49 protein-coding genes (1 of these 49 running past the window's edge) are annotated in these 57,671 nt (G+C 53.3%); 29 read left to right on the top strand and 20 right to left on the bottom strand.

Going from position 1 to position 57,671, the window contains the following annotated elements:
* Window positions 1-283: 283 nt before the first annotated feature.
* The 5 genes from QJQ48_RS13490 (at window position 284) to atpC (ending at window position 7,904) form a co-directional block, all read left to right on the top strand.
* Entirely contained in the window at window positions 284-1,087 is an 804-nt protein-coding gene (locus QJQ48_RS13490; protein WP_346291758.1) for a hypothetical protein, read from the top strand.
* Between the two features lie 52 nt (window positions 1,088-1,139).
* A complete protein-coding gene (locus tag QJQ48_RS13485; protein WP_346291757.1) occupies window positions 1,140-3,341 on the top strand; it encodes a two-partner secretion domain-containing protein in 2,202 nt (733 codons plus the stop codon).
* An 18-nt stretch (window positions 3,342-3,359) separates the two neighbouring features.
* Entirely contained in the window at window positions 3,360-5,831 is a 2,472-nt protein-coding gene (locus QJQ48_RS13480) for a CHAT domain-containing protein (RefSeq protein WP_346291756.1), read from the top strand.
* Between the two features lie 122 nt (window positions 5,832-5,953).
* On the top strand, window positions 5,954-7,408 hold the full coding sequence (atpD, locus tag QJQ48_RS13475; RefSeq protein ID WP_346291755.1) for a F0F1 ATP synthase subunit beta: 1,455 nt from the start codon (window positions 5,954-5,956) through the stop codon (window positions 7,406-7,408).
* 88 nt (window positions 7,409-7,496) lie between these two features.
* Window positions 7,497-7,904: an ATP synthase F1 subunit epsilon gene (gene atpC / locus QJQ48_RS13470; protein WP_346291754.1), complete on the top strand. Its 408-nt coding sequence runs from the start codon at window positions 7,497-7,499 to the stop codon at window positions 7,902-7,904.
* 139 nt (window positions 7,905-8,043) lie between these two features.
* Here the strand turns inward: atpC and QJQ48_RS13465 are convergent, their stop codons facing one another.
* Entirely contained in the window at window positions 8,044-8,355 is a 312-nt protein-coding gene (locus QJQ48_RS13465; RefSeq protein ID WP_346291753.1) for a 30S ribosomal protein PSRP-3, read from the bottom strand.
* A 128-nt stretch (window positions 8,356-8,483) separates the two neighbouring features.
* Here QJQ48_RS13465 and QJQ48_RS13460 point away from each other — a divergent pair, with 128 nt between their 5' ends.
* The 4 genes from QJQ48_RS13460 to QJQ48_RS13445 all read left to right on the top strand — a co-directional run bounded on the left by QJQ48_RS13460 (window position 8,484) and on the right by QJQ48_RS13445 (window position 12,787).
* Window positions 8,484-9,281: a TIGR01548 family HAD-type hydrolase gene (locus tag QJQ48_RS13460; RefSeq protein ID WP_346291752.1), complete on the top strand. Its 798-nt coding sequence runs from the start codon at window positions 8,484-8,486 to the stop codon at window positions 9,279-9,281.
* Window positions 9,282-9,288: 7 nt separating this feature from the next.
* The gene (locus tag QJQ48_RS13455) at window positions 9,289-10,050 is read left to right on the top strand and encodes a class I SAM-dependent methyltransferase (RefSeq protein WP_346291751.1); all 762 of its coding nucleotides are present in this window, start codon (window positions 9,289-9,291) and stop codon (window positions 10,048-10,050) included.
* A gap of 89 nt (window positions 10,051-10,139) precedes the next feature.
* The gene (metG, locus tag QJQ48_RS13450; protein ID WP_346291773.1) at window positions 10,140-11,882 is read left to right on the top strand and encodes a methionine--tRNA ligase; all 1,743 of its coding nucleotides are present in this window, start codon (window positions 10,140-10,142) and stop codon (window positions 11,880-11,882) included.
* A gap of 212 nt (window positions 11,883-12,094) precedes the next feature.
* Window positions 12,095-12,787, top strand: coding sequence for a PEP-CTERM sorting domain-containing protein (locus QJQ48_RS13445; RefSeq protein WP_346291750.1), 693 nt, complete (start codon window positions 12,095-12,097; stop codon window positions 12,785-12,787).
* Window positions 12,788-12,862: 75 nt separating this feature from the next.
* Here QJQ48_RS13445 and QJQ48_RS13440 read toward each other — a convergent pair whose 3' ends face one another.
* Window positions 12,863-12,985, bottom strand: a complete 123-nt coding sequence (locus tag QJQ48_RS13440; RefSeq protein ID WP_346291749.1) for a hypothetical protein — start codon at window positions 12,983-12,985, stop codon at window positions 12,863-12,865.
* Window positions 12,986-13,337: 352 nt separating this feature from the next.
* Between QJQ48_RS13440 and QJQ48_RS13435 the strand changes: the two genes are divergently transcribed.
* The 5 genes from QJQ48_RS13435 (at window position 13,338) to QJQ48_RS13415 (ending at window position 17,198) form a co-directional block, all read left to right on the top strand.
* Window positions 13,338-14,126, top strand: coding sequence for a hypothetical protein (locus QJQ48_RS13435; protein WP_346291748.1), 789 nt, complete (start codon window positions 13,338-13,340; stop codon window positions 14,124-14,126).
* A gap of 148 nt (window positions 14,127-14,274) precedes the next feature.
* Window positions 14,275-15,132 (top strand): ABC transporter permease, encoded by an 858-nt coding sequence (locus QJQ48_RS13430; protein ID WP_346291747.1) that lies wholly within the window; start codon window positions 14,275-14,277, stop codon window positions 15,130-15,132.
* A gap of 43 nt (window positions 15,133-15,175) precedes the next feature.
* Window positions 15,176-15,967, top strand: coding sequence for an ABC transporter permease (locus tag QJQ48_RS13425; RefSeq protein WP_346291772.1), 792 nt, complete (start codon window positions 15,176-15,178; stop codon window positions 15,965-15,967).
* A 25-nt stretch (window positions 15,968-15,992) separates the two neighbouring features.
* The gene (locus QJQ48_RS13420) at window positions 15,993-16,811 is read left to right on the top strand and encodes a DUF3598 family protein (protein WP_346291746.1); all 819 of its coding nucleotides are present in this window, start codon (window positions 15,993-15,995) and stop codon (window positions 16,809-16,811) included.
* A 69-nt stretch (window positions 16,812-16,880) separates the two neighbouring features.
* Window positions 16,881-17,198 (top strand): hypothetical protein, encoded by a 318-nt coding sequence (locus tag QJQ48_RS13415; RefSeq protein ID WP_346291745.1) that lies wholly within the window; start codon window positions 16,881-16,883, stop codon window positions 17,196-17,198.
* A gap of 37 nt (window positions 17,199-17,235) precedes the next feature.
* Here QJQ48_RS13415 and aat read toward each other — a convergent pair whose 3' ends face one another.
* The gene (aat, locus tag QJQ48_RS13410) at window positions 17,236-17,823 is read right to left on the bottom strand and encodes a leucyl/phenylalanyl-tRNA--protein transferase (RefSeq protein WP_346291744.1); all 588 of its coding nucleotides are present in this window, start codon (window positions 17,821-17,823) and stop codon (window positions 17,236-17,238) included.
* Window positions 17,824-17,849: 26 nt separating this feature from the next.
* Here aat and QJQ48_RS13405 point away from each other — a divergent pair, with 26 nt between their 5' ends.
* Entirely contained in the window at window positions 17,850-18,179 is a 330-nt protein-coding gene (locus tag QJQ48_RS13405; protein ID WP_346291743.1) for a hypothetical protein, read from the top strand.
* 35 nt (window positions 18,180-18,214) lie between these two features.
* Here QJQ48_RS13405 and QJQ48_RS13400 read toward each other — a convergent pair whose 3' ends face one another.
* Entirely contained in the window at window positions 18,215-19,888 is a 1,674-nt protein-coding gene (locus tag QJQ48_RS13400; protein ID WP_346291742.1) for an ATP-binding protein, read from the bottom strand.
* A gap of 616 nt (window positions 19,889-20,504) precedes the next feature.
* Here QJQ48_RS13400 and QJQ48_RS13395 point away from each other — a divergent pair.
* Complete coding sequence (locus tag QJQ48_RS13395) at window positions 20,505-21,458, top strand: bacteriorhodopsin (RefSeq protein ID WP_346291741.1); 954 nt, start codon at window positions 20,505-20,507, stop codon at window positions 21,456-21,458.
* A 17-nt stretch (window positions 21,459-21,475) separates the two neighbouring features.
* Here QJQ48_RS13395 and QJQ48_RS13390 read toward each other — a convergent pair whose 3' ends face one another.
* Window positions 21,476-22,210 carry a lysozyme inhibitor LprI family protein gene (locus QJQ48_RS13390; RefSeq protein WP_346291740.1) on the bottom strand — a complete coding sequence of 245 codons (735 nt, stop codon included), beginning with the start codon at window positions 22,208-22,210 and terminating at the stop codon, window positions 21,476-21,478.
* Between the two features lie 222 nt (window positions 22,211-22,432).
* Here QJQ48_RS13390 and QJQ48_RS13385 point away from each other — a divergent pair, with 222 nt between their 5' ends.
* The 4 genes from QJQ48_RS13385 (at window position 22,433) to QJQ48_RS13370 (ending at window position 25,848) form a co-directional block, all read left to right on the top strand.
* Window positions 22,433-22,777, top strand: a complete 345-nt coding sequence (locus tag QJQ48_RS13385; protein ID WP_346291739.1) for a hypothetical protein — start codon at window positions 22,433-22,435, stop codon at window positions 22,775-22,777.
* Window positions 22,778-22,782: 5 nt separating this feature from the next.
* The gene (locus QJQ48_RS13380) at window positions 22,783-24,090 is read left to right on the top strand and encodes a recombinase family protein (protein WP_346291738.1); all 1,308 of its coding nucleotides are present in this window, start codon (window positions 22,783-22,785) and stop codon (window positions 24,088-24,090) included.
* Window positions 24,091-24,151: 61 nt separating this feature from the next.
* On the top strand, window positions 24,152-24,808 hold the full coding sequence (locus QJQ48_RS13375) for a type I restriction endonuclease subunit R (RefSeq protein WP_346291737.1): 657 nt from the start codon (window positions 24,152-24,154) through the stop codon (window positions 24,806-24,808).
* Window positions 24,805-25,848, top strand: a complete 1,044-nt coding sequence (locus QJQ48_RS13370) for a Rieske 2Fe-2S domain-containing protein (RefSeq protein WP_346291736.1) — start codon at window positions 24,805-24,807, stop codon at window positions 25,846-25,848. Before QJQ48_RS13375 ends, QJQ48_RS13370 begins: the two co-directional genes overlap by 4 nt.
* Here QJQ48_RS13370 and gntT read toward each other — a convergent pair.
* Window positions 25,845-27,155, bottom strand: coding sequence for a guanitoxin biosynthesis MATE family efflux transporter GntT (gene gntT / locus QJQ48_RS13365; RefSeq protein WP_346291735.1), 1,311 nt, complete (start codon window positions 27,153-27,155; stop codon window positions 25,845-25,847). The two genes, QJQ48_RS13370 and gntT, sit on opposite strands and share 4 nt — an antisense overlap.
* 112 nt (window positions 27,156-27,267) lie before the next feature.
* Here gntT and QJQ48_RS13360 point away from each other — a divergent pair, with 112 nt between their 5' ends.
* Window positions 27,268-27,651, top strand: a complete 384-nt coding sequence (locus QJQ48_RS13360) for a DoxX family protein (RefSeq protein WP_346291734.1) — start codon at window positions 27,268-27,270, stop codon at window positions 27,649-27,651.
* Here QJQ48_RS13360 and QJQ48_RS13355 read toward each other — a convergent pair whose 3' ends face one another.
* Both QJQ48_RS13355 and QJQ48_RS13350 read right to left on the bottom strand, forming a co-directional pair.
* Complete coding sequence (locus QJQ48_RS13355; RefSeq protein WP_346291733.1) at window positions 27,652-28,410, bottom strand: HEAT repeat domain-containing protein; 759 nt, start codon at window positions 28,408-28,410, stop codon at window positions 27,652-27,654.
* Window positions 28,411-28,500: 90 nt separating this feature from the next.
* Window positions 28,501-29,784 carry a tRNA nucleotidyltransferase/poly(A) polymerase-related protein gene (locus tag QJQ48_RS13350; protein ID WP_346291732.1) on the bottom strand — a complete coding sequence of 428 codons (1,284 nt, stop codon included), beginning with the start codon at window positions 29,782-29,784 and terminating at the stop codon, window positions 28,501-28,503.
* A gap of 175 nt (window positions 29,785-29,959) precedes the next feature.
* Between QJQ48_RS13350 and QJQ48_RS13345 the strand changes: the two genes are divergently transcribed.
* Both QJQ48_RS13345 and QJQ48_RS13340 read left to right on the top strand, forming a co-directional pair.
* Window positions 29,960-30,241, top strand: coding sequence for a Ycf34 family protein (locus QJQ48_RS13345; RefSeq protein WP_346291731.1), 282 nt, complete (start codon window positions 29,960-29,962; stop codon window positions 30,239-30,241).
* A 3-nt stretch (window positions 30,242-30,244) separates the two neighbouring features.
* A complete protein-coding gene (locus QJQ48_RS13340) occupies window positions 30,245-32,080 on the top strand; it encodes a protein kinase domain-containing protein (protein WP_346291730.1) in 1,836 nt (611 codons plus the stop codon).
* Between the two features lie 5 nt (window positions 32,081-32,085).
* Here QJQ48_RS13340 and QJQ48_RS13335 read toward each other — a convergent pair whose 3' ends face one another.
* Both QJQ48_RS13335 and QJQ48_RS13330 read right to left on the bottom strand, forming a co-directional pair.
* A complete protein-coding gene (locus QJQ48_RS13335) occupies window positions 32,086-32,889 on the bottom strand; it encodes a DUF928 domain-containing protein (RefSeq protein WP_346291729.1) in 804 nt (267 codons plus the stop codon).
* A 74-nt stretch (window positions 32,890-32,963) separates the two neighbouring features.
* Complete coding sequence (locus tag QJQ48_RS13330) at window positions 32,964-37,448, bottom strand: TIR domain-containing protein (protein ID WP_346291728.1); 4,485 nt, start codon at window positions 37,446-37,448, stop codon at window positions 32,964-32,966.
* 76 nt (window positions 37,449-37,524) lie between these two features.
* Here QJQ48_RS13330 and QJQ48_RS13325 point away from each other — a divergent pair, with 76 nt between their 5' ends.
* The 5 genes from QJQ48_RS13325 to QJQ48_RS13305 all read left to right on the top strand — a co-directional run bounded on the left by QJQ48_RS13325 (window position 37,525) and on the right by QJQ48_RS13305 (window position 43,799).
* Window positions 37,525-39,069, top strand: a complete 1,545-nt coding sequence (locus tag QJQ48_RS13325; protein WP_346291727.1) for a phytoene desaturase family protein — start codon at window positions 37,525-37,527, stop codon at window positions 39,067-39,069.
* Between the two features lie 81 nt (window positions 39,070-39,150).
* Entirely contained in the window at window positions 39,151-39,786 is a 636-nt protein-coding gene (locus QJQ48_RS13320; RefSeq protein ID WP_346291726.1) for a LysE family translocator, read from the top strand.
* 59 nt (window positions 39,787-39,845) lie between these two features.
* Window positions 39,846-41,681 carry a hypothetical protein gene (locus QJQ48_RS13315; RefSeq protein ID WP_346291725.1) on the top strand — a complete coding sequence of 612 codons (1,836 nt, stop codon included), beginning with the start codon at window positions 39,846-39,848 and terminating at the stop codon, window positions 41,679-41,681.
* Window positions 41,682-41,684: 3 nt separating this feature from the next.
* Window positions 41,685-43,448: a DUF3685 domain-containing protein gene (locus tag QJQ48_RS13310; RefSeq protein ID WP_346291724.1), complete on the top strand. Its 1,764-nt coding sequence runs from the start codon at window positions 41,685-41,687 to the stop codon at window positions 43,446-43,448.
* A 132-nt stretch (window positions 43,449-43,580) separates the two neighbouring features.
* On the top strand, window positions 43,581-43,799 hold the full coding sequence (locus QJQ48_RS13305) for a hypothetical protein (protein WP_346291723.1): 219 nt from the start codon (window positions 43,581-43,583) through the stop codon (window positions 43,797-43,799).
* Here QJQ48_RS13305 and QJQ48_RS13300 read toward each other — a convergent pair.
* The gene (locus QJQ48_RS13300) at window positions 43,780-44,061 is read right to left on the bottom strand and encodes a Precorrin-3B methylase (RefSeq protein ID WP_346291722.1); all 282 of its coding nucleotides are present in this window, start codon (window positions 44,059-44,061) and stop codon (window positions 43,780-43,782) included. The genes QJQ48_RS13305 and QJQ48_RS13300 overlap by 20 nt on opposite strands.
* 92 nt (window positions 44,062-44,153) lie before the next feature.
* Here QJQ48_RS13300 and xth point away from each other — a divergent pair, with 92 nt between their 5' ends.
* Window positions 44,154-44,939: an exodeoxyribonuclease III gene (gene xth / locus QJQ48_RS13295; RefSeq protein ID WP_346291721.1), complete on the top strand. Its 786-nt coding sequence runs from the start codon at window positions 44,154-44,156 to the stop codon at window positions 44,937-44,939.
* 2 nt (window positions 44,940-44,941) lie between these two features.
* On the opposite strand, the gene QJQ48_RS13290 is transcribed toward xth, so the two are convergent.
* From QJQ48_RS13290 to QJQ48_RS13250, 9 genes are all read right to left on the bottom strand, one after another.
* Complete coding sequence (locus QJQ48_RS13290) at window positions 44,942-46,528, bottom strand: hybrid sensor histidine kinase/response regulator (protein WP_346291720.1); 1,587 nt, start codon at window positions 46,526-46,528, stop codon at window positions 44,942-44,944.
* 104 nt (window positions 46,529-46,632) lie between these two features.
* Window positions 46,633-50,058 carry a PAS domain S-box protein gene (locus tag QJQ48_RS13285; protein WP_346291719.1) on the bottom strand — a complete coding sequence of 1,142 codons (3,426 nt, stop codon included), beginning with the start codon at window positions 50,056-50,058 and terminating at the stop codon, window positions 46,633-46,635.
* A gap of 145 nt (window positions 50,059-50,203) precedes the next feature.
* On the bottom strand, window positions 50,204-52,450 hold the full coding sequence (locus QJQ48_RS13280) for a hypothetical protein (RefSeq protein ID WP_346291718.1): 2,247 nt from the start codon (window positions 52,448-52,450) through the stop codon (window positions 50,204-50,206).
* Between the two features lie 56 nt (window positions 52,451-52,506).
* A complete protein-coding gene (locus QJQ48_RS13275; RefSeq protein WP_346291717.1) occupies window positions 52,507-53,733 on the bottom strand; it encodes a glycosyltransferase family 4 protein in 1,227 nt (408 codons plus the stop codon).
* Window positions 53,730-54,734, bottom strand: coding sequence for a glycosyltransferase family 2 protein (locus QJQ48_RS13270; RefSeq protein WP_346291716.1), 1,005 nt, complete (start codon window positions 54,732-54,734; stop codon window positions 53,730-53,732). The genes QJQ48_RS13275 and QJQ48_RS13270 overlap by 4 nt, the downstream gene beginning before the upstream one ends.
* Before the next feature lie 213 nt (window positions 54,735-54,947).
* Window positions 54,948-55,832 (bottom strand): ribonuclease HI, encoded by an 885-nt coding sequence (gene rnhA / locus QJQ48_RS13265; RefSeq protein ID WP_346291715.1) that lies wholly within the window; start codon window positions 55,830-55,832, stop codon window positions 54,948-54,950.
* Window positions 55,833-55,939: 107 nt separating this feature from the next.
* Window positions 55,940-56,413, bottom strand: coding sequence for a Tic20 family protein (locus QJQ48_RS13260; protein WP_346291714.1), 474 nt, complete (start codon window positions 56,411-56,413; stop codon window positions 55,940-55,942).
* Window positions 56,414-56,527: 114 nt separating this feature from the next.
* Window positions 56,528-56,725: a hypothetical protein gene (locus tag QJQ48_RS13255; RefSeq protein WP_346291713.1), complete on the bottom strand. Its 198-nt coding sequence runs from the start codon at window positions 56,723-56,725 to the stop codon at window positions 56,528-56,530.
* Window positions 56,726-56,999: 274 nt separating this feature from the next.
* On the bottom strand, window positions 57,000-57,671 hold the final stretch of the coding sequence (locus tag QJQ48_RS13250) for a DEAD/DEAH box helicase (protein WP_346291712.1). The gene runs 744 nt beyond the window's last position; 672 of the gene's 1,416 nt are visible here — the last part of the coding sequence; the start codon falls outside the window, past its right edge; the stop codon is at window positions 57,000-57,002.

Genomic DNA, 57,671 nt, shown 5'->3' with positions numbered 1-57,671 from the left:
GCTTTGCCAATCTGTCTTGACGCACTGAAATATCGCCGACTCGGATAGTGACATCCGTTAAGGCGACCTCAAAAATATAGCGCGTTTAGAACAGGAAATTAGCACTCTCGCTTCCTGAGTGCTAATTTATCGAAGTCATCAGTTGCAGTGCAACAGTTTCGGCTGTACGGGTTCCCGAACGATTCTCGGAAAACTGCTTAGGATGGAGATATAGCCCCCCCGAACTATTGCGGCGCTGAGCCGTCATCAAAAGCAAAGCTGTTTCTGATTATCCCAAGCAATCATGAGTGTTCTACCTGTCAAAGCTTGGCAGCGGCCCTTACTAGGCGCGATCGCTGCTGGTGCTCTATTTTTTGTGCCCTCTGGGGCTGAAGCGGCCACTTTCAATGTGGGTGGACTGCGCTTTAGCGAATCGGCGGGCGATTTTCGTTTGACCAACGGTTTTGTCAGCAATGGCCGGGCTGTTTTATTACAGGAAGTTTTTGGCCCTAATGTAGATCTGTCAGTGGCGGTGCGGGGACTTGCAGATCTTGGTATTCTTGGTTTTCGGATTGATTCAATCGTTACCAACAGTACAGGGACTCCCTGGCAGTTCTACGATTTCGAGCTGCAGCAGTCTTTTGGCACCCCTAGTCCTGAAGCAGACGGTCTTTCCTTCGCTCAGGGACGAGCTAATTTGCGCCCTTTCACCTCAAGCCGCTTCAGCAGCGTTGATGAAGTCACGGATGTGCGAGACTTTATCAATTTCTCTGGCGGAATTGTTAATCCCGGTGAAACTGTCAGATTTAGCTATGTCATTACTGATACAACCCCGACTGATCTATTCTTCATTCGCCAACGGCCTAATTTTGTCCCTGGTGGTACGGGCTTTGTGCAAGTTCCCCCCCCTGCGCCAGAGCCGCCGGTAACACCTCTCCCTGTGACACCGCCCTCGCCGCCTACCCCCCCTGTCCCAACGCCAATTGAAGTTCCAGAGGATACGGAAAATCCTGTTGCCGTACCTGAGCCGACAGGAGCCTTGGTGCTGCTAATGTCAAGTATTTTGAGCATTCTGTCTCTGCGGCGGACACCATCTTCTAATATTTGAGATACCTGGGGGCATCTATTCACCTCGGTAAACTCATTTAGGAGTTAGGGCGATGCCAAATCTCTCAGGCCGCTGCTGTTTGCAGAGCGGGCTAGTTGGAGCTGCTTTGTTATTGACGCATCAAGCAAGCTTCGCTCAGTCAATCGTGGCAGAGTCAGACACTGCAACTCAGGTGCGGCAGTTAAATAACCAGTTTGAGATTACTGGCGGGGTTTCTTCCGCTGATGGGGCGAATCTGTTTCATGGCTTTCAGCAGTTTGGATTGAGCGCAGAGCAGGTAGCCAATTTTGTCTCTCCGGCTGAGGTCAGGAATATTGTGGGCCGCGTCACGGGGGGACAAGCTTCTTATCTAGATGGGCTGCTACAGGTCAGCGGCAGCACCGCCAACCTATTTCTGCTCAACCCAGCGGGTATGCTGTTTGGTCCCAATGCGCGGTTAGACTTGAGCGGTGACTTTACAGCCACAACAGCGACAGGTCTGACCTTTGGCGATCGCGCTTTAACCACCCTGGGCGACAACAACTATGCTGCCCTGGTAGGCAATCCCACAGGCTTTATTTTCGCGGGTGCTGCCCCCGCCGCGATCGCCAATGCAGGCGACTTAGCGGTAGCCCCAGGGCGATCGCTGGCCCTGATCGGCGGTACGGTTGCCAACACGGGCACGCTGACGGCGGCAGAAGGCAGTCTGCTGGTGGCGGCAGTGCCAGGGGAAAGCTTGGTGCGCCTTAGCCACCCAGCCATGCTGCTGAGTTTGGAGGTTGCGCCCCTCCCCGCCACCACGCCGGGAGCGGTGCCGACGTTTCAGCCGCTCGACTTACCCACTTTGCTGACAGGCGGATCTGCTAATGGCTCTACAGGGCTGAGCATGAATGCGGATGGCAGTGTCAGTCTGGTGAATCAGACAGGGGCGATCGCAGCAGAACTTGGCACAACGATTGTTTCAGGCCGTTTAGATACCGCAGGCACCACAGGGGGCCAAATTGCGGTGGTGGGCGATCGCATTGCAGTGGTTGACGCCACGCTTGACGCCTCTGGTCAAAACGGCGGCGGCACGCTGCGAATCGGCGGTGACTATCAGGGACAGGGCAGTTTGCCTAATGCCGCAGAAACCCTGATCAGCACCAATTCTTCTTTGCTAGCCAGTGCTGAAGAACGCGGCAACGGCGGACGGATCATTGTTTGGTCAGATGAGGCCACGCACTTCTTAGGCCATGCTATCGCTCAGGGCGGACAGCAATCGGGAGATGGTGGCTTTGTTGAGGTTTCTAGCGCTCAGCTACTGGATTTTACAGGCACTGTTGATACGCTAGCTCCTGCGGGCACGGTGGGCACGCTGCTAATTGATCCGCCCAATATTCGAGTAGATACGTCCGGTAGTAGCACTGCAGACACAACAGTGATTCTTGCTAACAATCTTGCGAGTACGCTTACCAGCACTGACGGTCAACTTCAAGCAGATAACAATGTAACCTTTGCCGTACCCATCAACATTTCTCAATCAGGGCTCGGACTATCAGTTGATGCAGGTAACAATATCTTTGCAGATGATGTTCGGATCGGCAGCGGCCCTATTAATTTTCGGGCAGGCAACAATATCACGGTTGGAAACCTCAGAGGTCAAACAATTTCTCTTATTGCAGGCGAAGACATCACTGTTAGTACCCTTGCAGCTGCCGGCCTCGATGCTGGCAACTCGGCTGATAATCTCGCCGGTCAGATTACAGTTCAGGCAGGTGGGCTATTTAGAGCCACTGGAGCAGGCAACATTGGTAATCAAAGTTTCGATAGCAGTTTAGCCGTTGTTGATCGCAACAACACAGGAACAGGTACATTAACGCTGAATATTGGCTCAGAAACGGCTGTTCTATTCGGACAAAATGGGCCTGGTAATCCGCAAATCACTATTTCTTTAACGCGAGGGCCGCTTCTCATAGATGTCGGCACTTTGCCTGCTGGAGTCAGCGGTACAGTGTCCGGTATTACTTTTGGTAATCAGAACGGTCTCTTGTCTACGTCACTTCGAGATCTCGCATTTGTTAGAGACTTAGAAACCGTGACTGCTCCACTAGAAAATATTGCCGATCAAACCACAGATGATGAAAATACGATCGCCTCAGAAAACACCGCTGCCGCCACAGGTGTCCGCTCAGCCGAAGTTGAGACAGACTGTCAGGTGGTGGCGATTGCCCCTACTGACACAGCCGCAGTCGAAATCCGCAATAGCTGCCCTATTCCTGAAACTAGCAGTCCTTAGGCGCTTTGCCTTGAGTAGATGAACAGTCAGAGCGGACATCAATCGAGTAGGGGTCGCTGTCGCAAGCTGCTGGCGATCGCGTGCATCGGTCTATCCGTAGTCAGCTTAGCCCTGCCCCTAAAAGCATTTCAGCTAAAAAAAGCGGATGACCAAAAGCTGAGTGTAGCCGCGACAACTGCTGATGAGACTGCCGCAGAATTGACCCAGATAGGGCTAGAGCACTACCGAGAATATCAGTTAGCAGACGCTATTCAGGCATGGCAGCAGGCCCTAGAGCTTTATCGGGCGGCCAGCAACCTATTAGGTCAAAGCTTAGTCGCTAATCTGCTAGCAGCCGCTCATATTGGCTTAGATCAATATGCAGTTGCCCTAGAATTTGCCCAGTCAGCAGCAAACTTTGCTCATCAAGCCGCAGACGTATCGTTAGAAGCGGAAGCCTTGGGCAATCAGGGAATCGCCTATCGGGCTTTAGGCAACTATAGCGCCGCGATCGCGGTCTACCAGCAGGCTCTGACGCTGATGCAGCAGCAGGGCGATCGCGCTGGGGAAGCCCAACTGAGAGGTCTGATCGGCAACGCGCATGAATCTTTAGGAGATTATGCAGCGGCTTTAGCGGCCCATCAGCAAAGTCTAGAAATAGCCCAATCTATTGGCGACTTGCCCGCCCAGATTGCGGCACTGGGGAATCTAGGGGCTATCTACATGGCTGAGGGCAACAGCCAGCGGGCAATCGCTTACTATCAGGCCAGCTTAGAGATTGCGCAGACCACTGACGATTTAGCAGGCGTGAGTCATGCCCTATTCAATCTAGGCGGTGCCTATCACAGCTTTGAAAACTTTGACCAAGCTCAAACCCACTATCAGCAAAGCCTCGACATCGCTCAGCAAATTGGTCAAAGACGGCTGGTAGCCTCCAGTTTAAGCGGTCTGGGACTCATCGCTGAAGATATCCAAGACTACGCAGCAGCCCAAACCTACTATCAGCAAAGTTTAGCCATTGCCCAATCTCTCAACGATCCGCGCTTGGAAGCTTCAGTTCTCAATAATCTAGGCCACGCACGGTTAGCCAGCAATCAGCTCAGCGACGCGGCTGCCTCTTTATATAGCGCGATCGCCCTATTAGACAGTCTTCGCACTGAACTCAGCGACGCTGAGCGGATTTCAATTTTTGACACTCAAGCCCATACTTACAACCTCCTGCAGCAGGTTTTGGTGGCTCAAGGTGACTACGGTAGGGCGCTTGAAATCTCTGAGCAGGGTAGAGCCAGAGCCTTTGCGGCCCTGGTTGCTGACAGCGATCGCCCCCCCAATTTGATTACGCTTGAACAGATCAAAGCCTTAGCAAAACAGCTCAATACCACCCTGGTTGAGTACGCCATTATTCCGGCTGAGTCCTTTAAAATTCGCGGCAAGCAGCGAGGAGAAGCGGCTGAAATTTACGTTTGGGTGGTGTCGCCCACCGAGGAAATTTACTTTCGAGCTGTTGACCTGGCCGCTGTGAATCCGACTCTGACCGCGCTAGTGAGCCAGAGTCGGACGGCGATTGGCGCTCGGAGTCGATTGCGCAGCATTCGCGTAGAAGCTGATGAGTCAGAACTGACGGGTGAACCCCTCAAAGCGCTTCATCAGCTTTTAATTGAGCCCGTTGCCGACCTGCTTCCGGCTGACCCTGAAGCCAATCTGGTTTTTATCCCACACGAAATTCTATTTTTAGTGCCCTTTGCAGCACTGCAAACTCCGCTTGATCGCTATTTGATTGAATCCCATACGCTTTCAATTGCTCCCTCTATGCAGCTTTTGCATCTGACGCAGAGCAGTCTCACCCAGAATGCAGCTCAACTAGATCCTCACCTCAAAGCTCTGGTTGTTGGCAATCCTGAAATGCCAAGCCTCCCCCTTTCCCTAAGCGATACCTTTCAACCGTTAGCACCGCTGCCTGGGGCTGAGCAAGAAGCGATCGCCATTGCCCAGCTCTTAAAGACCAATGCTCTTTTAGGTGAAATGGCGACGGAAACGCGGGTGGCAGCGCAGATGGAACAGGCCCCCTTGATCCACTTAGCCACCCACGGCCTGCTAGACCTGAATTTGCCCACTGCAGATTTCACCCAGCTACAAAATCCAGGGGCGATCGCTTTGGCTCCCTCTACCACAGCCGATGGCTGGCTGACCTCGCCTGAAATTGCCGCCCTTGACCTCGAAGCCGATTTAGTGGTGTTGAGCGCCTGCGATACCGGACTGGGAGAGATTACTGGCGATGGGGTAGTCGGCTTAGCGCGATCGCTGCTGGGAGCAGGAGCCAAAAGTACGGTGGTGTCCCTATGGGCGGTTCCCGACGCGCCGACGGCTGAACTCATGGTCGCTTTTTATCAACAGCTCTTTGCAGGTCGTGGCAAAGCTCACGCGCTGCGGCAGGCCATGTTGCACACGAAAGCAAACCATCCTAATCCGAGAGACTGGGCCGCTTTTGTCCTGATTGGCAATCCGGGTTGAGCAATCGAGAATCCTGCCTTCTACTGGGAACCGCTTGGTGATAATCTGTAATGTGGCACTTTGGAACGTAAAACAATCTTAAGAAAGTCGCTAGAACAGCTAGTCACGAGATAGGCGCAAGCATGGTCACCACTGCAGAAAAGACGAATACCGGCTCCATCGTTCAGATTATTGGCCCCGTTGTGGACGCTGAGTTTCCCAGCGGCCAACTGCCACAAATCTACAACGCCCTCAAGATATCGGGTACAAACGCGATCGGACAAGAAGTTTCTGTAACTTGTGAGGTACAGCAGCTCCTGGGAGACTCTCAGGTGCGCGCTGTGGCGATGAGTTCAACAGATGGTTTAGTTCGCGGTATGGAAGTTGTCGATACCGGCGCTCCTATTTCGGTTCCCGTGGGTAAAGGCACCCTGGGACGCATTTTCAACGTCCTCGGCGAGCCGATTGACGAAAAAGGCCCGGTTGATACCGAGTCCACCTCTCCAATTCACCGCGATGCTCCCAAGCTGGTCGAACTGGAAACCAAACCGGCTGTTTTTGAAACCGGCATTAAGGTAATTGACCTGCTAGCGCCCTATCGTCGAGGCGGTAAGATTGGCTTGTTCGGCGGTGCGGGTGTCGGTAAAACAGTTCTAATTCAAGAGCTGATCAACAACATTGCTAAAGAGCACGGCGGCGTATCCGTGTTTGGCGGCGTGGGCGAGCGCACCCGTGAGGGCAACGACCTCTACAACGAATTTATTGAATCCAAGGTTATCAACGAGGAAAACCTCAGCGAGTCTAAGGTAGCCCTGGTTTATGGTCAGATGAACGAGCCGCCCGGAGCCCGGATGCGGGTGGGCCTTTCAGCGCTGACTATGGCCGAGTATTTCCGTGATGTCAACAAGCAGGACGTACTGCTGTTCATCGACAACATCTTCCGTTTTGTGCAGGCGGGTTCTGAAGTATCAGCGCTGCTAGGCCGGATGCCTTCGGCGGTAGGCTACCAGCCCACCCTCGGTACTGAGATGGGCACCCTGCAGGAGCGCATCACCTCGACCCTGGAAGGATCCATTACTTCAATTCAGGCCGTTTACGTTCCGGCAGACGACCTGACTGACCCAGCTCCGGCAACTACTTTTGCTCACCTAGACGCTACCACCGTACTGTCTAGAGGCTTAGCTTCTAAGGGTATTTATCCGGCGGTCGATCCCCTAGACTCTACCTCCACCATGCTGCAGCCTGACATTGTAGGAGAAGAGCACTACAGAACCGCTCGTGCCGTGCAGTCCACGCTGCAGCGCTACAAGGAGCTGCAAGACATCATTGCCATCCTCGGCCTGGATGAACTTTCTGAAGACGACCGCCTAACAGTAGCGCGGGCGCGGAAGATTGAGAAGTTCTTGTCTCAGCCTTTCTTCGTCGCTGAGGTCTTCACCGGACTGGCCGGTCAGTACGTGAAGCTAGACGACACCATCAAAGGCTTCAACATGATCCTGGACGGTGAGCTAGACGATATTCCTGAGCAAGCCTTCTATCTCAAAGGCGGCATTGATCAGGTGCGCGAAGCTGCCGAAAAGATGAAGTCTGAGAGCTAGTCAAGCCTCATCTTCAATTAGGTAGGGGTTTGGCGTGCCAAACCCCTATGGCATGGTTAGCACAGCATTTGAGGATTAAAAGCAAGACATGGCATTAACGGTTCGGGTCATTGCTCCCGACAAAACGGTTTGGGACTCCGAAGCAGAAGAAGTCATTTTGCCTAGCACCACGGGTCAGCTAGGTATTTTGGGCGGTCACGCGCCGCTGCTCTCTGCCTTAGACATTGGCGTCATGCGCGTGCGAGCTGAGAAAGACTGGATCGCGATCGCCCTGATGGGCGGCTTCGCTGAGGTTGAAAATGACGAAGTGACTATCTTGGTCAACGGGGCTGAGCGCGGCGACAGCATCAGCAAAGACGATGCCCAAGCTGCTTTCAAGCAGGCAGAGCAGCGCCTAGAGCAAGTTTCTGACGAAGATCGTCAGGACAAAATTCGGGCAGCTCAAGCCCTAAAGCGGGCTAGGGCGCGGCTGCAGGCCGCAGGCGGGATGGTCTAGCCTCACCCCTGCGATCGCCAGCAATTTCAGGCGTTAGGTCACCGGAACCCGTCTCAGCTAGCCGGAATTTATCGTCTCTAACCCAAAGAGGGGTTTGGCAAGCCAAACCCCTCCCTGCGTATCTAAAAACCAACAAATATCACGAACTACCTGTAAAGGCGACTTCAGGAAACTTAGACTGGGCCTCAGACATGGGCCGGGTCTTCCCTTCTTCTTGCCAATAGTTAATAATTTCAGTTGCTTTGTTTAGCAGCTCAATCCGTTCTTCTTCGGTAATCCAGCTTTTGGACTCAAGTTCTGTTTTGATCTGCTCCCACGCATCATTGCGGGGCCAGAAAAAATAGGACGTCAGCGGGCTGGTTCCCTTACCTACAACCTGATCCACAGCCAGGGCAACGTCTTTCTCTAACCAAAGAACTTTTAAGATAAATCGCGACAATGAGACCTCCATTCAATAGACCACCTAAAACATTACAGTCCTCTATATTATCGTAGATTCACAGCTTCAACCGTGAAGTCTCCCACCGCCAAAAGTTGGCAGCTTAGCTCTCGATTGGCTTCAGTTTATGGCTATTCCCTATGTTTTCTGCTGATACCTACACTGCGATCGCTATTTTTGACATTGACGGCGTCATCCGAGATGTTAGCGGTTCTTATCGGCGGGCCGTTGCCGATACGGTAGAGCACTTCACCGATGCGTACCGTCCCACCCCGGCAGATATTGATCAGCTCAAAAGTGAAGGCTGCTGGAATAACGACTGGCAGGCTTCTCAAGAGTTAATTTATCGCTACTTTGAAGCGCAGGGACAGGGGCGATCGCAAATCGCTCTCAGCTACGACGAACTGGTCAACTTTTTTCAGCAGCGCTACCGGGGGAAGGCGGCAAATCCGGAGCAGTGGGACGGCTACATTGCTCAAGAGCCAGTTCTGGCAGAGCGGGCTTACTTTGATCAGCTTCAGCAAACTCAGATCGCTTGGGGATTTTTCAGCGGCGCGACGCAGGGATCGGCGCGGTACATTCTAGAACGCCGCATTGGTCTGACTCAGCCCGTTCTAGTGGCAATGGAAGACGCACCCGGCAAGCCCGATCCCACCGGCCTGTTTCAGACCGTGACTCAGCTAGAAGCTCAGGGAGTGACGGCGGGCCTCCCGGCTGTCTATGCCGGGGACACCGTTGCAGATATGCAAACCGTACAGATGGCCCGCCAGCACCAGAGCGATCGCCGCTGGATTGCGGTGGGTATCCTGCCTCCCCATGTCCAGTACGCCGCCGACTACGCCACGGCCTACCGCCAAAAGCTCCAGACCGCTGGAGCCGAAATTGTTTTAGACACCGTCACTCAGCTTACCGCTCCGCTAATCCATCAGCTAATCTAGTTGAGAAATGCCAAGAGCTAGGGCGATGGGCTTTAAAGACTATTTCTCCACGCAAGCAGTTGACTACGCCAAATACCGCCCCCATTACCCGGAGCCGCTATTTGCCTATCTGGCCAGCCTTTGCCCTGAGCACACATTGGCCTGGGACTGCGGCACCGGCAGCGGTCAGGCGGCGGTGGCCCTCACCCCTTATTTCACTCAAGTAGTGGCCACTGATGCCAGCGAAGCGCAGCTCGCTCAGGCCCAGGCTCATCCCCAGGTGATCTATCAAAACGCAGCGGCTGAAAACAATGGCCTAGCTGATAGCACCGTTGATTTGATCACGGCGGCTCAGGCTCTGCACTGGTTCAATCAAGAGCGATTTTATGCAGAAGCAAGGCGATCGCTCAAACCCAAAGGCATTATTGCGGTCTGGTGCTACGCCCTCATGCAGATTTCACCTACGGTCAATCACTTTGTGCAGCATTTCTATTACAAAACCATCGGGCCTTACTGGCCGCCAGAGCGACAGCTCATTGAAGATCGCTATCAGACGATGAGCTTTCCCTTCAAACCAATTGCAGCACCTCAGTTTCAAATGGAAGCTACCTGGTCGTTTGAGCAGCTATTGGGCTATCTCAATACCTGGTCAGCCACCCAGCGCTTTCTGCGGCGACGACAAATTCATCCGGTTGAACTCGTTCAAGACGATTTAGCTCAGGCTTGGGGCGATCTGAGCGATCGCAAACAGGTGATCTGGCCTCTGCATTTACGCCTAGGCCAGCTTTAGCCGTGACTCTCATTATTAGGCTGGCGCAAACCTGCTAGGATCGGAACTTAGTGCAGTTTCTCCGCTTTCAGTTCTTTGCTTTTCAGAGAATAGCTGAAGGCGAGCAGAGCTGCGATCGCAAGCGGCTAAATCGACAGTTAAAAGAGACTATGCGGTATCTCATTACCAGCGCCCTTCCCTACATCAACGGTATTAAACATTTGGGTAACCTCGTCGGCTCGATGCTGCCCGCCGATGTCTATGCCCGCTTCCTGCGCCAGCAAGGGGAAGAAGTTCTCTACATCTGTGGTACGGATGAGCATGGCACTCCGGCGGAGCTAGCGGCTTTTGAAGCAGACCTAGATGTAGCTGTCTACTGCAAGCGCCAGTATGAGCGACAGGCCGACGTCTATAGTCGCTTCGGGCTATCTTTTGACCATTTTGGCCGCACCTCTTCCCCGGAAAACCACGAGCTAACCCAGCATTTTTACCGCCAGCTAGACGCCAACGGCTTTATCGAAGAACAGGAAATTAGCCAGATTTATTCGATTGAAGACGATCGCTTCTTACCCGATCGCTATGTTGTCGGCACCTGTCCCAAATGCGGCTACGAAAAGGCCAGAGGCGACCAGTGTGAAAACTGCACCTCAGTCCTCAGCCCCACCGATTTAATCAATCCCCAATCGGCGGTTTCAGGCAGTACCCATCTAGAAATTCGCACCAGCAAGCATCTGTTTCTGCGGCTTGACAAGCTGAGTGAAGAGGTGCGCAACTGGGTCGAGCAGCAAGAAAGCTGGCCGACACTGACCAAGTCAATTGCGATGAAGTGGCTAAATGAAGGGTTGCAGAGTCGCGGCATCACCCGCGATTTGAGCTGGGGGGTGCCTGTGCCTCGTGAAGGCTTTGACAATAAGGTCTTTTATGTTTGGTTTGATGCCCCCATCGGCTACGTAGCGGCAACTAAAGCCTGGGCCGAAGAAGCTGCTGGCCGAAGCTGGCTAGACTGGTGGCAGAATGCCTCGGATGTTCACTACGTCCAGTTCATGGCAAAGGATAATCTGCCCTTTCATACCATCATGTGGCCCGCCATGATCTTGGGTACCCGCGAACCCTGGACAATGGCGGACTATATCAAGGGCTTCAACTGGCTCAACTACTATGGCGGTAAGTTTTCGACCAGCTCTAAGCGAGGCGTCTTCTTAGATCAGGCTCTCGAGATTCTGCCTGCTGACTACTGGCGCTATACCCTGATTGCCTCGTCGCCAGAGTCTTCCGACTCAGCCTTCACTTGGGAGCAGCTACAGGTAAAGGTCAACAAAGAGCTGGCAGATAATTTAGGCAACTTTGTCAACCGAATTCTGAAATTTGCCAATTCCCGCTTTAAAGGCATCGTACCCGCCGGGGGAGAGCCAACTGAGGCAGAACAGCAGCTAGAGGCGACCTGTCAGGCGCTGATGGCTAAAATTTCGGGTCATCTGCAGGCAATGGAGTTTCGCAAGGCGGCTGAAGCCCTCAACGCGCTGTGGACAGCAGGCAATCAGTACATTGATATCCGTGCCCCCTGGGCGCTGTTCAAGCAAAATAAAGACGAAGCGGCGTTGGTGATTCGCACCTGTATCAATTTGATTCGGATTTACGCGATCGCTGCTCAGCCCTTTATTCCCTTCACCGCCGAGACTATCTGCAATGCCCTCAAGCTCTCAGAAACCGAGCGCACCAGTTCTTTTGACGCAGCCGTAGATTTTAGCGTGATTCAGGCAGAGCGCTCTTTTGACGTACCGCCTCCCCTGTTCCAAAAGCTAGATGACGACCGCCTTGAAGCCCTCAAAAATCAGTTTGGTGGACAAAATTAGCCCCAGCAAACGAATTTTACTTTCGAGACAGATTTTGTGTTTTTTTATACAAAAATCCTGGTTTAAGTACTGATATTTATCATCGCTTCGACTCCCTCCAAAAACCTGCAAAAGAACAATTTCCGTAAATTTACGAGACGGCAATTACGGAAGCACTGAGCTAACTTAGATCTGGGTGCGAGACGATCGTAGTAAATCTTACTCAGCTAAACATGAAGAAACGTCTACTAGTCGCCCTCGCCAGCTTGGGTACAGCTTTTGGAACGGCTCTCCCGGCTGAAGCTATTGGTGTTAATTTAGGCCCTTTTAATCAAGAAACTTGGTCTTACACGGTTGATTTTGATGAGCCAGATTTATCTGCTCAAGCAGGGACAACTCACGAGGATATCACTTTTGAATACGAAGGATTGGAGACTACCCAATACCTAAAGATTACTTCTCTCAACAGTCAGAAACTCAAGCTCGATGAGCGGGCTGGCTACGGCAACGTTCTGACTACGGACAATAGTTCTGAAAATGCTCAGATTCGCTTTGACTTTCTGAAGGATAATGCTGAAAATGGGCAACGGCTGCGGCGACTCAGCTTTTTAGACATTGGCAACGTCGATAGTTATGTCAAAGTTTTCTTCTCTACGCTAGGGAAAGAAGAAATTCAAGCGAATCCGAGCGGAGAAGTGGCTGCAGATGGCACCTCGGCCATTTTTCGTCTCGGCGCAGAAACCGAGCAGGATCTGCTAGTCGGCTACGAAGTGACTTCGTTTGAAGTGTTCTTAGCGGATGGCGGCGCGATCGCTGAGGTTGAGTTTGTGCCTGAACCCGTCACTATTTTGGGATCCGGCGCAGCGCTGACCTTAGGGGCTTTGCTCCGTCGTAAGCGAAAGCAGAACTCGTCTGCAGAGGCTTAAAAAGCTGATGCCCTTGTTCTAAGCAACTAGAAAGCATCTCACAATTTTGTAGGGATTCTCCAGAGAACCGATGAGCTACCGCTCATCGGTCTTCTTTATAAACAGCTTTTTCTCAAACCGTTTGAGCATTGCTAAAGCGCTAGCTTTAAGCAAGCCGGGCGTAGCCCCCCGGCGATCGCTGTATCCGTGCTGCCGCACCGTAGCGCCAAAGCAAAGAAGAACTACCAGGGATACCTACTTTTGGTTTTAAATAATCACGTAGACGTATACGATTGGGCTGGCGGCTTCACAGACAATATTTTGATTGTGAAATGGAGATTAAAAAGCAGTGTAAATACGCAGATAAATCTGGAAACATACTGATAAATTTCGCGGTCAATAGATCAAGTCAATTCGTTTTTTAAAATCCTGAAATTAGTTTCTACTGCTGACTTTAACAAAGCGCAGTATATTTTTTCAGCAGTACATTTTATCAACTTAATTTGAAGGAACTAAAAGGTTCTAGGAATTGGGTGCAGTTGACAAGTTCAATTGATCTCCTCGGTTTGTCATGCAAAAACACATCATTTTCACATTGGGTCGAAGCGGCAGCAATTATCTTGCTAACCTGCTGAATGCTCATCCTCAAGTTACTAACTACGGAGAGGTTTTAGGAGGCTGGACGATTCCATATAAGTTATACAAACGCTTTACTTTTGGCAGAATACCCGTAGACAAATATTTGGACTTCATTTACACCAGCCAGATTTTGTTCTATGCTGCCCATACCTATTCCGCCTTGGCCCATATCAAAAAAGGAGAACCAGTCAATTTCAAAAATTGGCAACAGGTTAAAACAATAGGCATCAAAGATTTTTCATTAAACTTCAAAAGAAGAGAGGCAACGTCTTACCTGAAAGAAAGAGAAGATATTCTGGTCATTAACCTCTATAGAGAAAATCAGTTTAAGCGATTTTTATCTTTAGAGAGAATGAAGGCTAGTGGATTAATTACACTACAAAAAACCACAGGAAAAGCCGACTCGCAGCCTCTTTATTTAGACCCCTCCAAAACAATTCGCGAGCTAGAGATCTTTGACGAGGAGCTTAAACAGCATCAGGCTTTTGTGAATGAACTCCAGCCTTATAGAGTTTTGAATATTTCTTATGAAGCTCTATTCCATTCGCCAGAGTCGCAAAACTACTACAAAGAAAAAATATGCGATTTTTTAGACATTGCTCCCTTTGAAATTTCAAGTGGCCATAGAAAAATTTCTCCCAATAAGCTCGATCAGGCTATTGAAAACTACGAAGAGATTTTGCAGACCGTTGGCAAAACCCAGTTCGCTAAGTATTTATAGGCTTGAACTAGACTGCCAAAGCCGTGTGTCGGGCGTATGGTCAAAATTGATACAGATTTGTGGCTGGACTGCTCATAAGAACGTATTAAGCTTATGATTCGGAGACCGCATAGCTCCGCAAAGAAAAGTCCACACAAAAATTTTTCTGATGGCAAGAGTAAGAACAGCTGTTCAATCCTATCTGCTCGTAACGCCGCAAACGCTAGTGTTTTGCCTCTTCCTGCTGTTTCCTATTGCCATGATTGCCGTTGTCAGTTTTTGGCAGTTCAACGGCTACGCTATGGTGCCAGCCTTTTCACTGGAAAACTACCTCAGCATTTTGCAGTCAGAGGTGACGCTGAAGACCTATCTCAACACCTTCAAGTTTGTCTCCTTGGTCTGGCTGTTTACCCTGCTGATTGGCTATCCGGTGGCTTACTTTCTTTCCTTTTATGTCGAGGGGCTACGGTGGCAGGTCATTCTATTTCTGATCTGCACCATTCCGTTTTGGACATCCAATATTATTCGCATGATTTCTTGGGTACCGCTTTTGGGTAAAGAGGGGTTAGTGAATCAGCTCTTGCTGCAGTTTGGTTTAGTGAACCAGCCCTTAGAATTTTTGCTCTACTCAGACTTTGCGGTGGTGCTGGGTATGGTGCATCTCTACATCATTTTTATGATTGCGCCGATTTTTAACAGCCTGATGCGAATTGATCGAACCTTGATTACGGCGGCCCAGGATATGGGCGCTTCAGGACGGCAGACTTTTCAAGAGGTGATTTTGCCGCTTTCAGCGCCTGGAATTGCCATCGGCTCTATTTTCGTCGTGACTCTGGTAATGGGAGAATTCGTCACGGTGCGGCTGATGGGGGGCGGTCAGGCAGCCTCCATTGGCAAGCTCATTCAAACGCAAATCGGCAGTCTGCAATATCCGCTGGCCGCCGCTAATGCTATTTTGTTGCTGCTGGTGACGCTGCTGCTGGTGGTTTCAATTTTGCGCGTCGTTGATATTCGTCAAGAGCTGTAAGGCAGTTAAGGAGCTATTTCAAGTGGGCCACAAGCGATCGCCTATGTTTTATCTGCTGGCAGCTTTTTTTGGGCTGTTTGTGCTGTTTCTCTACGGCCCGATGATCACCATCTTTATTCTGTCACTGCAGGGGCCAGAGGGTACCCTGACCTTTCCGGTAAGAAGCTTTGGTTTCTACTGGCTGGGTCAGGTTTTTCAAGAACAGCGCGTCGGCAACTTTATTGAGCCGTTTCAGCGATCGCTGCTGCTAGGCGCTTTAGTCATGCTGCTGTCAGTGAGCTGCGCGGTGATGGCAAGCTTGGCGTTTCGGCGGCGCTTTAAAGGGGCAACACCCGTGTTTTACCTGACGATTTCTAGCCTGATCGTGCCCAGTATCTTGATCTCGTTGGGGATTGGCGTTGTCTTTCAGATTTTTGGCATTGCCACCAACTGGTTTACATCGGGGCTGGGAGCGCATCTTACCTGGACGCTCCCCATTGCCTTTTTGATTATGATTGGCGTTTTCAACCGCTTTAATCCCACCTATGAAGAAGCCGCACGGGACTTAGGAGCAAACGGCCTGACCACCTTTGGCGAAATCGTCCTGCCGCTGATCGCACCTAGCATGGTAGGCGTCGGTCTGCTGTGCTTCACCCTTTCCTACGATGAATTTACCCGCACCTCGCTCATCTCTGGACAATACAATACCCTGCCGTTAGAAATCTTCGGCATGACCACCAATGTCACCTCGCCGGCCCTCTACGCCGTCGGGACGCTAACCACGCTCTTTTCCTTCTCAATGATTCTAATTGCCTTTATCGGCTATAGCCTCTATTCCCGTCGTCAGCGACAATAGAACTGCAAATTGAGCAAATAGGTTTATGGCGTCGCAGTGGGAACGGTTATTTCAGAACGAAGGGGTTTGGCAAGGATCGTTTACGCGATTTTCGCCAACCGGAGAGGCGCTGGAAGAGATTGATAGCGTCGTCTCCCTTACCGGAATCAACCAAGGCGAAACCATGCGTCAGACAGTCCGGAAGCTACCTGCTGATGACGCTCCTAACGAACAGGTCTACGAGTATCGCACCCTGGGTAAGGGCGTTTTGTTTTTTGAAAACGGTGCTTTCTCTCAAGGTTCAATTCAGTGGGGGCCATTTTCTGAATTCGGCGCCGAACTGGGGCTCATCTGGGGCGATCGCCGCCTGCGCCTCGTCCAAATTTTCGGTCAGGATAACCAGCTGCGGCAGCTCACGCTCATTCGAGAAGCGCGGGCAGGCTCAGATGCGCCTGAGCGACCTCCCCTGACAGTTGACGATCTGCTGGGTACCTGGCGCGGCGAAGCTGTGACGCTCTACCCTGACCTGCGCCCCGACGATACCTATCAGACTCAGCTCAAAATTGAACGGACTGGCGGCGATCGCCTGCGGCAAAGCCTCCAAATTGGCAAAAGACCCCAGCTCATTGAATCTACCGGCCAGATTCAAGGCTCACTGATTCAGTTTGAACAAGGCGGGCGGGTTTTGTGTCTGCCAGATGGCGCTTCTGCAACGGGGCCAAGCACAATTCAGCCTCGTACCCCTCTATTTTTGGAGGTGGGCTGGCTGATAGAACCCGGCTTGCGCCAGCGGATGATTCGTTATTACGATGAGAAAGGCGGGTGGATCAGCCTCACGCTGGTGACAGAGCGGCGAGATACGTAGTTTCTCTCTGTTACGGGTTTATCAGCCTGCATACACTGAAAAAAATAGTCTTTTCCACTTGGGCATTTTATGGGGTACGGTCAGGGCTTTTCTCAGCATCTCAACCAGCTATGGCACCGCAAACTTTACCTAATACTGCAAAAGCTAGGGGCCGCTGGCTGGAGAAGCCTCTATTTCAGCCTGCCTTTCTACTGGCGCAACTACCTCTTGCGCAGCCGCCATTTTTTACTGGGTGGGAATGATTTGTTAATAGAAATTTTGCCCCCAGTCATACCTGCCAAGCGCATTTTGTATAATCCCTTTGCTATTATTCGCCGCTGGCTAGGCGCACCAGCAAAGCCCGCTTTGATTATTGATGTCACAGCTGTCAGACTGCCTCTCGACTAGCTTAGGCGGTTTGGGCCTTTCAAATTCAATCTATCCTTCAGCTAGTTTCCATCAGGCTACACTGCCGCTGGAGAGCAAGTTTAAGCAGATTTTGGTAAGCTCGATTGGAAACTACATATGCCCCAAAGCGGGCTAAATGCGGGTTCATCATTTGGGCATCGAACAGGACAAATTCGCGCGATCGCAGTCTTTCTACTAGCTTCACCATCGCCACTTTAGACCCTTCCGGGATGCGATAAAACATTGATTCCCCGATGAAGGCTCCACCAATGACAAGTCCCAAAATACCGCCCGCTAGCTCATCTCCCTGCCAGGTTTCAAAACTGTAGGCAACTCCGTTCTGATGTAGCGCCCAGTAAATCTGCTTTAGCTCATCAGAAATCCAGGTAGAGTCTCGATTAGCACAGCCCTCAACCACTGCCGGAAAAGCACGATTGACTGAAACCGAAAAGCGGTCTTGGTTGAGGTGGCGACGTAGAGATTTGGGGTAACGAAATCGCTCGTCTAGCGGAATTAAGGTGCGCTGTCGGCTAGAATACCAGGTAAGATTGCCGCCCGTGTTGTCTGCCATCAGGAAGTAGCCCTTAGCATAGCCTTCAACAATGGCAGGAATATTAAACGACATCGGCCAGATGTAAATCCGAGATTTTAATGGCTGAACCGATTGAATCTGTCACGCTCCCCCCGGCTGAAAACCCTTCTCAGGAAGGGGAATGGTTACAGGCGGCTCTACAAAGATGGCTAGATGAGGAATTTTTGCCAGAAGCCGTCAATCAGAACATTGCACAAAGAGCCAGTCAGGTCTTTGTGCGGCAGCGAATGGAGGGCGAAAACGACCTGAATGCGCTGGTCATGGCTATCTTAACAGAGATGCAGGGCTTTGATTTCTCTAAAAGTTTTTACAGTGAGTTTGCGATCGCCAATGCTGTTGGTGACCTGCTCCTAGACAGTCTCGGCATCGATCGCTGCTGCGGTAACTAAGCTACTTGCCTCTTGAACTTTACAGCCAGCAGTGACTAGCTCAAGTGCGTTATCAAGGAATAGCCATTTAGCTTGTCTACCCCTTTGCTCGGTTTAGCTTGTTTAACCGGGATCTGAATCACAAACTCAGTGCCATATCCGATTCTAGAAAAGCACTCCAATTTGCCCCCGTGCTTTTCAGTGATAATTTGATAGCTAATAGACATTCCCATCCCCGTACCTTTGCCGACGGGCTTCGTAGTAAAGAATGGATCAAATATGCGTTTTTGAATCTCTTCAGGTATACCGCATCCATTATCAATAATTGAGATTTTTATCCATTCTGCGCCATTTCTCACAATGCATGATGTACGTATTGTGATCTGGGAATGCTTAGCAATCTGATTAGTCTGAACGTCTTCTAAAGCATCAATAGCATTTGTCAATATATTCATCAGAACCTGGTTTAGTTGCCCGGGATAGCATTCCACCTCTGGTATAGTTTTATAGTCTGTAATAACTTCAATCTCAGAAAAATTTGCTTTATGTTTGAGGCGATGTCCTAGAAGTAATAGAGTACTTTCAATTCCCTCGTGAATATCAACTGCTTTAAAGGCGGCTTCATCCATGCGAGAAAAGTTTCTTAAAGACAATACTATTTGTTGAATGCGCTCAGTCCCTAGCTTCATAGAGTCGAGCATTTTTGGCAAATCTTGCTGTAAAAAGATGAGATCAATGCTGATAGCTTTAGACCTGATTTCAGGCTCTGAAAAACAGCTTTTATTTTGATAAAGCTGAATTAAGTCTAATAAGTCTTCAATATATGTACGAAGACAGGAAAGATTACCGTGAATAAAATTAACTGGATTATTGATTTCATGGGCAACGCCAGCAACTAGCTGCCCCAGGCTTGACATCTTTTCAGCCTGAATCATCTTTAGTTGGGTTTCCTGTAATTCCTGAAGAGAAGCTGCAAGAATCTGTGTTTTTTGCCGTAGGACTACTTGTGAAGTCTCTAAGCTTTTATTGGTATGCTCTAGTTCAGTTTTGGCTATATGTAACCTTTTTTCTGCCTGATTTCTTTGACGTACATATTGATTTACTAAAACAAGAATTGTCAGCCATGCTGACATCAAAATGCTAAAACTAACTATGCTGAACAGGCTCGATTGAGATAGCTCTGAACTATAAGTTTCTAGGTTTAGCCTAATTCTTGTCTGTAAGGTATCAATCGTCTGATTCATGCCGTCAGCATAAATTTCTTTTTGGTTTGTGTAAGTATCACTCAGCAGTAAAGCTAAAGCCCGATCGGGCTGTCCCTGATCGACGAGTTTAAAGGCTCGGTTCTCCATATTGACCAGCTTCGCGTTGGCTGCATCCGTTTGAACTGCATGATTCGCATAGGTTTCAGGGGCTAACTGGATTGCCTGCTTGATGGCTGTGTCAAGCTGAGGTTCAAAGCGACGATAGCGAGTCTCCCAGGTTGAATCACCCGTGGCCGCCGCCATTCGCGCAGACATAGTTAACACCTCATCTAGGTGAATAATCTTGCTGCTTGTTTGCTGAAGCCGAAATTCTGTAGCAATAATGTTTTCGAAGTTACGGGAGATATTCCAAACATTCCAACTACCTAAAGCTACTAACATTAGGCTCAAAACTACAGCCGCTGTAAGCAGTAATCTTAAATACTTATTAGTTAGACGGTTCAGCTTTCGAGAAATCAACTTCATTTATCGCTACTTCCATCACAAGATCTAAAGCTTTTCCGTAGAAACTTGGTGCCGACAACTTTATAGCTGTGATTTTTATCGTTCCCGCCTAAGGATAGTTGTGAACATATAGCCTTAATCTTGGTGAATTTACTATCAGTAGATTTCCTGTCAGATTTTGAGCTAGCTATTTGAAAACGTCAAAACAGCATTCAACATTCTAATTAGGCAAAAATGTTTGCTGGCTTTTCTACCTAGAAGAGATAGAGATTTTAGCAGGCTTTTCCACAAAGCATTTTGTCGTCTATCTTAATAGTGAAAAATGCCTCTCGCCTGGGATAGAGGTACCGAAAGCCGCAAGTTCCTAGAGTGATGCTGAAGGGTTGAGCTCTTTTATAGATCGTTAGGTCGCTGCCAGGAGTTATACCAGTTCTGTGAACTAGCCCTACATATCGGCAACCCACCGCTTGCGGCACCTCCGCTTGACAAGGGGAGGTTGGGAGGGGTCTGATCTGTAGCTGTAAAACCAAGAATTGGTATTAGTTCAGATTTTTTCTGTGGATAGCAGTTGCTAAGCAACGCCTGAACGGTCTTTTAAGTTTTTCCTTAGCAGTTATACGATGGAGACGACAGCACGGTGTTTAACACTCAAGCTATCATTAGCCATGCTTTGAACTGGCAACCTACTTTAATCGGCCAAGAATCAGTTGTTCCACAGGGGCTTAATCTAGAAAACTTTCTGATTTACACACCGCTTCAGCACGATTTAATTTCTCATTTTCTGACCCTGGGGGTCGGCACGATGGCGGTCGGCTTCGTTTATTTTATTACGACCATGAGGCGGTCGGCTCCTAAGTATCAGCCCTCCTCGGTGCTATCAGCCATCGTCATGGTTTCGGCTTTTTTGATTTTGTTCCGTCAGCTCCAGGGCTGGGAAGCTGCGTTTCGATTTGATGGGCAGGTCTACCGTTTAGCCGACAGCACTTTTTCCAACGGCTTTCGCTACCTCAACTGGTCAATTGATGTACCCTGTCTGCTGACGCAGATGTTAGTCGTTATCAACGTTACTCCAGCTCGCTTTCGTAATACCCGTAACCGCTTCATTGCGGCAGGTTTGCTGATGATTTATACCGGATATATTGGTCAGTTTTTTCAGATGACCAGTATTCCCTGGTTTATGCTTTGGGGCGCGATTAGCACTGTCTTTTATATCTATATTCTCTATACAGTAGGCAATTTGGTGTTCCGCTCGCGGGAAGGAATGCCGCGGCAGGCTTACAACATCATGGGGCGAATCTGGTGGCTGTTGCTGATTTCGTGGACGCTATATCCGCTGGCCTATTTGGTTCCCTTAGGGTTTCAGCTATTCCCAGATTGGGGGGCTTGGGCTGCGGTGACACGCCAGTTTTTGTATACGATGGCGGATATTTTCTCCAAAGTGATCTATGGTGTGCTGCTAACCAGAGTGGCTCAGATTCTCAGCGTCGAGGCAGGATATAAGCCTGCTTTGGATGTGATACCGGGAAGCAATGGTAACGGCAATACGGTTAGCGTACACCCCCAAGAGCATCAGGCTGAGCCTTATCGGTAGGTAATCAACCTGAACTGTCAGAGCGATCGCTCTGCCGCTTGTTCCTCTAGCTGATTTGTCCGCTCTAGGGTGACACGGGCCAAACAGTTCTGGGTATTAGCTTCATAAGCACAGTTAGCATCTCGGTAGTCCAGCCAGGCTAGCTGTGCTGTCGTTAGCGAAGATTTACCAGATGCGGTCAGGCTATCTTTAAAGTCCTGATAGACCTGATTGAGGCGCTGATCAGCCGCCGCGTAGCTGAGGCTAGCCGTAGCCGCATCTTGCAGCTCAGCCGTACGATTTGCCGTTACCTGAGCTAAGCAGCCATAGTAGATAGTGGGCTGTATAGAGCCGCCCTCATACTGATTAGCTTCAAATTCACAGTTGGCATCGCGAAAATCAATCCAGGCCAGCTCCGCATCGGTTAGCTGCGCCTGTCGGCTGCTGCTCAGGCCTGATTTGACCTGATTGTAAACCTGGTTGAGCTTGGCATCTTCTTGGCTATACCAGGCTTTGGCACACTGATTCATCTCTAGCTGGGTTTCAGGACTCTCACAGTCCGTGTCAGGCAGGTTGGGAGCTGCATTCGATGGGCTGTTGGGAACTGCTATGGACGGATCTGAAGCAGGCGCTTTAGAGCCGGAATCTGCAGGAGCCTGAGCGGATCCCCCAGGTTGAGGCTCAGATACTTCTGGCGCGTCATCTGCCACAGGTGGAACGCGAGCTTCGTCAGAATCGCTCACCTGAGGGCCGCAGCCAGTGACAAGAGCCACGAGCAGTCCTAAGGCAACAAGACGAGAACGCTTAAAATGAGGGAACAACATGAGCTGAATTATTCAGTGAAGCCTATTGTTTCAGCATAGATCGCCAGTTTAAATCGGTGCTTATTTCTACGGATATGAAACAATAGGTGGATAGCGGCGGTCTTCAGCACTTAATTAAGTTAGGGATTAGCCAAAGTAGCTGAGTCGATCATGGGGAAGTCGGAAAAGTTTATGAAGTTGAAAACTTTCGTCAAGGGATTTGTCAGTTTGGGCGCGATCGCGCTGGCGACACCAGTGCAGGCGCAGGCTCCCGGTATTTACTACTCTTGGCGATCGCTAACAACTGACCTTACCCAGTGCCTGGTCCGTTCAGAAGCGGCCTTAGCTGAAACCGAATTGGCTGGCATCGTGGCTGACGGCAACAGCGTTTCCGGGCGTACCGAAACCGCAACGGCGCTGTTTATCTGCTTAGAAAACGTAGAAGCCGTTGAAGAAGTTACCGTCATGCTGATTGTGTCCAGTGATGACGAGGATGCTGCCATTGTCCTGCGTGAGGCACTCAAAGAAAACTTTTAGTCAGCGTGAAAGTCTACGCCTATCTCTACAGTAACCCGCTAATAAGTCCAGCGGCAGGCGAGGCAGTTTGGGGTTGGGAAGTTGATCGGATTTATCACGACGTGGGCGCTGCAACTATTAGCAAACGCCCCCAACTAAAGCAGCTCATTGCTGATTGCACCGCAGATCCACCTGATTATCTGCTCATACAGCGGCTCGAAGCGCTAGGAGATTCCATAGCCGCTATGGGCGATCGCCTGCAGCAGCTTGAAGCGCTGGGGGTCACGGTGATGGCCACAGAACAGGACTACTGCAGCGGCAAAAATCAGGCCGTTGCCGCATTATGGTCACTTTTGGACCAGGTCCAAGCGGCGCAGCAGAGTCATCGGATTCAGCAGGGCCATGCCCGCAACCGCATCAAGGCGCTGCCGCCGCCAGGCAAGGCCCCCTATGGCTATCGCCGCAGCAAAGAGCGCTATAGTCTCGATCGCGCTACAGCTCCGGTAGTACAAGACTTTGTTGAGCGATTTCTGCTGTTTGGTTCGCTGCGGGGGGCAGTCCGCTATCTAGAGAAAAAGTACGGTAAGAAAATCTCGGTTTCTACCGGGCGACGCTGGCTCACCAGCCCGGTCTATCGCGGTGATTTGCAGTATCAGGGCCAGCAGATTGTGCCCAATACCCACGCCGCCATTATCAGCCGGGAAGAAGCAGCTCAGATCGATCGTCTGCTGCGCCGCAACCGCAGCCTGCCGCCCCGTACCGCCAGCGCGCCGCGATCGCTAGCGGGCCTCGTCACTTGTGCAACCTGTCAGTCAGCTCTCAAAGTAACGCGAGTCACCCGGCCTCGGCGAGCAGGTGAATATCTCTATCTGACGCCCATAGCCTGCCCGCAGCGTCCCAAGTGCAAAGCGATCGCCTATGAGCAAGTGCTAGAGCAAACTATCCAGGCCATCTGTACGGAACTGCCCCAGGCGATCGCTGCCCTGCAGGGGCCCCCTGTCGCGGGCATTAAGGGGGCGATCGCAGCGCAAATGCAGGCCAAAGAGTCTGTCCTACAGCAGCTCCCTGACCTAGTTGACTCCGGCATTTTAGACACTGAAACGGCTGATTTGAGAGCCTATAAGCTGCGCACTGAAATGGCTGAAATGCAGCAAAAGCTGGCCCAGATGCCCCCGGTTAATCTGGCTGAAACTGTGCAAACCGTCTCAATTCCGCAGTTTTGGTTAGACCTGACCGAATCGGAGCGTCGCTTTTATCTACGCGAATTTATTCGTCAGATTCAAATTGAGCGGCACGAAACCGACTGGACGCTGAAGCTAATTTTCATTTTTTGAAAGTCGAAGCCAGCAGATCTTTTGCCTAAGATAAAGGTTGAGTCGCCAGGAAGTCTTGGATATGGTGCGAGTTGTCGCCGTCACAGAAGCAATCAAAAGCCTATCTGAGCTAGAAACCAAGTTCGGACTGCAACGATGTTTAGATCCTGAATTTTTTCAGGAATGGCAGAGCGATCTACCAGCCTTGACGGAGGCCGATAAGGTGGCGATCGCTACTCTTTGGCGTCGTCTGACTTACCATCGGGCTACAGGTAACTTATTAGAAGGGGCGGTTATGCTGCTGGCAGCTTCTCCGCTGCTGGAAGCGGCTGATTTTTACGATCCGCCTTTTCGGATGCAGGCAGAAACTTCAATGGAACTAGCGGTTAGCGATGACGAAGAAATGCTTAGAGGACGGCTCGATATCTTGACTCTGCAAGATCAGGTTTGGGCACTGGTGCTGGAATCCAAGAAAACAATAATTTCGCTGCGATCCGCCCTGCCTCAGGTATTGGCTTACCTGCTGGCGAGTCCGAAAAAGCCTGCCACATTTCTGTTTGGCTGCCTAACGAATGGAGATGACATTCTGTTCATCAAGCTAGTCAATCAGCCAACGCCGCAATATGCCCTGTCGCGAGTGTTCTCTCTTTACACGCTGGTTTCTGAACTGGAAACAGCCCTGCGTATTCTCAAGAAAATGGGGCAATGTGTTATGCCAAATCAGGATAGCGCCTCATGACTCACAATAGCCTAGAACCTGTGCTCAATCACTGGCACCCCGTCCTGCTCAGTAAAGATTTGGGCCATCGGCCCGTTGGGCTGAAAATTTTGGGCAAAGAGCTAGTGCTGTTTCGGACTCAGGCCGGAAAAATTTCGGCTTTAGTCGATCGCTGCTGCCACCGAGGCATGCGGCTGAGCCTGGGACGGGTGGAAACAGACGAGCTTGTCTGTCCTTATCATGCCTGGCGCTATGACTGCCACGGTCAGGTGACTAGCCCCAGTACGCCGCAGCTCAAAGCCCGGATTGAGCATTTTGAAACAGCGGAAAAATACGGGGTCATTTGGCTGAGACGGCCTGCCAATAGCCTATTTCCTGAATTTGATATGGCAGGCTACGAGCCAGTGTGCGCCCTGTCTCACCACTTTGCCGCGCCGCTAGAACTGGTGCTCGATAATTTCTGCGAGGTTGAGCATACGCCAGCGACCCATACTTTTTTCGGCTACTCGCTGGAGCAGCTCCAGGCTATCACCACCCAGATTCAAGTCGGGGCTACCTCAATCAGCGTCAGCAACCAAGGTATTCAAAGACCCCTACCCTGGCTGATTGAAAGAGGACTCAATATTCGAGCCGGAGATACTTTCTTTGATGATTGGACGACTTACTTTTCGCCGGTTTATGGCATTTACGATCACTGGTGGAAGCAGCGGGCAACCGGAGAGCGTAACCCGCAGCGCTGGCGACTGGCTATCTTGCTGACGCCTATTGACGCCCACAACACTCAGGTTTTTACGCTCTTTTATTCCACTCGAATTTTTAGTCAGCCAGTTTTCAGCCTGGTTAAACCCGTCCTGACTTTTCTGCTGGACTACGAGCTGAAGCGCGATCGCCAAATGCTAGAAAATCTCGCTGATCAAAATCCTGATATTAGCGCGATGCAGCTAGGCCGCTTTGACCGGGTACTGGTGGAAAATCGCCGTAAGCTGGCCCAGCTCTATTACCAAACTCAGCCTATCTCAGAGGTTGAAATGCCTCAAACGCCCTTTTCGGCTGAAGTTTAAGAATTTTCTGCAGGCAATAATGTGCGCGAGACGCCCCAAGCTAGGGTAATCGCCCGGGTCGCCATGAAGCAGGTCAGCGCTAGCCAGAGAAGCTGGACATTTTCTAGGGATAGAGCCAGCCAGGCCAGCGGCAAAAAGCCAATAGTTGAGGCAATCAAGGTTGAATTGCGCAGGGCGGTTCCGGCGGTAAGACCGAGAAAGTAGCCGTCTAGCATAAAGGCGATCGCCCCGAAGCTCAAAACGGGCAGCAGCCACCAAACATAGCGGCTAATTTGACTGATGATTTCTAGGTGATTGGTCATGACGCCAAACAGGGTTTGGGGAAATAGGGCAAACACTAAGGCAAAGCCAATCCCCAACACCAAGCTAATGCTTCCGGCTAGCCTAACCAAAGCGCGGAGCTGACGGCGATCGCCTTTGCCGTAAAATTCTCCGGCAAAGGTTTCAGTGGCAAAGGCAATGCCGTCAATAAAGTAGGCCGATAAGGTGAGTACCTGCAGCAGCAGCGTATTGACTGCTAATACTGTTTCGCCCAGCACGGAGCTGAAGTTGGTAAACAGGGCAAAGCTGATCACTAAGGCAAACGTACGAATCAAAATATCCCGGTTGAGCAGAAACAGCCCTTTCAACGCTTGGGGCTGCCAGAGGTGAGGCCAAACCGCCCTGAGTTCGCGCCTAGTCACTTCAGTTGCCACTAGCCCCAGCCCGACCAGCAGCATGGCGTACTGACTCAAGACCGTGGCCCACCCTGCGCCGGCGCTAGCCCAGCCTAGTCGGTTAATAAACCAGTAGTCCAAACCAACATTGCCAAAGTTAGCGATCATCGACAGCAGCAACACGGCGCGACCCCGCGATCGCCCCAAAAACCAGCCCAGCAGCACATAGTTCAGCAACACGGCTGGCGATCCCCAGATGCGAGCATTATAAAAATCTATGCCAGCCGCCTGTACCGTTGGCGTACCGCTCAGCAGCGCAAAGCCGACTGCCCGCAGAGGCACCTGCAAACTCAAAATAATCAAACTCAAGCCCAAGGCAATCACGGCATTACGCCAGCCAATGAGCAGAACTTCAGCGCGATCGCCTCTGCCCACCGCCTGCGCCGTCATGCCGGTGGTACCCATGCGCAAAAAGCCAAAGCTCCAATAGATGACGTTGAAGATTAAGGTTGCTAAGGCTACCCCTGCTAGATAGTGAATTTCAGGCAGGTGGCCCAAAAAGGCCGTATCGACAATACCGGCTAGCGGCACCATTAAGTTAGAGACAATATTGGCGATCGCAAGCTGACTAAAGCGCCGCAGAAATTTCATTCGGTAAATTTTTTTGAACTTCTGAGCAGTTCATTTACGGACTCAGGAGGCTATCATCAACACCTTTTACAATAAGGGCCTGTTAAGCTATCTGTGTGTTCAAACAAGCTTTATGAAGTCTTATACCGCTCTAATTGGCAGAATTCTGCTAGCTGCCCTGTTCTTAAGAGCCGGGATCAATCACCTGATTAATTTTTCAGGTACCCAGCAGGCGATCGCCTCCCAGGGACTCCCCGCCACCGGGCTTTTAGCCATTCTGACAGTCATTGTTCTCATTGTAGGAAGTCTGTCCGTGATACTAGGCTTCAAGGCCCATCTTGGCGCTTGGCTGCTGATCGGCTTTTTAATTCCGGCTACCCTGGTCTTCCACCTCAGTGAAATGACCGAGTTCCTCAAAAACGTGGCTCTCATCGGTGGCTTGCTGATGGTGGTGGCTTATGGCCCCGGCCCCATCTCGCTGGATCATTCTTCGACCGGCAGTTCAGAGACCGTGTAATTAGCTAAACCAGCCGTCCTGCTCCAGCTCTTCAATAATCTGCAGACCCCGCGTGTCTCCTAGCTTCAGCAGGGCGGTACGGGCATCTTCCCGGACGCCTAGCTCCTCTTCTTCAGCAAAGGACTCAATCAGGGCGTCAACGGCAGTGGCATAGACCACGTTTGATGGCAACTCCCGGCAAAGTTGCCCGATTGTCCAGGCACAGTTGCTGCGCACAGCCGCCACCGGATCGCGGCGTAGGGCTTCAATCAGCGGGGGGAGTGCCTTCAAAGCGGCGTCATAACCGACATCTCCAGCCTGAGCTAGAGCGCTAGCGGCCCATAAACGCACAGCGGAAATATCGGTTTTCAAGGCGGCAATCAGCGGCTCAATTGACTGCGGATCATGGCAGTTGCCTAAGGCCCAGACGATGCCTTTGCGCACATAGCCGTTCCAGTCCTGGTTGAGCTGATGAATTAAAGACGCGATCGCCGTGGCGCTGGGGTTGCGCCCTAGGGCGTAGGCAGCGCTGACCCGCACCAGCGGACAGGGATCGCTCAGCAGGTTAATTAGTTGAGGAATTGCCCGCTCATCCTGCAGTTCACAAAAGGCTCTGGCCGCCAGCATTCGCTGCGGTGTTTCTGAGGAAGACAGTAGCGGCAGCATTTGCTCTGGATCATACTGCGGCCCTTCTTCGCCAGCAGGGGCCATCCGATCCAGGGGGCTGTCTAGATCGATATCGATGTCGGTATCTAGCGTGGTGAGGTCATCGTCATACATACTGTCACTTTACAGCACGAATTTGCCCTAAGCGACCCTATTTTAAGAGACGAGGCTGAGATAAATCTTTGCCCCCTCAGCGCCATCATTTCAAATGTTGAGTCGCTGCGCTTCCAGTTTGGCCCAGTCTAAAGCCTCTTCGGCATTCATCACTTTGCCTTCGGCATGAGCTAGCTGAATAGACGCCAAAATCTGACCAATATGACGCCCTGGGCGGAGCTGTAGGGCCTGCATCAGGGTGCGTCCAGACAGCAGCGGCTGGGGATGGGCTACCGGATCGGCCGGGTCTAAAAAGCGCTGGATCAGCGGGGAAATGTGGGCAAGGGGATAGTCTAGGGCCAGCGCTAGCACTGAGAGACTGAGAAAGCTCTGACCCACATCTCGAAACAGATCGTACTGCTCGCGAATCGAGAGCGATCGCGATCGCAGCGGTAGCAGCCTGGGCTGATTGCGTAGCGTGGCTAACACAACCTGCTGCTCGGCGCGGCTATATTTCAGCCGGGTAAGTTCAGCCTCAGCGATCGCCTCTTCTGGTGGCAAAAGCTGGCTGAGCTTTGCGGCCTTGAGCCAGCTCCGGTGCATTCCCGGTACGGTTTGCTCCTTCAGCCAGCCCGTAAGCTGACTGGCATAGCCGGGCCAGTCCTGCCGCAGATGATCGTAGGCGCGATCGATCGTAGCCACTCGCTGCAGCGCCTGCTGACTCATCTGGGGCAGCCATTTCTGCAGCAGTTCGTCCTGGCAGCAAGCCAAAAGCTGCTCGGTACCCGCAGGCTTGCTTAGCAGGGCGTCAAGTTCTCCCCGCACCCGCTCCGCCGCCACCTGAGCCAGTAGGTCTGACAGGCTGCGAATAGCTATCTGAGTTTGCGACTCTACCTCAAAGTTGAGCTGAGCCGCCTGCCGATAGGCCCGCAGCAGCCGCAGCGGATCGGCTGCAAGATTTTCCACGGCAATCATGCGCAGCAGCCGCTTTTGCAAATCCCGGCAGCCCTGCAGCGGATCAATCAGGCGCTGGGTGTGGGGATGATAGGCGATCGCATTGACGGTAAAGTCGCGCCGCTGCAGATCGGTTTCCAATGTGGGGCCTACCTGCTGAGCAAAATCCACCGTTGCTTGCGGAAAAACAACCCGCGCAATTTTGTGATGGGCATCGAGGACGACAAAGCCTGCCTGACAGGTCTGAGCAATGTGCTGGGCCGTTGCGATCGCGGCATCCGGCAGTACAAAATCCAGGTCGAGGTAGTCAGCCTGTCGCCCCAGCAGCACGTCGCGGACGCTGCCCCCCACCAGATAGGCCGAGGCAGGCAGCAGCGCCAACTCAAACGGCCAGGTTTGCGGGGATAAAGCAGCGGGGAGGGTATCAACAGGCAGTGTCAAGGGCCGATCTCATTAACTAGTTGGCAGGTACCTATGCTTAGATGCGATTATCTCCTGACTTAGCAGGGATTCAAGACAGCGAAGCACGGCTTTTCATTTTGCAACATCTCTAGCCCCTCTTGAAAGCCTAACGAAAAGTTGAGCTAAATTAGCAGAAAGGGCCTGGAAGAGATCTATGTGTATTTGCGTCAACTGTCACTATGTCGATCGCTGCATCACCTATCATGCGGTTGAGACTCAGCACCAGCAGCCGCACCTGACTGAAACGCCCGATTTTGACCCGGTTGATCCCACCATCAATGCCAATATTCAGCCGCCCAAGGTGCGCATTGAGGGCGATCGCATTGTGCAATCAGATGAGTTTGGCTTTGAGTACGACGTGGTGGGCTGCCAGAGCTTTAAAGAAGAGATAGGCAAGTGGGCCAAGCTGCGGCCAGGGGAACTAATTCCCACCTAGTGTATGAGCCTATGCCTGAATCCTCGCTGCCCCCAGCCTGAAAATCCGTCTAATCATCTCTACTGTCAGACCTGTGGCCGCGCGCTGCTGCTGGGCGATCGCTACCGCCCGCTGCAGCTTCTCGGACAGGGTGGCTTTGGCCGGACGCTGCTAGCTTTAGATGAAGTGAGCGAAACTCGCTGCGTGATTAAGCAGTCGCTGCGCCCTCCCGACCCGCAGCGATTCCAGCAGGAAGCTGAGCAGCTCACCCGGCTCGGCCAGCACCCCCAGATTCCGCGCCTGCTAGCGGCGATTGCTACGGATGAGAGCAGCTATCTGGTGCAGGAGTATATTGCGGGGCCTAACTTAGCCAGGCGGTTAGAGGCGGGGGGCGTTTTTGACGAGAGCCAAATTCGCGACCTGTTGACCCAGCTTCTACCGGTTCTGGTTTTTGTGCATCAGGCCCAGGTAATTCACCGCGACATCAAGCCCGAAAACATTCTCTATGCTGCCTCTAGTAGTACCTACTTTTTAGTCGATTTTGGCGCGTCCAAGTACGCCGATACGGAGGCTTTGAAACAGGCTGGCACCGTGATTGGCAGCGCTGGCTACGCGGCCCCGGAGCAAATGCTAGGGCAGGCCAGCTTTGCCAGCGATCTTTACAGCTTGGGGGTGACCTGCTTGTACCTGCTCACCGGGCAGCACCCGTTTGATCTCTACTCAGTGGGCGAAGATCGCTGGGTGTGGCGGCCCTATGTGCGTCAGGGGGTTAGCCTGCAGCTTGGCTACATTTTAGAGCGGTTACTCAGCCGCTCCCTGCAGCGGCGCTATGCTACGGCAGCAGCCGTGCTAGAAGATGTGCAAACCTTGGGCACCCGGCAGCGATTAGCTCAAAAAACTCAGGGTAAACGACCCGCTGCGAGTCGTCGTCAGCCCCTAGCTGTCCCACCTATGACCTGGCGCTGCGCCCAGACAATTGCGCAGCCGGGCAGCACCATCAACGCCCTCAGCCTCAGCCCCGATGGCCGGGCTGTAGCTACCGGCAGCACGGACAAAGCCGTCCGCCTGTGGGACTTGCGCAATGGTGAACTGATTCAAACTCTGGGCAGTGCTCTGCCCTTACTCAACAACCGCCACCGGGCCCAGGTAAACGCGGTGCTATTTAGCGCCGATGGCAGGAGTCTCTTCAGCGGCAGCGGCGACGGCACGGTGAAATGGTGGGATTTGACCGACTATCGCCTATTGGCAACCCTGCCAGAACCTGGGTGGACGATCACGGCGATCGCTCTCACCCCTGACAACCGGTTTCTGCTGGGTGGGGGCGGGGAAGGCAAGCTGCGGCTCTGGAATCTAGAAACTACCGCAGTCGCGGCGACGCTAGCCCAGCATCAAGAACAAGTTAGCGGTTTAGTCGTCAGCGCTGACAGTACCCGGCTGATTAGCAGCAGTTGGGACTGTAGCCTGTGTTTATGGCGTCTGCCGGATGGCAAGCTGCTCAAAACCGTCAAAGACGCTCATGCCGCGCCCATTACCTGTTTAGCCCTGAGTCAAACACTTTTAGCCAGCGGCGACGCCGAGGGCAAGGTCAAGCTGTGGGACTGGCAAAATGACTGGCGGCGGCGGACGCTCAGCGCCCACAAGGATACAGTGATGGCGATCGCCTTTAGTCCAGATGGCAAGCTGCTGGCGACCGGGGGAGAAGACAGCGCCATCGCCTTCTGGCATCTGCCCACCGGGCGGCAGGTGGCCCAGATCAATCATGCTTGGGGGCTCCGCGCCTTAGCTTTTACGCCAGAGGGACACACCCTGGTCAGCAGCAGCGCTGATGAAACCCTTAAGATTTGGCAACTGGATACTTAGCCGCTCTAATGTTCGGTAGCCACGGTGTGAGGCACGAGGAGCTGCACTTGCTCACTATCAACGGCCTCTAGCTCATTCACTTCTAAAACGGCCTGCCAGGCTTCTGGATGGGCACTGCGGAATTCGACTAGAGAGGTCAGCATTTCGTAAACCAGATCGAACTCGGCATAAACGCTGTAGAAATCCTGATCGGGCGTGGTCGCTAGGCGCTGAGCCAGTTCAGCAGTGGGGGCTACTCGCTCAATTTCGCCAAACACCACCGGATTGCGAGAAGCATCCGTCTCACTGCATTCCACTGAGAAAAACCAAATATAGTGTTTGCCAGCCTGGAGCGGCGGGCCGCTCTCTGGCAGCGAAATGCCGACAATTCCAGGGCTGGAGGGCAGCTCAAAATGAACCGGACGCTCAAAGACAGGCTCTAGCGTATCCCCATCTAGCAAATCAAACTGAGCGTGGTTAGCATCAGCACTACGGCCAATAGGGACATAAAACCAAAAGGTAGGATAGGTTTTAGTGGTTTGGCCGATATTGACAGTTGGCAGCAGGGCGACCAGGTTTTCGGCGGTGCGTCCAATCGGATCGCGCTCAGCATTGTTAAAGATGCAGTACTCGTCTCGAATGGCGCCGCCCCGCGATCGCCCCGTCGCACCGCCCTGCTGATTACCACCGCCAAAGATCTGCCGGATCCGTCCAACCACGTCTACGGCTTCAGCGCTAGGCGGTGCGATCGCAGGTACCGCTGCCGCCAATAATAGGGTTGCGATGAGCCTGAGTCCTAACTTCTGAGACGGCTTTTTGAAGCGAACCATGATTCAAGCTCCCTGATAAACCTGATAAAAAGTCTTACTTCTAGTCTACGTATTTCTAATTGAGGATTCCCGATTTATATATGCCGCAAGCGAGTACTTAATACCGCTACGCTCAATCCTGTCAGACCAAAGGCGATCGCAGGAGGCACTAATGATACCCAGAAGGCTGGCCCCACGAGCATCCAGTAGCAGACTCCGTAGAGAACTATCAGTGCCCCAACGCTTGCCAGGGCTAGCCGCCCAGGCCGCACAAGCCGCCAAAAAATTAGCCCGCCTCCAGTTGACCAGCCCGCAATCCACAGCACTTCCCCCCAGAAGGGCCACCAGCGAATCAGGGGGCGATCGTCCAGGGCGGCGCTGATTAGCTGACTTGCCATCTGAGCCTGCATCATTGCCCCAGGGATATCTTCGCTATAGGGCGTGTCCCAGGTGTCAGCGTTGCGATCGGTTTTGTCGGTGTAGCCCATGATGATGATGCGATCGCGGATCATCTCGTCTAGGACTTTTTCAGAGGTTTCGGTCAGCAGACGCTCCAGGGTGATTTGCGGCGCAAATCGGTCTAGCTCACCGCGATAAGCCCGAAAATTGAGCAGCGTTTGATAGCCATTGAGCTGATTTGGATCGAGGTAGAACGGGCCTGATCCCACTTTGAGTTCAGGCACAGTGACATTGCCCAGTCGAATCGGTTCGTAATCCTGACTGCCATCAGGATTGTTGATTGGCTCAGTGTTGACGGCAATCCCTTCCGCCGCTAAATATTCTTTGGCAATCAGCAGGCTAAAAGACTGGCTGGTGGGGCAGAAAATGGGATCTGCAGGGTGCATCAAAAGGTGCCGCCGAATGAACTGGACGTTGACGTTATCGACGAAGTCATTAAATCCAGTTTGAGCCGCCGGGATGTCAATCTGCGGAACGCCGTCCTCTTCTGGCGTACTCAGCTTGCACAGACCGACTAGATTCGGCGTTTGCCGCAGCCGCGCTTCAACTACGGCCTCAGCCGGAAAATCGCGGTAGAAGTCTAGACCAATCACTCTGGGTTCATAGGCTGACAGGGTGGCGATCGCCTCCTCTAGGGCCTGATCGGGAATGGTGCCGATACTGGGTTCGTAGGTGCCTTCAATCAGCCGCGATCGCAGCCAAGACCCGCTTTCCTCATCCACTTCCACAATCAAAAAGCGATCGTCTTGCGCCTCGCTGGGACGCTGTTTCAGCAGGTAGTCATAGGCGGCCAGTTCGGCCCCCTGTATCAGCCCCAAAATCCGGGCTATCAGCACTAAGAAAGTGGAAGCAGCGCTGGCTAGAGCCACTGAACGTCCCTTGATTTTGCGGAAGGGGAGCTCCCGGCTGGTCTGCAGATAAGCGCGCTGCAGGTCGGTTGGCCGGGGGACTTTAGCCGCTGTCTGGGCTAGCCAAGCCGTGGCGGCGGCCAAATCTTTGCCGCGCAGCAAGAAGCTGTCGTCGTAGTTAGACTGCTCCCACTCTTTGGCTTTTACCAGCAGCCGCGTATGGGTTCTGACATGCTCTGGATCGCTCTCCAAGGTGCGGTAGAGTTCACCAAACTGAGTTAAAAAGTCTCCTTGCTGCTGGCGAAAATCAATCTGAGTCGCTCCCTGCAGTTCAGCCGGTAAATTGGTGCGCAGCACGGTGCGGTAAACAACGGTGATGATGCGCTTATTGAGCGCTTTGGCTTGACGAAGCTGCTGTAGGGAGTCCGGCTCTTTAGCTGAACTGGGGGACAGCACAAAGAGAAAATTTTCGGCATTGGCGATCGCCTGCTGCAGCCTTTGCTGCTCGCTGGCTTCTGTCTGCAAGTCTTGCTCAAAGTAGGTAGACTTACCCTGCACCTGCAGCGTGTCATTCAAACGCCGTACAAAATCGGCATCCACCAGAGAGTGGGCAATGAAAACGTCAATCGTGATATCGGGTGGCTGCTGGCGACTGGCCTCGACAAACTCGATCTGGAGCTGAGTGGGCCGATAGCGATCGCGTCCTTGAGCTAGCTTTAACCAGGATATGTATCGCTGGAGAGTCTGACCGCGCAGCAAAATACTGGGATTCTGCTTTTGCTGCTGCCATTTTTGGGCCTGAGCCAGCAGCAGCTTGTGCAGGCGGTGATAGTCGGCTTCCTGCTTGAGAGTTTTGAGTAGCTGGTTTTCATCGTCTAGATAATCTGACTCATTCTGATTGTCAGTCAGGTCAATCACCTGTAGATGGGCCAGCTCTGGTGGCAGGACTTCTGCCGTTATGCGCCGCGCTAGTACCGGGATAATCCGCTTGTTCAGCTCAATCGCATAGGCTAGCTCCTGCCGACAGGTCTCGGAGCGAAGTGAGGCATTTGACAGCAGAAAGACAAAGTTATCGGCTTCGGCAATGCCGCGCAGAATGGCGGTCTGCACGTTCTCACCCGAAACCACATCCAGCCGCCGATTCCAAACGGTGAATCCAGCGCGAATCAGACTGCGATAGATTTTTTGCTCAGCCGTCTCGCTTGGCAGCGCCGAGCGATCGCTGGCCTGCTCAATAACCTTCTCCACAACCGCTTCAGCAGAAGAGAGAAACACCTGTGCCATCAGGTTTTCGGCGTACTTGATGCTGGTGGTAATAAACTCGCAGTGCAGGTCAGTCGGCAGGCAGGGTGGCTGTTGGTTTTGCCAGCGCTGACTCAGCCATTCCTCAGCCGCTTTCCGCTCCTCACCAATTAGTAAATACTGGGACTGATATTGGTGCCGCTCCCAAATCAGCGCCTTAGCAAGCAGGTCGGTATGCTGGTGGACGTAGGCTTCGTGGCGGTGAAACAGGCCAATCAAACCGGCTAGCGCCTGTTCAAAGTCATCCTCCGCCCGAAAATAGATCCAGTTGATCTTGCTAATCTCTGGATGCATATTTGGAAAGATGGAGTGCAGCCCTTTCTCCTGATAGCTGACCCAGGCAGCATCCATACCGCTGGGATTGCGCTGCTTCCAGGTATCTTTGGAAATTTGCTCCACCTGCAGCAGCGGCACCACCCGCTTGTGGCGTTTGAGCGCTAGGTTGACTTCCTTGGCGCAGTAGGGGGAGTTGACTGCATGGGGAGCCAGGATAAACAGAAAATTGTGGGCCTTGTCGATGCCGTCGTCGATTTGATCCTGATAGTCCACGCCTAGAGGAATGTCATTTTGGTCAAACCAGATGCGAAAGCCCATCGCCGTCAGGCGATCGTGTAGCTCAGTGGCAAAGGCTTTGCTATCAGCCCGCCCGTAGGAGATGAAGGCATCAAAATACTGGTTCATCTCCTGACTCGCCAGGATGTAAGCCCGGTGCAGGTCGGTGGCAGGGGGCTGCTTCTCCTCGCGCTGGCTTTGGGCTAGCCACTCCTCAGCGATCGCAAATTCGCCTCCCCGCAGGACAAGATTTTTGGGCCGATTTTGGCGCTCCCAGGCCAAGGCTTCCACCAGCAGCCGCTTATGCTGAGCGTAGTAGGCGGCATCTTCCCGTAGGGTGCGCAGCAGCTCATCGGGGGCTGTGGCTCCATCCGCTTGGAACTGGGTAAAGTCAATAAACTGTAAGAGCTGCAGCTCTGTGGGTACCTGAGCTAGATCCGTCTCGCGTATCAGCAGCGGCATGATTCGCTTATTGTGAGTGCGGGCGTAGGCCAGCTCTTGCTGACAATAGGTAGACCGGAGCGAGTGCGGCGAGAGCAAGTAGACGATATTGTCTGCCCGCTCAATCCCGCGATAGATTGCTTTTTGAAAGTCTTCAGCCGTTTTAATGTCTTTCTTATCTAGCCAGACAGTAATACCCGTCCGAACCAGCAGGCGACGGATTTGCTCTGCGATCGCTCGGTCTTCTTCGCTATAGGAGAGAAACACCTGAGTCATGCCGTCGCTGGCCGCTTTCAGACTTTCGGTAATAAACTCGCAGTGCAGCTCCGTGGGGGAACAGGGCGGCTGCTCATTTTGAAAGCGTACGTGCAGCCAGTCTGCTGCCGACTGTAACTCTTCAGCCGCTAGCAGATAGGTCACCTGTCGCTGCTGCCGCTGCCAGGCGATCGCCTGACTGAGCAAAACAGTGTGCTGACTCACGTAGTAGCGATGGCGCTGAATGATTTTGAGCAGTCCGTCTAGCGCTTGCTCAAAATCATCAACCCCCTCACGAAAGTAGATCCAGTTGATTTTGCTAATGGCGGGATGCAGGTTGGCGAAGCTAGCATGCAATCCCTTTTCGGTATAAGCCTGCCAGTCGGCCTCACTCCCTTGAGGATGTCGCTGCTGCCAGGTTTCGCGGCTGATTTCTTCGACGTGCAGCAGCGGAATAATCCGCTTGTGATGCTTCAAGGCCAGATCAATCTCTAACCTGCAGTAGGCCGAGTTGACCGCATGGGGCGAGATAATAAAGATGAAATTGTCGGCCTTAACAATGCCGTCATCAATCTGCTTCTGATAGTCCACTCCCAAGGGAATATCGTCAAAGTCAAACCAAATTTCTAATCCCTCAGCAATTAGGCGGCTGTTGAGCTTTTCGGCAAACGGCTTACTATCGGCGCGGCCATAGGAAATAAAGGCATCTTGAAACTGGTTCATAGACTTTCAGGCGGGGGCTATGCTCAAACTATATCAACCCTGCTAAAGGGGATTACAGGTTTATCAACTCTTTGGAATGGTTAAAACAGTAGACGTCATCGTCATTGGTAGCGGCATTGGCGGTCTGAGCTGCGGGGCACTGCTAGCTCGCTACGGACTAGAAGTGATGGTGTGCGAAAGTCATACGCTGCCGGGCGGGGCGGCTCATGGTTTTAACTATCAGGGCTTCCAGTTTGATTCGGGGCCGTCCCTGTATTCAGGACTTTCCTACAGCCCCTCGCCTAATCCGCTACGGCAGGTGCTCGATGCGCTAGAAGTGGACGTAGACTGGGCTACTTACGACACCTGGGGCTGCTGGCTGCCGGAGGGCCATTTTGAGACAGCCGTGGGGGCGGATCAGTTTTGTCAGGTGCTGCAGCAGCTCCGGGGCGATCGCGCGGTTGCCGAATGGCGATCGCTGCAAAAGCTGATGGCTCCCTACGGCGAAGCTGCCACTGCGCTATCCCCAGCGGCAGTGCGCTACGACTGGGGGGCGCTGTTAACGGTGGGCCGCTCTGCGCCTTCTCTGCTAAGGCATGGGTTAAAGCCCCTGCGGCTAACCGGCGCTTTTGCTCCCCTGATGGATGAAGTCGTCAGCGATCCGTTTTTGCGCCACTGGCTGGATTTGCTCTGCTTTTTGCTCTCTGGCCTGCCTGCCGACGGCACCAGCGCGGCGGAGATGGCCTTTATGTTTGCTGACTGGTATCGCCCCAACGTCAAGCTGGACTATCCCATTGGCGGCAGCGCGGCGCTGGTGCAGGCGCTAGTGCGAGGGCTAGAGCGCTATGGCGGCGAGCTGCGACTGGGGGCGCATGTGGAGGAGGTTTTGGTTGAAAGCGATCGCGCTGCTGGGGTGCGACTGCGGCAGGGCGAGACAGTTGCAGCCAGGCAGGCGGTGGTGTCGAATGCGTCAGTGTGGGACACGCTGACGCTGTTGCCAGCAGGGGCGGTGCCACAGTCGTACATCAAAGAGAAGCAGGCAACGCCGGAGTGTCACAGCTTTATGCATTTGCACTTGGGGATTGAGGGCAGTGGCCTGCCTCCAGATTTGCCCTGTCACCACATCGTTGTGAATGATTGGGACAAAGGCGTGGATGCGCCCCAGAACGTGGTGCTGATTTCCCTGCCGTCGCGGCTAGATCCGGATCTGGCTCCCCCTGGCAAGCAGGTAATCCATGTCTATACGCCGGGGAATGAACCCTATGATCTCTGGCAGGGACTCCAGCGGCAGACGCCTGCATACGAGCGGCTGAAGCAGGCACGAGCCGAGGTGATGTGGCAGGCCCTAGAGCGAGTGATTCCAGATGTCCGCGATCGCTGCCAAATCACCCTGGTCGGCACGCCCCTGACCCACGAGCGGTTTTTGCGGCGTCATCGGGGGACGTATGGCCCCGCTATTCGAGCCGGGGAGGGCCTGTTTCCCAGCGCCAAGACGCCGCTGGCAGGACTGCTATGCTGTGGGGACTCTACCTTTCCAGGGATTGGCCTACCGGCGGTGGCAGCCAGCGGCCTGGTGACCGCAAACACCCTGGTGCCCGTGTCCCAGCATTTGCAGATGTTGCAGCGGATCGGTTTGTCGTAGGAGTTGTTTGCCAGCGCGCTTAACGACAACGATACCGGCAGACGTCCGCCATAATGAATCAATACCGTCCAGAGAGGTTCTATGCCCGATCTAGCTACCCTCAGCATTTTCCTCACGGCTGCCTTTATCCTCAGCATTACCCCCGGCCCCGGCATTCTCTACACCCTAGCCCGGAGCCTGCATGGAGGCCGGGCGGTTGGCATTGCCTCGGTGATGGGGCTATTTGTCGGGGGGCTGTTTCATGTCGTGGCAGCAGCGCTAGGACTTTCTAGCCTGCTGATGACCTCCGCGATCGCCTTCTCAATTGTCAAATATATCGGGGCCGCCTATCTCATCTATCTAGGGCTAAAAACGCTGCTCAGCTCGGACACCTTAGCGATCGCCGCCGATGCCAGCTACAGCCCCATGCTAAAAAGCAGCGCTTTTACCCAGGGAGTGATGACGGAAGTGCTCAATCCCAAAACAGCCCTATTTTTCCTGGCCTTTATTCCTCAGTTTGTGCAGGTAGAAAACGGCAGCGTCCTGGCGCAGTTCTTAGTTTTGGGACTGATCACCACTTCCTTTAACTTCGCTGCTGATTTAGCTGTAGCGACCTTTGCCGGGCCGCTTGGTCAGCGGCTCAAAACTAACTATCAGTTTAGACGGCTGCAGCGGCTCGTTTCTGGCTCGACCTTGATGGGGTTGGGAGCCTATGTGGCTGTAGCTGAGCAGAATTAACATTATCTTGTGACGTTTCGCCTAAAAAGGGCGTCAAACTTTGCGGAATTGTGCCTACAATGGCAGCAACTTTAGGCACACGAGGCCGCGCCGCCATGACCTCTCCCCCGGCTGAATCTCCCTTTCCCAAGGCTTTGAGCGCCTCTCAGCGACGCTGGCCGCCCAGCAACTGGGCTTGGCCAATGCTCTGGCTGTTTCTGCTAGTTGGCTCCAGTGCTGTGGGCCTGTGGGCGATCGCATCGCTGACCCGCATTCCCCCCATTCCCAACTGTGAGGAAATCTCGCGGCTCAGCCCCGACAGCGATCGCCTCTACTGTGCCAAGGCCGCCGCTGCCTCTAAAGCGCCTGATCACCTGGTAGCAGCCATTGAGCTAGTGGCACCCTGGGGTGAGCGTCATCCCCTGCACACGGAAACCGCGCCGCTGTTGGAACAGTGGTCTACTGATTTAGTCACGGTTGCTCGCCGCCGCGTCAATGAGGGGGATTTAGAGGCGGCGCTGACTCTGGCGGGCAAGATTCCGGAGCGGGCGGAGAGCTACAAAGCCGTACAGTCCACCATGTCGGTATGGCAGGCTGAATGGGAAACCGGCGCTGAGATTGCATCTGAGGTGCAGGCGGCGATCGCCGAGCGGCAATGGCAGCAGGCCAACGAAACGCTGCAGGGGTTGAAAAAGCTCTACACCGATCACTGGGTACGCCACCAGTTTCAGGCTTTGAAAGGCCAAATTGAGCTAGAATCCCAGGGCTGGCAGCAGCTGCAGCAGGCCCGTGACCTAGCGGAGACGGGCAACATCGCCGATCTAGGCGAAGCGATCGCCCTGGCTCAGAGCATGAATCTACAAAGTCAGGCCTGGCAGGAAGCCAAGACGGAGATTGACGACTGGAGCGAAACGCTCTTGATGTATAGCTTTCGTCAGTGGGAACTGGGCAACTTAGACGCGGCCATTGAGGCAGTGCAGCAGGTGCCCGTCGATCCGACCCTGGTGCCAGAAGCCCAAGATTTAATTCAGTTCGCTCAGGCCCAGAAGTTAGTGAGCAATCTGTCCACCTGGGAGCCGCAGATTGGCGATATCTTCAACCTGAGAGAAGCCATTTCGGCAGTGCAGCAGATTCAGCCCACCAGTCCTTTTTACGAGGACGCTCAGGCGCAGCTCGCCACCTGGCAGCAGTCACTCCAAGATCTGCTGCAGCTCCAAACCGCCAACTGGGTTGCCAGCATCGGCCAGCTAGAAACCTATCGCTATGCCGCCCAGCAGGCTCGGCTCATTGGCAGCGATCGCCCCCGCCGTCCTCAGGCTCAAACCTTGGTGGCTCACTGGCAAAACCAGATTGAGCAGATTGAAGATCGGCCCTATCTGCAGCGGGCTACCCGGCTGGCCGGGGCCGGAACGGTGGCAGCTTACCAGGCGGCGATCGCTGAAGCCCAGAAAGTCGCCCTGGGACGAGCTTTGCGGATTGAGGCCCAGACCCGGATTGCCAGCTGGATGAACCGGATTGAGGTGATTCAGGATCAGCCAATTCTGAAAGAGGCGAATACCCTGGCCGCAGACGGTAAGCTGAAGGAGGCAATTGAGAAGGCCAAAGGGATTGAGCCAGAGCGGGCGCTGTACGATCAGGCCCAGACGGCCATTCAGGGCTGGACAGCCCAGATTCAGGTGGCTGAGGATCGCCCTATCCTGGTAGAAGCAAGAGAACTGGCCTATCGGGGCAGCCTCACCGCCGCGATCGACCGGGCTTCTCAAATTGCGCCGGGCCGGGCGCTCTACGGCGAGGCCCGTAGCGCCATTGCTAACTGGCGGGCTGAGCGAGAATATCTGTGGTCGCTGGAACGGGTCGATGATGCGAGTGAAAGTTGGGAGGATACCGCCGCTGATGATGACTCTTCTGGCTGGTAGGCCATGAGCGATCGCCCGCTGCAGCTCATGCTGATTGACGATGATCCGGTTTTTCGGCTGGGTTTGCGTATTTGGCTAGAGCATTTTCCCGATTTTCAGGTCACGACCGAAGCCAGTACGGCTGCAGAAGCGCTGCAGGTTCTCACGGCTACAGCCGAGGCAACGACTGCGCCAGTGGCGATCGATTTAGTCATCTTAGATCTAGGGCTGGGCCAAAACTCTCCAACCCAGGTAGCAGGGCTGCGGCTCTGTCAAACCCTGCGATCGCAGTTTCCCCAACTGCCGATTCTGGTGCTCAGCGCCCACAGCGAGCCAATTCTGCGGGAGGCTGCTTTACAGGCAGGTGCCAGTAACTATGGCCTGCGGGGTATGCCAGTGCAGCAGCTGGTACGGCTGGTGCGACAGACGGCGCGGGGGCAGCGCCCGGTTGCCCCTGAGCCTCAGCCTGAGCCTGAACCCACACCGATTCCAGGACCGCTGACGGCCATGCGCATCAGCCTCAGACTATCTCACCTGCAGCAAATTGAAGCGGAGATGACTGAGGCGATCGCCCAGTATCAGGCAGTGACTTCGCCCATTTACCGGGCTGTCCTAGCAGGCCGCTACCGCGAGCTACGAGCCGCAAAGTGGCTGGTCAATCGGCTGCTGGCAACGCCGCGTTTTTCTCCGGCCAGCCAGCCCCAGATATTTGGCAGTGAACCATCAGAGACAGTTCCGAGGGCGATCGCTGCGATACCTGCAGACCGGGCGATCGCACCTGTCAACAGCGCTGGCAGCTTAGTTACAACTACGCCTGACGACATTCGCAGCTTTGTCTTTGAGGCAGTTTTTCGCAAGCTGCAGACGCCCCTGACCAATCGCTCAGACCTGCCCTTAGAAATTGACATTCTGCGCCCTGAAAAAAAGCGGGAGCTGCTCTACCTGGTTCTGCGCCAGCTAGAGACTTTATTAGAAGATATTCGCTACTCCCAGCTGCAGCCCGGCCAGCTTGTAGAGCGCAAGTCTCAGCTTTTAGGCGACTGGTGGCAGGCCGTCATCACCGACTTTTTTGGCAAATACTATACCGTTCAGGTAGAGGGAACCGAGCAGGGGGTGGTGCCCCAGCTTTTAGCTGAGCAAGTCACCGTCCAGGCTGAAACTCTCGATCGCATTCCTTTAGTGGCCTCCCTCCTAGAGCACCTGCTGTTTCAGTCCCCCATGCTGGTCAACGGGACGCTCCATCCTGCTGCCGCATATGAGTCCCTCACCCAGAGCCAGCAGCTGCTAGAAAACTGCATAATCCAGGTCGCCAATGGCGTCATTCAGCCGCTATTGAACCAGTTTCCGAATGTCGAAGCGCTGAAGAAAAATCTGTATACCCAGCGCCTGCTGTCAACCCGTGAGATTGAGCGCTTCCGTAATGAACTGGCTTGGCGCTATCGCTGGCAAAGCTACGTGGGCGAGCCTAGAGCCATGTTTGAAAGCCAGTATCCGCTGCTGATTCTGACGGAGCGGGGCATTCAGACGACCACTATCTACGCGCCCCGTCAGGAAGAACTGAGCCAGCTCTCCGGGCTGCGCTATGCGGTGACGCTGGCCATTGAGGCCCGGGATGCGATCGCGCCGCGTCTGCGCCGGGTAATTTCCTTTGCGGGCAATGGTTTAGTTTACGTGCTGACGGAGCTGGTAGGGCGCGGCATTGGTTTGGTGGGACGCGGCATTTTGCAGGGCATCGGCAACGCCTGGCAGGACAGTCGCTTCAAGCGGCAGCGGCAGGGGGATGAGTAGGGTACCCCCTGTGCCAGATCAAAAAGTGAACTCTGGCGCCCGGAATTGGGCTGCCGCCGGGTGAAGTCCTTGCTAGTAATGATTTAGCAATCAGGGTCTATGTGGGATATTGCCAGTACAACCAGATCTAGCGTGTCGTTAGAGCTGCTGATACGCAATGCGCTGAGTTTAGGGGAGCTGTCGCCGGGAGCCGAACGCGAAATTGCCCGGCTGAGCTGGGGCCGATCGCTGAGCGACCGGGAAACCAAGCTTTTAGCGCTGCTAGAAGATGCGATCGCCTCTGGCACGATTCAGCGGCTGGCACTAGAGTTTCAGGATGCCTGGATTAGACCTAACGCCGCCTGCGCTTAGGCGATCGCGCCTTGCCCTGGGGCGTGCCGGGGGGCGTACGGTGGTCGCCAAAATATTTTTCGCTGCGATAGCGCAGCCAGACTCTGAGCACCTGCGGAATTTTTTCTTTTTGGGGCTTGGTGAGCTGGTTGTAAAGGGCTAAAGCCTGCTCTCGCTCTTTGCGACAGGCGCGGTTGTTGTGAGCATCCCAGTAGCTGCGGGCAACTCGGATACGACGACAGACTTCTTTGACCAAGGCGTCGCCTTCTAAGGGCTGATTCACGGCGGCTGCAGCAAGCTAATATCCTGTGCCTAGCTTAGCGTTTCTTGCTGAAACTGCTGTAAGCTGAGAGGCGTTTGCTTACCGCCTGCAGCATGAAAATTGCCACCTGGAACGTCAACTCAATTCGCACCCGGCTGCCGCACGTTACCGACTGGCTGCAGCAGCAACCCGTAGACGTGCTGTGTTTGCAAGAAACTAAAGTAGTGGATGAAAGCTTTCCGGTGGCGGCCTTTGAGCAGCTAGGCTACCACAGCTACATCTACGGTCAAAAGGCTTACAACGGCGTGGCCCTAATCAGCCGTGCGCCTCTAGCGGAGGTTGGCTATGGTTTTGCGGCTGTAGTAGAGGCCGAGCAGGTCGGCGACTTAGACGAGCAAAAACGGGTAATTACGGGGACAGCGGCGGGCATTCAGATTGTCAATCTGTACGTGCCCAATGGTTCCTCAGTAGGCAGTGAAAAATATACCTACAAGCTGCGCTGGCTGAGTTTGCTGAAACAGTACCTCTCCCAGTGCCTGCAGCAGAATTCGGCGCTGCTGGTCTGCGGCGATTTTAATATTGCCCTAGAAGATCGCGATATTCATGATCCGGCCAATAAGCAAACGCACATTATGGCTTCTCCGGCAGAGCGATCGGCCTTGCAGGAGATTCTATCCTTAGGCTTTCAAGATGCGTTTCGCAAGTTTACCGAGGCGGGAGGACACTATAGCTGGTGGGATTACCGGGCCGCTTCCTTTCGCCGCAACCTAGGCTGGCGAATCGATCATCACTATCTCTCAGATGATCTGTATCCGCAGGCTAAAAGCTGCGTGATTGACGTGCTGCCACGCCAGTTAGAAAAGCCTAGCGACCACGCCCCGGTCATTGTCGAAGTTTGAAGTCAATCTCTATCTGTAGTTGCCTCGTCTGTAGAAGCCTCTGAAACGTCTGAGGTAGCCCACCCCAGCGGCAGCGTGACGCTGAACGTGCTGCCCTGGCCCACTTGGCTCTCAACGGTAATTTTACCGCCGTGTAGCTCAACGCAGTTTTGGGCAATGCTGAGGCCCATGCCGGTGCCTTTAATTTCGGCGGCGTTGGTGGCGCGGAAGAAGGGCGCAAATACTTGTGTTAGATCGCTCGCTTCAATGCCTATGCCCTGATCGGTGACTTGTAGAATTATCTGCTGGCTGGCGATCGCGCAGCCGAGCGTAATTTGACCGCCTGCGGGCGAATACTTAATGGCATTGCTGAGCAAGTTACCTAAGACATAGCGCAGTATTTTCTTGTCTAGCAGGACTGGGGCGGACTGAGTAAACTGCAAACTGAGCTGAAACGAATGGCGATCGCTAGAGGCTAGCTGATAGTAGACCAGCAGTTCTTGGCAAAATTCGGCCAGGGAAACCGGCTGGGGATCAAAGCTGAAAGCTTTATCTTGAGTCTGCTTAAAAAGAGCGAGTTCCTCGACGAGATCAGACAGCAGCCTCACCGAATTGCGAATAGCATCAAAGTGATTGGCAATTTGCTCTGGGGAAAAGCGGTGACGATACTCTCTCAGCAATTCAGACGAAGACAAAATCACCGCCAAAGGCGTCTTATACTCGTGCGAAACCGTAGCGATCACCTGATCTTTGAGCCGGGACAGCTCCTGCTCGGCGGCCAAAAGCTGGCGCATAGCCGTTTCTGATTCCTGGCTCTGCTGAGCCATCTGCTGTAGCTTTGCGACCCGGCGGCGATCGCTCACGTCAGTCACGACCATCACGGCCCCAATCGGCGCTGCTTCATGATGTAGGGGAGAAACGCTGTCTGCAATGGACTTGCGATCGCCGTTGCGGGTGATAAGCGCCACATAATCATTTAAATAAACCACCTGCCCCGTTTCCAGTACTTCTCGCACCGGATGGGGAATTGCCTGACCGCTCGCCTCATCGACTAGCTGCACAACCTGCTCAATGCCCTGGCCGGTAGCCTCCGGTTGGGGCCAGCCAGTTATTCTTTCAGCCGATGGATTCATATAGGTGATAGCCCCAGCATGATTGGTGGCGACTACGCCATCTCCCATCGACTGCAGCAGCATCTCTAAAAACTGCTTATCCTGAATTCGGCGCTGCTCCATTTGGTGCTTGTAGAGCGCTACTTCAATCGCGGCCTGCAGCGATCGCTCGTTGAAAGGCTTGACGATGTAGCCAAAAGGCTCGGTCAGCTTAGCTCGTTTTAATGTATCGGCATCGGAATGGGCCGTGAGATAGACCACAGGCACCGCAAACTCTTCGCGAATCCGATTGGCGGCTGTAATCCCGTCTACGTCGCTCGATCTTAGTTTGATATCCATCAGGACTAAATTGGGTTGAGTATCAGCCACAAGCTGAACCGCTTCGGCCCCAAACGCCGTTGCGCCTGCAACCTCGTAACCCAAATCGGCAAGCTGCTCAACTAGGACTTCGCGAGTAATTGCTTCGTCTTCAACCACTAATATTTTGATAGTTTTCATAAGCTTTTATACCCAGTCAATCAAAAGACGAAAATATAGTTAGATTAAACATTTTTCTTAGCTAAAACTCGTCAGCAATATAGCTGAAATTCGCTAAGCTAGCTCTAAATCACATCACTTATACTAAATTCAACGGAAAACTTGGTGCCGCGATCGCAACTAATCTCTACGGTACCCCTGAGCTGGTCAAACACTAACATTCTGACTAGGCGTAGGCCCATGGAAGTAGCAGTTTTAAAGTCGATTTGGTCAGAAAAGCCAGCTCCATTATCTCGTACGATCAGTCTGTATAAACCAGATTTTTCCGTGTAAAATACAACCAAAATTTCTCCGTATTGCTTGCCCACAAAGGCGTGCTGTAGAGCATTTGTGACCAATTCATTAATAATAAGACCGCAGGCAACTGCTGTATCGATATTGAGCAGGATTGGGTCAATTTCGGCTTTAAATCGTATATTTTGATTTATGGCATAGGAGCTGATGAGGTTTTGGGTTAGGCTCCGAGCATAGGCTTTAAAGTCGATCGTTTCCAGGTTGCTAGAGCCATAAAACTTCTCGTGAATAAGAGCCATTGCTTCAATGCGATCGCGGCAGTCTTGTAGGGCTTTTAATGCCGCTGGCTGCTCTAAAGTGCGAGATTGCAGATAGAGAATACCGGAGACAATCTGTAAATTATTCTTAATTCGATGATGAATTTCTTTAAGCAAAAGCGCTTTAGTTTCCGCATCTTGGCGATCGCGCTCTGCTTGATAGGTTTGCGACAAATCCCGCATGATTGTTGAAAAAAATTGAACTTGGCCCTGCTCATCTAGGTGAGCCATAATCAACTGTGAGACGGGAATTTCTTGATTCTGATGGGTCAAAACAGCCGTCTCACCCTGCCAGTGGCCGGTTTCAACTGCGGCTGGAATACCCTCATGAGTTATTTTTTGGATTGCCCAGGCCGGATGTATTTGGGAGACATGTTTTTGCGCTAGGTCGGCAAAGGTTACGCCTATCATGTGACAACCGGCTGTGTTGATATACCGTATCTGACCCTGGCTATCGGCCATGCCCACAAAGTCAGTGGTGGATTCCAAAATAGTTGTTAAGTTCTTTTGATGCTGTTCGGCAGCTTTGCGATCGCTAATATCTTCCACAATCACTACCTGATACTGCGGTTCGCCGTTGGCACCGCGAATTGAAGCAACGGTGATATTGACCCAGACTAAAGCACCATCTTTTCTGACATAGCGCTTTTCCACTGATACCTGTGAGCGCTGTCCTGCCAGCATTTGCTGGAACAGTTGTAAGTCTCTTGCTTGATCTTCTGGATAGGTCAGGTTGCGAAAGTGCTGTCCAATCAGTTCTGCAGACGAATAGCCCGTAATCTCACAAAACTTTCGGTTGACCTTGAGCAGATGACCCTGAGCGCTGGTGTTGACGATACCGACGGCAGCCTGTTCAAACGTGCCCCGGTAGAGGGTTTCGCTCTCCTGCAGTTCAGCATTGATTCGGGTCCTTTCGGCTTCAATCCGTTTGCGATCGCTGATATCCTGAATTACCGAAATAAAGTACTTGGGCTGACCTTGCAGGTTACTTAGCAGAGAAACTGTGAGGTTGATCCAGATGAGAGAGCCGTCTTTATGGATATAGCGCTTTTCTATCGAATAGCTAGCCATCTCACCGTTCAAAACCTGCTGAACACAGGCTAAATCTTCTTCTAAGTCTTCTGTGTAGGTAATCTCCTGAAAGGTTTTGCCCGTGAGCTCAGCCTTTTGGTAGCCCACGATGTCGCAAAACCGCTGATTTAGCCGCAAAAAGGTGCCATTGAGGGCTACATGGGCAATCCCCACAGCCGCCTGCTCAAACGTACCCCGAAAGCGACTTTCGCTGTCTCGCAGGTCTGCTTCTGCTTGCTGTCGCTCTTGAATTTGCTGGGCTAGTTGACGATTCGTAGTTTCTAAATCGGCGGTACGCTGCTGTACTTGGCGATCGAGGTTTTGGTTGGTTGAAATCAGCAGGCGGGTTACGGCCCGATAGCGATCGCTGGCGATGCCCTGTCGCAGCACCGCAAACAAAATCACTAAAATTCCAAGACTGATCTGGGCGGGGCCGCCTATAAGCGTTATGGGGCCAAACGAAACAGCCGCCGCATAGAGCACAAAAACAGTCCACACTGCCGCGCTACCCAATCCAGCGCGCAGTCCCCCCATGCCGGCTGACAGCATCACTGACACCAGCACTAGCAAAAAGGGAACTGGCAGCATAACGCCGATTCGTCGGCAACCTTCCACCAGCAGCACCATCGCCAGGGTGATAGTGACGCCTAGAGCGACCGGATATTGCCTCAGAAAGGTGTCCAGTCGGGGAATACGAACGTTTCGCCCCCAAAAACGAGTCCAGCGAGCAGCAGCCAATCGGTTTTCTTGGCCTGAAAGGCCGTCAGAGTGAACCAGCGTCTGCACCTGTTCTTGTAAGAGGCGATTAGCCACCTCCAACTGGGCGGTGCGCTCAGCCACGCGCTGTTCTAAAGCCTGATTGGTTGCCTGCAGGCTGCGCTCAGCAATCTGACAGGTAGCAATCTCAGTTCTCAACTGGGCCTGAGTCGCTTCTAGAGAATGCTTGACTGTTTCATAGTCAGCGACGAGTCGCTGCAGGCGAGTATTAGTCTGCTGCAGGTCTTCGGTTTGTTGCTGCACCAGGGTGCGCAGTGCCTGCAGGCTCTGATACATTTCTAGCGGATCGAGCGATCGCAGCAGTTCTCGCTGCGTGAGCAAGCCCGCCAGCGCGCCTATTTCAGTTCTGACCACGAGGCGGCGTACTCCGTGCTGCGTCATACACTGGTGGGCCTGCCAGAGCGTATCCTGCGGCTGAATTGGAATGAGAGGCTGGCTCATAATTTGAGCCGCCTGCGTCCGCGCAAAATCTGCTGCTGCCGCCTGGAGCTGCACAATGTCTCGCTCCGTAATGATGCCTGTTGGCGATAAGGCCGAGTCAGCACTGGCCGGCTGCATAACAACGACGCAGCTTGCCTTTTGCTCATGCATTCGCTGAGTTACTTCTAGCAGCGAGTCGCTGGCGCTAGCCTGCAGCACCGTTTTCTGCATGACCTCGCCGACCGTTTTAAGCCGCAGCAAATCTGTAGGCTGCAAAGCTAAGCGTAGGGTTTCGTAAGTAATCAGTCCTTGCAGCTGATTGTCTACATCGACGACAGGCAGGTGGCGAATGCAGTGCTGCTGTAGAATTGCCAAAGCCTGAAAAATATCGGGCTGAGCCTGAACCGGATAGGTCACGAGCGATCGCGTCATCACCTCCGTAATGCAGCGCTCAGCGATAATCTGCTTCTGCGCCGCTAGCCTGACCACGTCTCGCTCCGTCAGAATGCCGACCAGCTTTTCAGCTTCAACAATCAGAACGTAGTTTTTGTGAGACTGCCGCATGGCAGCAAGTGCCTCAGCTATCGTCGCGGCGGCTGTCAGCAGCAAAGGCTGATGGTCTACAAGCTGTTCGGCAGCAAGCCGAACGGCTTCTGATTGGGGCACCTGCATAGGTGTGGGTTATATCAATTCTGGATTAGACAGCTCTGGATTAGACAGCTTCACTGCCCAAAGCATAAATAATTTTTATCGATCAGGCAGTGATCCGGCGCTGCTGAATGTAAAAAGCGTATGGATTCAATGCTGCAGCAGATAATCATTGAAACTGCTGAATGGCGGCTGACCACTGCACGAGCTGATAGTTATTGCGATCCTGCAGCAGCAGCGCTGGCGGCAAAGCGCGATCGCGAATCACGCCGACTGCCTGGATGATGGCTGAGTTGCGGTAGAGCAACTGCCCATCTGCAGACAAGATCACCAGTCCTAAATCTGTGGCGGTTCCTGCTTCAGGAGCGGTAATAACGAACTCTGCTTGCTGATCATCGGTCACATCGACAGATTGTATCTGCAAGTTACTCGGTAAGGTAAGAACCTCGTTTTTTTCAAGCTGCTTTAGCGCTTGGAACCAGGCGGTTTCTGTAAAGTCTGACATCTGCGCTAGGGAAACAGCCGGGGCCAATAGATTGAGGCTTCCTGGTGAGAAGGCCAGGGCTGCTTGAGCGGTATCGAGGCGATCGCGGCTCGCAGCTAGAACCTCAACGCGATCGCCCTGAATCTGCAGCCCCTGAACCGTCACGGTCGCCAGATGAAACCCGTTCGTAGTTTCTAGCAGCACCTCTAGCTGAGACTGGCGGTTGAAGCTGAGCTGCTGCCAGAGCGTCTGAGACTGTAGCGGCGTCAGCGTTGCCGGACTTCGCCAGCCTGAGCGCCCATCGCTGAGAGAATTGACCTGGATGCGGTACCAGTGGTCAAAGGCAGCCGCTTGAATTTTGGCTGATGAAAACCAGCGCTGAGGTTCAACTGTATAAAGCGCAGTTAGATATCCCATCAGGTTCCAGCGAGTTACCGCTGTCGGCGACTGGGTGACGGGGGTGGCCACCGGTACCGTAGCGTCAGCAGCAGGCGGCTGGGAGAGGGTGGGACTCGTCGGCGCTGTCGGAGCAGGTTTGGGCCGTGTGGCCACTAAAAGTCGCTGAAAGCGGCTGCGGGCTTCGGCCCGGGCATCTTGACGCTGCAGCCAGCTCATCGCCGCCGAGCGATCTTGCTGGGCCGACAAAATTAGCAGTCCCCAAACCTGAATATCAGCCTGATTAGGGGACACCTGTAGCGCCGTAGTCACTCGCTTCCACAGCCGCCCAGAATCCTTTTTCAGCAGTACTTGCACCTCGTCGTAGGCCGCGGGTGACTGCTCTAACCGCTTAAAAGCGGCCTCCCAGCGACCATCAATCAGATAAGCCAAAATCTGCTGGCTCTCACTGACCCAGGTACGCTCCGCCTGCTGCTGGGTGAGCTGGCTGTGCAGCTTAATTAAGCCAAGCTGAGCTTCGGCCTCTACCGTCCAAGCATCCCTTAACTCCTGCTTGAGTGCCTGTAGCGTCTTAGCCGCAGGCGACCAAAGCCCATTTCGCGCCTGCAGCAGGGCTTTGCCATAGTCAGAAGTGATCAAAGACCCGCCTAAAGCCGGTTCAAGGAAAGAGATGGGCTGACTGCGAGCGGCGATGCTAGAAGACTGACCACCAGAAAGACGATAGGCAGCAAATCTAGGCTCTAGGCCAACACTTTGATCAACTACCAGCTCCGGCGGCGCAACGCCGTCTAGCTCTAGCCAGTAAGGCTCTTGCTGACTGGGACTACTCCAAACCACCGAAGCCCTCAGCCTGCCCTGAGCGGCATCGTACTGAATAAGCTGACCGTACAGCAGCGATACCTGTCCTCGCTGCCAGCGACCTTCTAGGGTGAGCCAGTTTTGCTGCTGGTCAGCGGCCAAAATCTTAACCGTTTGCCAGGGCAGTTGGCGACCGGAGCCAGGATGCTCCAGCACTAAACCTACCAGCGGCGCGATCGCGGTTTCTTCAGTGGGGCCAGTCACAGGCAGGCGATCCACCAGCCGCAGCCTCGCCTCATCAGCCTGACGACTAGGGCGGTAAAGCCTCAGTTCAACTAGATGAGCACAGGGAGTCTTGCAACGCGGCGAAGGCGCTAAAACAGGAAAGAGCCAGTCCCCAGTTTGATCGCCGTCCTGAAGCTGAATAATCTCTCCGACGCTGAAGCCTGCCTGCGCTAGTTCAGCCTCAATTGCTGCTAGAGTCTGGAGCTCAGCCTGTCCTAGCCCGGTGGTCTGCGGTAAATAGCGATCTAGCCAGTGAGAGGTATTGGGATTAAGAATGTAGCGAATGCCAATCCAGACGCCATTGAGGGTCAAACCAGCAGTGGCAATGAGAGCAATCAGAGCCGCTATTTGACCGACGGCCTGCCAGCGCCTAGCAGCACGCGGCGATCGCACCCAAACTTGTACCCGTCGCTGCGAGAGGGGACGCTGAAATGGAAAGAGGCTTTTTGACACTTGCTGACGCGCGAATGGTGGTTCTAAGTAGCGTCACCCTAATACTGGAGATCTGTTTAGGAGGATAACACCCGCTCATACTTTTGCGCGGCTTTTTCCCATGTGTACTCAGCTTCAATCATGGCTCTAGCATTTGCAGACAGGCGGCTACGCAACTCTTTGTCCTCAAACAGGCGCTCAATGGCGCTGACATATTCCTGAGGAGTATTGGCTCGCAGTGCCCGCAGCGGCCCCGCTGCAGCGTCCACCGTCAATCCTTCTAAACCGCGATCGCTCCCCACAACCGGCACCCCAGCCGCCATCGGTTCCAACGTCTTGTTCTTAATTCCCAGCCCGGCCCGCAGCGGCACCACGCAAACTGTCGCCCGCTGCAAAGAGTCCACCATTGACGGCACCCGCCCGGTCACTTCAACCCCTGGCAGCGTGGCTAATGCCTGCACTTTAGCCACGGGCCGCGCTCCCACCAGACTCAGCGCCGCTGCCGGGTAGCGCTGGCGGAGCAGGGGAAACACCTCCTGAGCAAAGAAACAGGCTGCATCAATATTGTGAGAGGCATCCATCGCCCCGATGAACACCAGCCGCTGGCCGCCTGGATCCTGAGAGCGATAGGGAAAAGCCGCGAGGTCAACGCCGTTGGACACAATTTCCACCTGAGCCTCCGGCACTAGCTGCAAAATCTGACGGCGATCGTCCGGCGTCGTCACCACTAAACGAGCAAATTTGCGGCAGTAGCGTCGCTCATAGCGAGCCAGCAGCGGTAGATAGAGGCGATCGCGCAGCGGCTTTTCAGTCGCCCCATGTTCCAGATGGTTGTGCACCCAGCCATAAACTGAGCTGTGAATATCGACAACGGTGCGTATTTGCTGGCGAAACTTAGGCCGCACATAAATCTCATTGACGCTATGTTCACAGACAATCACGTCGTATTTGCCTGTTGCTACAGCCCTATCCACCCAGTCCTGTACGGCAGGCACGTGGCGGTAAGCGACGCTGGGCGGCGTTGAAGTGGCTAAAAAGCGGCTAAAACGTCCCGCCTGACGGATCAAACCTGTTAGGGACTTGGCTGAGGTCGGCTGCTGAGGAGACGGCAAAATCTCTAAGTGCGTCACCCAGTCCCGCAGCGCCGCAATTTCCTCTGAGGTAACGGCCCGCTGACAGTGGGTGAGCAGCGTCACCTCATGCTTGGCCTGCAGATGCTTCAGCAGATTAAACGTTCTAGTCTCAGCCCCGCCATAGGTGGGCGGATAGGGGAACGTATTAAGCGACAACATCAAAATTTTCATGTTAGATCCTCGCAGGTAGAAACCGGAGACAGCCAGACAATCTCTCTAGCTGCTGCAGGTAGTTGGGCCTGCCGCTGACCGACCGAGTGAGCATAGGCACAGTACAGCCCTAAAGGAGCCATTACTAGCTCCACCGCTGAGCCGCTACCCGTCAGCTGCCTGAAAGCCGCCTGGGGCAGTTCTTTCACCAGCCAGCGCAAAAGCTGATGGCGAATTTCCTGACGGCTAAGCGATCGCGCCAGTTCTACGCCGTGAAGCTGATGCAGAAACTGGTTGGAGCGGCCATAGCGGTGCCACTGGCGGTAGAGTTCTGTCAGCGAGGTGCGATGGCGGTGCTGTACGATGGCGCTTTCAACAAACTGGAGCTGCCAGCTCTGGTGCTGCACCCGCCAGCACAGGTCGGCGTCGCCGCCGGTGGTCAAATAGGGACGAAACAGCCCCGCCTGCGCAAAAGCCTTGGCTCTTACTGCTAAATTTGCGGTTTGTCCGTAGGGGCAGAAGGCATGGGCTAGGGTATGGCGCTGGGACAGTAGCTGTTTGCGCTCGGCATATTGCTCTAGCCAGGTGCGGCCTGGAAAGGCTTCAACCTCACCCACGGCCAAACCCATCTGCGGATTTTGAAAGGGCTGTACCAGATTGATTAGCCACTCTGGCTGGGGGCAGCAGTCAGCGTCGGTAAAGGCTAAAATCTCGCCCCGCGCGGCCCGAATTCCCCGATTGCGGGCGGCATAAGAACTCTGAATTTCGGTTTCCTGTAGTAACCGGAGATGCCCGTTCTGAGCCTGAGCCTGAGCGGCAGCTGTCTGGATCAAATCTGCGGTGCGATCGCGGCTGGCATTGTCTACTAGCAAATACTCCACCCGATCGGGCGGATAGGTTTGCTGCAGCAGCCGGGGTAATAGCTCCGGCAAGTCACGCTCGCCGTTATACACCGGCACAATCACCGAAACTTGAGGCAGCTTCGAGGTGGGATAGCGGCAAGCATCAACGTTAGAAGACATAGTTTTTGACGGCCTCAACCCGGACAGCGTTTGAGCCTTCTCCTGATTTTCCATCGCGATCGCAGCCTAGATCAGCTTCAGGCTGTAGCTACCAATCATCCGTATTCTCTCTGAGGATACCCGTCTAGGAGCTAACAGCACCTTCAGCGATCGCTCATTTCAGCCAGAGACGGCGAAGATTCACGGTCTGAGGCAGCTGCCAGTCTGCCCTGACTAGTCAATTCGCTCTAGCTGCCACAAGATTTGGTTGCCCTCACGCCGTACCCGCGCCACCGTCCAGTTACGCCAGGCCCAGTATTCTCCTCGACTGGTGACGGCACTGGCGTTAACGTCCATGAGGTCGGCCAGTTCCGAACTGGTAATCAAATAACCCTGTTTAGCAATTTCATCAGCCATGTGAAGCGTTTCAACCACGTTGCGGAGATTAGCAACCCTAGCTTCCCGCGAGGCTGAATCCAAGCTTTCAGAAATTTGAGGGTCACTTACGTCTGTCATAGCTAAACTAGCTGCACTTGTAGGAAACAACTGTTCTGATTTTATCTCTGGTGAGAGTTTTTTGCTTTCAGCGGCAGCCAAAGGCTTGCCATTACTGGCGGCTGACCGCGATCGCTGCTGCAGAACAATGGGCTGATTGGCCGCAAAAGCGCGGGCAATCTCATCGCAGCGCTCGTTCCCTGCAATGCCTGCGTGACCTTTGACATAGCGCCAGTCTACGGGCTGTCCCAGGTGCTGCTGCGCCTGCTGGTTGAGCTGGCCAAGCTGCTGCCACAGATCGCGGTTAAGCACAGGCTTACCGGCAGCGGTTTTCCAGCCCTTTTTCTCCCAGCCGCGAATCCACTGGGTAATTCCCTTTTTGACATACTCGCTATCGGTATAAAGGGTTACGGGTTCACCAGCATCGTGCTGCACAAGAAACTCTAGCGCCGCGATCGCCGCCTGAAGTTCCATGCGGTTGTTGGTGGTTTGGCTGTCCCTGCCGCCTAGCTCATGATAGGTTTCGCTGCCGCGTCCTAGAACAACACCCCACCCTCCTGGCCCCGGATTGCCTGAGCAGGCTCCGTCTGTGTAAATCGTGTCGATTGGAAATGATTGAGACATATGGCAAACTCAAAACAATTCCTCACCCTAGATGAGGCGAGGAATAGGCAAAACCTATTAATATCATCGTCAAAAGTCAATTTGAGAAACTTTGACTGTGGCTAAAGCTATCGCACCTGCATGTGCACCGCTTCAGAGAGGGTGGGAATTTCTGCATAGCGACCCATCAAGGACTGGGCTACAGAATAAACCACTGCCGCGATCATGCCCAAGAAAATCACGTTCGACAGAGTCTGCACTAGCAGTCCTTCACCCAGAGAACCTGACAGCAGACCGAAGACTAACTGACAGACAAACAGAATAATATCCAACAGAATGGCCTGCATCGTGTTGAAACGAATAAAGTGACTGATATTCGGGTTTCTCACCACTAAGAAGAACAGCAAGAAAAAGATAATAATGCCTGCGAACGGAAAACTGTAGACTGCCAAGAAGGGAGTCAGCGGCACTAGCAGCAGTTGCACAATGGGAAAGTCTCGGAAGATGAATACTCCAAAACCAATACCGTAAATAAGCGGCAGCAGGTAGGGTAAAGCTGCAAAAATTCTGTCTGAGACGGTTGCCGTTCCACGCCAGCTCATAGAGTTAGTGGCTCCTTAATAAAGTTTAACTTTTGGGTAACTCGATTATAGGCAATCCGCCGCGAGGCGAACATCGCCCAGTTGTTAGAATCAGCAGACAACTGTGATACTGAGCTACTCGATATTAGCGACGCGGAATCCCATCTGGCACTCGTACTGTTCGGGCTGAGCTTCAGAAAGCCTCTCTACCAAACGCCCACAGCGTAACCGTCCCTGCCGCCAGCGAGGCTGCCCCATCTGATCGGCCATTAAACAGCTCTGACACACTTTCTGAGGAAGCAGGAGCTGGTCATCCATCACAATAACCAACATACGCGACACCCCCAAGTCACTTACAGGCAGGATTATGCTCTAATCCAATTGTAAATCACCCCTTAGGTGGTGTTGTAGTAGAGCATACACAGCTTAACTCCTGCCTCAACTTGTCGCCGGAGTTTGACCAGCCGGGATGAAGCCGTTCTCGTGTGCCCTCGTCCATCCAGTAAGGTTTGGAGGCGGAAACTGCTCGCCTATGAAGCATCGCCGCCTCTTCCTGCCTTCGTTTTTTGAGGTCTATCTTGCTGCCGATCCTAGGGCCAATAGAGGCTTAGTCTTTTTGACGAGAAGCTGACGCCTGCTTTCGGGTAGGCCGACTTGAGCCTTTCCGAATGGGAGCAGCCGGACTGCTAGATTCTTCCTGGTGCTCTGGCTGAGCATCTACCCGCATCCAAGCCGGACGGGTCTGGTCGTAGGCCATTTGCAACGCGGCGGCGGCAATAGTGCGCAGATCGTAGCTCTCGTTGAGCTGAGAAACGATGGGCAAGAAGGAGGCCATCCGCTCTCCGGTGATGGCTTCTTGTACCTGAGTTTGCAGCTTTTCTAAATGGCGAGCAGCAATCTCCGCTCGGGTAGGAATCTTACCGAAGCTTAGTTTTTGGCGAACGTGCCGCTCAATTTGGCGCAGCTTGTACTTCTCTAGCGGATGTACTAAAGAGATCGCAACGCCTTCTTTGCCTGCTCGCCCGGTACGGCCAATCCGGTGAACATAGTTTTCAGGGCTATCAGGCAGTTCGTAGTTGATTACGTGGGTCAAATCGTCTACGTGCAGCCCTCGTGCCGCAATGTCGGTGGCAACGACCCAGCGAACCTGGCGCTGTCGGAACCGCAGCAGTAGCCGCTCCCGCTGGGACTGAGTGAGATCGCCGTGATATTCATCGACGCTATGGCCTGCCGCCTGAAGCTGGCGGGTCAGCTCGGCTGCGGTGCGCCGGGTGCGTAC

The organism is Sphaerothrix gracilis Ecp01, assembly GCF_030405905.1.
Classification (GTDB): Bacteria; Cyanobacteriota; Cyanobacteriia; order Phormidesmidales; family Phormidesmidaceae; genus Sphaerothrix; species Sphaerothrix gracilis.
This window is presented reverse-complemented; position numbering and strand designations above follow the sequence as displayed.

Bases quoted from the DNA above. Each gene is read 5' to 3' on its own strand.
- atpD (WP_346291755.1), top strand. From the start codon at position 5,954: ATGGTCACCACTGCAGAAAAGACGAATACCGGCTCCATCGTTCAGATT.
- atpC (WP_346291754.1), top strand. From the start codon at position 7,497: ATGGCATTAACGGTTCGGGTCATTGCTCCCGACAAAACGGTTTGGGAC.
- QJQ48_RS13485 (WP_346291757.1), top strand. From the start codon at position 1,140: ATGCCAAATCTCTCAGGCCGCTGCTGTTTGCAGAGCGGGCTAGTTGGA.
- QJQ48_RS13425 (WP_346291772.1), top strand. From the start codon at position 15,176: ATGTTTTATCTGCTGGCAGCTTTTTTTGGGCTGTTTGTGCTGTTTCTC.
- QJQ48_RS13370 (WP_346291736.1), top strand. From the start codon at position 24,805: ATGACTCACAATAGCCTAGAACCTGTGCTCAATCACTGGCACCCCGTC.
- QJQ48_RS13435 (WP_346291748.1), top strand. From the start codon at position 13,338: ATGCAAAAACACATCATTTTCACATTGGGTCGAAGCGGCAGCAATTAT.
- QJQ48_RS13320 (WP_346291726.1), top strand. From the start codon at position 39,151: ATGCCCGATCTAGCTACCCTCAGCATTTTCCTCACGGCTGCCTTTATC.
- QJQ48_RS13275 (WP_346291717.1), bottom strand. From the start codon at position 53,733: ATGAAAATTTTGATGTTGTCGCTTAATACGTTCCCCTATCCGCCCACC.
- QJQ48_RS13330 (WP_346291728.1), bottom strand. From the start codon at position 37,448: ATGAACCAGTTTCAAGATGCCTTTATTTCCTATGGCCGCGCCGATAGT.
- xth (WP_346291721.1), top strand. From the start codon at position 44,154: ATGAAAATTGCCACCTGGAACGTCAACTCAATTCGCACCCGGCTGCCG.
- QJQ48_RS13355 (WP_346291733.1), bottom strand. From the start codon at position 28,410: ATGTATGACGATGACCTCACCACGCTAGATACCGACATCGATATCGAT.
- QJQ48_RS13385 (WP_346291739.1), top strand. From the start codon at position 22,433: ATGAAGTTGAAAACTTTCGTCAAGGGATTTGTCAGTTTGGGCGCGATC.
- QJQ48_RS13345 (WP_346291731.1), top strand. From the start codon at position 29,960: ATGTGTATTTGCGTCAACTGTCACTATGTCGATCGCTGCATCACCTAT.
- QJQ48_RS13285 (WP_346291719.1), bottom strand. From the start codon at position 50,058: ATGCAGGTGCCCCAATCAGAAGCCGTTCGGCTTGCTGCCGAACAGCTT.
- QJQ48_RS13455 (WP_346291751.1), top strand. From the start codon at position 9,289: ATGCCAAGAGCTAGGGCGATGGGCTTTAAAGACTATTTCTCCACGCAA.
- QJQ48_RS13260 (WP_346291714.1), bottom strand. From the start codon at position 56,413: ATGAGCTGGCGTGGAACGGCAACCGTCTCAGACAGAATTTTTGCAGCT.
- QJQ48_RS13405 (WP_346291743.1), top strand. From the start codon at position 17,850: ATGGCTGAACCGATTGAATCTGTCACGCTCCCCCCGGCTGAAAACCCT.
- QJQ48_RS13490 (WP_346291758.1), top strand. From the start codon at position 284: ATGAGTGTTCTACCTGTCAAAGCTTGGCAGCGGCCCTTACTAGGCGCG.
- QJQ48_RS13270 (WP_346291716.1), bottom strand. From the start codon at position 54,734: ATGTCTTCTAACGTTGATGCTTGCCGCTATCCCACCTCGAAGCTGCCT.
- QJQ48_RS13290 (WP_346291720.1), bottom strand. From the start codon at position 46,528: ATGAAAACTATCAAAATATTAGTGGTTGAAGACGAAGCAATTACTCGC.
- gntT (WP_346291735.1), bottom strand. From the start codon at position 27,155: ATGAAATTTCTGCGGCGCTTTAGTCAGCTTGCGATCGCCAATATTGTC.
- QJQ48_RS13445 (WP_346291750.1), top strand. From the start codon at position 12,095: ATGAAGAAACGTCTACTAGTCGCCCTCGCCAGCTTGGGTACAGCTTTT.
- QJQ48_RS13430 (WP_346291747.1), top strand. From the start codon at position 14,275: ATGGCAAGAGTAAGAACAGCTGTTCAATCCTATCTGCTCGTAACGCCG.
- rnhA (WP_346291715.1), bottom strand. From the start codon at position 55,832: ATGTCTCAATCATTTCCAATCGACACGATTTACACAGACGGAGCCTGC.
- QJQ48_RS13420 (WP_346291746.1), top strand. From the start codon at position 15,993: ATGGCGTCGCAGTGGGAACGGTTATTTCAGAACGAAGGGGTTTGGCAA.
- QJQ48_RS13465 (WP_346291753.1), bottom strand. From the start codon at position 8,355: ATGGAGGTCTCATTGTCGCGATTTATCTTAAAAGTTCTTTGGTTAGAG.
- QJQ48_RS13415 (WP_346291745.1), top strand. From the start codon at position 16,881: ATGGGGTACGGTCAGGGCTTTTCTCAGCATCTCAACCAGCTATGGCAC.
- QJQ48_RS13310 (WP_346291724.1), top strand. From the start codon at position 41,685: ATGAGCGATCGCCCGCTGCAGCTCATGCTGATTGACGATGATCCGGTT.
- QJQ48_RS13375 (WP_346291737.1), top strand. From the start codon at position 24,152: ATGGTGCGAGTTGTCGCCGTCACAGAAGCAATCAAAAGCCTATCTGAG.
- aat (WP_346291744.1), bottom strand. From the start codon at position 17,823: ATGTCGTTTAATATTCCTGCCATTGTTGAAGGCTATGCTAAGGGCTAC.
- QJQ48_RS13480 (WP_346291756.1), top strand. From the start codon at position 3,360: ATGAACAGTCAGAGCGGACATCAATCGAGTAGGGGTCGCTGTCGCAAG.
- QJQ48_RS13400 (WP_346291742.1), bottom strand. From the start codon at position 19,888: ATGAAGTTGATTTCTCGAAAGCTGAACCGTCTAACTAATAAGTATTTA.
- QJQ48_RS13460 (WP_346291752.1), top strand. From the start codon at position 8,484: ATGTTTTCTGCTGATACCTACACTGCGATCGCTATTTTTGACATTGAC.
- QJQ48_RS13360 (WP_346291734.1), top strand. From the start codon at position 27,268: ATGAAGTCTTATACCGCTCTAATTGGCAGAATTCTGCTAGCTGCCCTG.
- QJQ48_RS13335 (WP_346291729.1), bottom strand. From the start codon at position 32,889: ATGGTTCGCTTCAAAAAGCCGTCTCAGAAGTTAGGACTCAGGCTCATC.
- QJQ48_RS13255 (WP_346291713.1), bottom strand. From the start codon at position 56,725: ATGTTGGTTATTGTGATGGATGACCAGCTCCTGCTTCCTCAGAAAGTG.
- QJQ48_RS13315 (WP_346291725.1), top strand. From the start codon at position 39,846: ATGGCAGCAACTTTAGGCACACGAGGCCGCGCCGCCATGACCTCTCCC.
- QJQ48_RS13340 (WP_346291730.1), top strand. From the start codon at position 30,245: ATGAGCCTATGCCTGAATCCTCGCTGCCCCCAGCCTGAAAATCCGTCT.
- QJQ48_RS13325 (WP_346291727.1), top strand. From the start codon at position 37,525: ATGGTTAAAACAGTAGACGTCATCGTCATTGGTAGCGGCATTGGCGGT.